At 72.1% G+C, this 44,548-nt stretch carries 43 protein-coding genes and 1 tRNA gene; 27 read left to right on the forward strand and 17 right to left on the reverse strand.

The features are described from left to right. Positions 1–1,070 (forward strand): RNA polymerase sigma factor (locus tag AC3A3H_RS03100; protein WP_487613081.1); only part of this gene is annotated, 1,070 nt, incomplete at its 5' end. A gap of 22 nt (positions 1,071–1,092) precedes the next feature. On the opposite strand, the gene AC3A3H_RS03105 is transcribed toward AC3A3H_RS03100, so the two are convergent. Then, on the reverse strand, positions 1,093–2,016 hold the full coding sequence (locus AC3A3H_RS03105) for a Ppx/GppA family phosphatase (RefSeq protein ID WP_487613082.1): 924 nt from the start codon (positions 2,014–2,016) through the stop codon (positions 1,093–1,095). Between the two features lie 69 nt (positions 2,017–2,085). Beyond that, the gene (locus AC3A3H_RS03110; RefSeq protein ID WP_487613083.1) at positions 2,086–2,766 is read right to left on the reverse strand and encodes a TetR/AcrR family transcriptional regulator; all 681 of its coding nucleotides are present in this window, start codon (positions 2,764–2,766) and stop codon (positions 2,086–2,088) included. 59 nt (positions 2,767–2,825) lie between these two features. Here AC3A3H_RS03110 and AC3A3H_RS03115 point away from each other — a divergent pair, with 59 nt between their 5' ends. The 4 genes from AC3A3H_RS03115 to AC3A3H_RS03130 all read left to right on the forward strand — a co-directional run bounded on the left by AC3A3H_RS03115 (position 2,826) and on the right by AC3A3H_RS03130 (position 6,200). Further along, positions 2,826–3,683 carry an SDR family NAD(P)-dependent oxidoreductase gene (locus AC3A3H_RS03115; RefSeq protein WP_487613084.1) on the forward strand — a complete coding sequence of 286 codons (858 nt, stop codon included), beginning with the start codon at positions 2,826–2,828 and terminating at the stop codon, positions 3,681–3,683. Between the two features lie 482 nt (positions 3,684–4,165). Beyond that, a complete protein-coding gene (locus AC3A3H_RS03120) occupies positions 4,166–4,612 on the forward strand; it encodes an FAS1-like dehydratase domain-containing protein (RefSeq protein WP_487613085.1) in 447 nt (148 codons plus the stop codon). Next, complete coding sequence (locus AC3A3H_RS03125) at positions 4,612–5,037, forward strand: MaoC family dehydratase (protein WP_487613086.1); 426 nt, start codon at positions 4,612–4,614, stop codon at positions 5,035–5,037. Before AC3A3H_RS03120 ends, AC3A3H_RS03125 begins: the two co-directional genes overlap by 1 nt. A gap of 14 nt (positions 5,038–5,051) precedes the next feature. Next, complete coding sequence (locus tag AC3A3H_RS03130; protein ID WP_487613087.1) at positions 5,052–6,200, forward strand: UDP-N-acetylmuramate dehydrogenase; 1,149 nt, start codon at positions 5,052–5,054, stop codon at positions 6,198–6,200. 20 nt (positions 6,201–6,220) lie between these two features. Here AC3A3H_RS03130 and AC3A3H_RS03135 read toward each other — a convergent pair whose 3' ends face one another. Beyond that, positions 6,221–8,338: a RecQ family ATP-dependent DNA helicase gene (locus AC3A3H_RS03135; RefSeq protein ID WP_487613088.1), complete on the reverse strand. Its 2,118-nt coding sequence runs from the start codon at positions 8,336–8,338 to the stop codon at positions 6,221–6,223. A 211-nt stretch (positions 8,339–8,549) separates the two neighbouring features. On the opposite strand from AC3A3H_RS03135, the gene AC3A3H_RS03140 reads away from it, so the two are divergent. From AC3A3H_RS03140 to AC3A3H_RS03150, 3 genes are read left to right on the forward strand one after another with little or no spacing between them, the layout of a single operon-like run. Continuing rightward, positions 8,550–8,723, forward strand: a complete 174-nt coding sequence (locus tag AC3A3H_RS03140) for a hypothetical protein (RefSeq protein ID WP_487613089.1) — start codon at positions 8,550–8,552, stop codon at positions 8,721–8,723. A 10-nt stretch (positions 8,724–8,733) separates the two neighbouring features. Beyond that, the gene (locus AC3A3H_RS03145) at positions 8,734–9,813 is read left to right on the forward strand and encodes a glycosyltransferase (RefSeq protein ID WP_487613090.1); all 1,080 of its coding nucleotides are present in this window, start codon (positions 8,734–8,736) and stop codon (positions 9,811–9,813) included. Then, positions 9,810–11,072 carry an O-antigen ligase family protein gene (locus AC3A3H_RS03150; RefSeq protein ID WP_487613091.1) on the forward strand — a complete coding sequence of 421 codons (1,263 nt, stop codon included), beginning with the start codon at positions 9,810–9,812 and terminating at the stop codon, positions 11,070–11,072. The genes AC3A3H_RS03145 and AC3A3H_RS03150 overlap by 4 nt, the downstream gene beginning before the upstream one ends. Positions 11,073–11,108: 36 nt before the next feature. Here AC3A3H_RS03150 and AC3A3H_RS03155 read toward each other — a convergent pair whose 3' ends face one another. From AC3A3H_RS03155 to AC3A3H_RS03165, 3 genes are read right to left on the reverse strand one after another with little or no spacing between them, the layout of a single operon-like run. After that, entirely contained in the window at positions 11,109–12,668 is a 1,560-nt protein-coding gene (locus AC3A3H_RS03155; protein ID WP_487613092.1) for a tyrosine-protein kinase domain-containing protein, read from the reverse strand. A 1-nt stretch (position 12,669) separates the two neighbouring features. Continuing rightward, positions 12,670–13,044, reverse strand: a complete 375-nt coding sequence (locus AC3A3H_RS03160) for a PqqD family protein (RefSeq protein ID WP_487613093.1) — start codon at positions 13,042–13,044, stop codon at positions 12,670–12,672. Beyond that, the gene (locus tag AC3A3H_RS03165; protein WP_487613094.1) at positions 13,044–14,147 is read right to left on the reverse strand and encodes a hypothetical protein; all 1,104 of its coding nucleotides are present in this window, start codon (positions 14,145–14,147) and stop codon (positions 13,044–13,046) included. Before AC3A3H_RS03165 ends, AC3A3H_RS03160 begins: the two co-directional genes overlap by 1 nt. Before the next feature lie 187 nt (positions 14,148–14,334). Between AC3A3H_RS03165 and AC3A3H_RS03170 the strand changes: the two genes are divergently transcribed. Genes AC3A3H_RS03170 through AC3A3H_RS03180 form a run of 3 tightly spaced genes read left to right on the forward strand, consistent with a single transcriptional unit; the run spans position 14,335 to position 17,545 of the window. Then, positions 14,335–15,042, forward strand: coding sequence for an arsenate reductase/protein-tyrosine-phosphatase family protein (locus tag AC3A3H_RS03170; protein ID WP_487613095.1), 708 nt, complete (start codon positions 14,335–14,337; stop codon positions 15,040–15,042). Next, positions 15,039–16,142 (forward strand): LCP family protein, encoded by a 1,104-nt coding sequence (locus AC3A3H_RS03175; RefSeq protein ID WP_487613096.1) that lies wholly within the window; start codon positions 15,039–15,041, stop codon positions 16,140–16,142. The genes AC3A3H_RS03170 and AC3A3H_RS03175 overlap by 4 nt, the downstream gene beginning before the upstream one ends. Beyond that, a complete protein-coding gene (locus AC3A3H_RS03180; protein WP_487613097.1) occupies positions 16,142–17,545 on the forward strand; it encodes a sugar transferase in 1,404 nt (467 codons plus the stop codon). The genes AC3A3H_RS03175 and AC3A3H_RS03180 overlap by 1 nt, the downstream gene beginning before the upstream one ends. A 22-nt stretch (positions 17,546–17,567) precedes the next feature. Here the strand turns inward: AC3A3H_RS03180 and AC3A3H_RS03185 are convergent, their stop codons facing one another. The 3 genes from AC3A3H_RS03185 to AC3A3H_RS03195 form a co-directional block, all read right to left on the reverse strand. Continuing rightward, a complete protein-coding gene (locus tag AC3A3H_RS03185) occupies positions 17,568–18,479 on the reverse strand; it encodes a nucleotidyltransferase family protein (RefSeq protein ID WP_487613098.1) in 912 nt (303 codons plus the stop codon). Between the two features lie 460 nt (positions 18,480–18,939). Then, positions 18,940–19,590 (reverse strand): hypothetical protein, encoded by a 651-nt coding sequence (locus AC3A3H_RS03190; RefSeq protein ID WP_487613099.1) that lies wholly within the window; start codon positions 19,588–19,590, stop codon positions 18,940–18,942. Further along, the gene (locus tag AC3A3H_RS03195; protein ID WP_487613100.1) at positions 19,587–21,152 is read right to left on the reverse strand and encodes a PspC domain-containing protein; all 1,566 of its coding nucleotides are present in this window, start codon (positions 21,150–21,152) and stop codon (positions 19,587–19,589) included. The genes AC3A3H_RS03190 and AC3A3H_RS03195 overlap by 4 nt, the downstream gene beginning before the upstream one ends. A 115-nt stretch (positions 21,153–21,267) precedes the next feature. On the opposite strand from AC3A3H_RS03195, the gene AC3A3H_RS03200 reads away from it, so the two are divergent. The 9 genes from AC3A3H_RS03200 (at position 21,268) to AC3A3H_RS03240 (ending at position 28,798) form a co-directional block, all read left to right on the forward strand. After that, positions 21,268–22,470 (forward strand): ATP-binding protein, encoded by a 1,203-nt coding sequence (locus tag AC3A3H_RS03200; protein WP_487613101.1) that lies wholly within the window; start codon positions 21,268–21,270, stop codon positions 22,468–22,470. 4 nt (positions 22,471–22,474) lie between these two features. Further along, a complete protein-coding gene (locus tag AC3A3H_RS03205; protein WP_487613102.1) occupies positions 22,475–23,146 on the forward strand; it encodes a response regulator in 672 nt (223 codons plus the stop codon). 143 nt (positions 23,147–23,289) lie between these two features. Beyond that, a tRNA-Trp gene (locus tag AC3A3H_RS03210) sits at positions 23,290–23,362 on the forward strand. A gap of 42 nt (positions 23,363–23,404) precedes the next feature. Then, the gene (gene secE, locus AC3A3H_RS03215) at positions 23,405–23,677 is read left to right on the forward strand and encodes a preprotein translocase subunit SecE (protein WP_185278484.1); all 273 of its coding nucleotides are present in this window, start codon (positions 23,405–23,407) and stop codon (positions 23,675–23,677) included. Between the two features lie 54 nt (positions 23,678–23,731). Then, positions 23,732–24,652, forward strand: coding sequence for a transcription termination/antitermination protein NusG (gene nusG / locus AC3A3H_RS03220; protein ID WP_487613103.1), 921 nt, complete (start codon positions 23,732–23,734; stop codon positions 24,650–24,652). 133 nt (positions 24,653–24,785) lie between these two features. Beyond that, the gene (gene rplK / locus AC3A3H_RS03225) at positions 24,786–25,217 is read left to right on the forward strand and encodes a 50S ribosomal protein L11 (RefSeq protein WP_314149171.1); all 432 of its coding nucleotides are present in this window, start codon (positions 24,786–24,788) and stop codon (positions 25,215–25,217) included. Between the two features lie 79 nt (positions 25,218–25,296). Then, the gene (rplA, locus tag AC3A3H_RS03230; protein WP_487613104.1) at positions 25,297–25,986 is read left to right on the forward strand and encodes a 50S ribosomal protein L1; all 690 of its coding nucleotides are present in this window, start codon (positions 25,297–25,299) and stop codon (positions 25,984–25,986) included. A gap of 188 nt (positions 25,987–26,174) precedes the next feature. Continuing rightward, positions 26,175–28,178 carry a S53 family peptidase gene (locus AC3A3H_RS03235; protein ID WP_487613105.1) on the forward strand — a complete coding sequence of 668 codons (2,004 nt, stop codon included), beginning with the start codon at positions 26,175–26,177 and terminating at the stop codon, positions 28,176–28,178. A 68-nt stretch (positions 28,179–28,246) separates the two neighbouring features. Further along, entirely contained in the window at positions 28,247–28,798 is a 552-nt protein-coding gene (locus AC3A3H_RS03240) for a GNAT family N-acetyltransferase (protein ID WP_487613106.1), read from the forward strand. Here the strand turns inward: AC3A3H_RS03240 and AC3A3H_RS03245 are convergent. Then, complete coding sequence (locus AC3A3H_RS03245) at positions 28,779–29,750, reverse strand: NADP-dependent oxidoreductase (RefSeq protein WP_487613107.1); 972 nt, start codon at positions 29,748–29,750, stop codon at positions 28,779–28,781. The two genes, AC3A3H_RS03240 and AC3A3H_RS03245, sit on opposite strands and share 20 nt — an antisense overlap. Positions 29,751–29,970: 220 nt before the next feature. Here AC3A3H_RS03245 and AC3A3H_RS03250 point away from each other — a divergent pair, with 220 nt between their 5' ends. Beyond that, positions 29,971–30,717 carry a DUF998 domain-containing protein gene (locus tag AC3A3H_RS03250; protein ID WP_487613108.1) on the forward strand — a complete coding sequence of 249 codons (747 nt, stop codon included), beginning with the start codon at positions 29,971–29,973 and terminating at the stop codon, positions 30,715–30,717. On the opposite strand, the gene AC3A3H_RS03255 is transcribed toward AC3A3H_RS03250, so the two are convergent. From AC3A3H_RS03255 to AC3A3H_RS03275, 5 genes are all read right to left on the reverse strand, one after another. Continuing rightward, positions 30,696–31,472, reverse strand: a complete 777-nt coding sequence (locus tag AC3A3H_RS03255) for a YqaJ viral recombinase family protein (RefSeq protein ID WP_487613109.1) — start codon at positions 31,470–31,472, stop codon at positions 30,696–30,698. The genes AC3A3H_RS03250 and AC3A3H_RS03255 overlap by 22 nt on opposite strands. 35 nt (positions 31,473–31,507) lie before the next feature. Then, complete coding sequence (locus AC3A3H_RS03260; protein WP_487613110.1) at positions 31,508–32,542, reverse strand: Gfo/Idh/MocA family protein; 1,035 nt, start codon at positions 32,540–32,542, stop codon at positions 31,508–31,510. 89 nt (positions 32,543–32,631) lie between these two features. Next, positions 32,632–33,366: a ThuA domain-containing protein gene (locus tag AC3A3H_RS03265; RefSeq protein ID WP_487613111.1), complete on the reverse strand. Its 735-nt coding sequence runs from the start codon at positions 33,364–33,366 to the stop codon at positions 32,632–32,634. A gap of 2 nt (positions 33,367–33,368) precedes the next feature. Then, a complete protein-coding gene (locus tag AC3A3H_RS03270; RefSeq protein ID WP_487613112.1) occupies positions 33,369–34,523 on the reverse strand; it encodes a Gfo/Idh/MocA family protein in 1,155 nt (384 codons plus the stop codon). A 108-nt stretch (positions 34,524–34,631) separates the two neighbouring features. Continuing rightward, entirely contained in the window at positions 34,632–35,813 is a 1,182-nt protein-coding gene (locus AC3A3H_RS03275) for an ROK family transcriptional regulator (RefSeq protein WP_487613113.1), read from the reverse strand. 175 nt (positions 35,814–35,988) lie between these two features. Here AC3A3H_RS03275 and AC3A3H_RS03280 point away from each other — a divergent pair, with 175 nt between their 5' ends. Genes AC3A3H_RS03280 through AC3A3H_RS03295 form a run of 4 tightly spaced genes read left to right on the forward strand, consistent with a single transcriptional unit; the run spans position 35,989 to position 39,616 of the window. Beyond that, a complete protein-coding gene (locus tag AC3A3H_RS03280; protein ID WP_487613121.1) occupies positions 35,989–36,714 on the forward strand; it encodes a sugar phosphate isomerase/epimerase family protein in 726 nt (241 codons plus the stop codon). Continuing rightward, a complete protein-coding gene (locus AC3A3H_RS03285; protein ID WP_487613114.1) occupies positions 36,711–37,811 on the forward strand; it encodes a Gfo/Idh/MocA family protein in 1,101 nt (366 codons plus the stop codon). The genes AC3A3H_RS03280 and AC3A3H_RS03285 overlap by 4 nt, the downstream gene beginning before the upstream one ends. A 41-nt stretch (positions 37,812–37,852) precedes the next feature. Then, positions 37,853–38,986: a Gfo/Idh/MocA family protein gene (locus AC3A3H_RS03290; RefSeq protein ID WP_487613115.1), complete on the forward strand. Its 1,134-nt coding sequence runs from the start codon at positions 37,853–37,855 to the stop codon at positions 38,984–38,986. A gap of 42 nt (positions 38,987–39,028) precedes the next feature. Further along, positions 39,029–39,616: a pentapeptide repeat-containing protein gene (locus tag AC3A3H_RS03295; RefSeq protein WP_487613116.1), complete on the forward strand. Its 588-nt coding sequence runs from the start codon at positions 39,029–39,031 to the stop codon at positions 39,614–39,616. A 67-nt stretch (positions 39,617–39,683) separates the two neighbouring features. Here AC3A3H_RS03295 and AC3A3H_RS03300 read toward each other — a convergent pair whose 3' ends face one another. After that, positions 39,684–40,355 (reverse strand): ABC transporter ATP-binding protein, encoded by a 672-nt coding sequence (locus AC3A3H_RS03300; protein WP_487613117.1) that lies wholly within the window; start codon positions 40,353–40,355, stop codon positions 39,684–39,686. Between the two features lie 26 nt (positions 40,356–40,381). Then, entirely contained in the window at positions 40,382–41,959 is a 1,578-nt protein-coding gene (locus tag AC3A3H_RS03305) for an ABC transporter permease (protein WP_487613118.1), read from the reverse strand. A 195-nt stretch (positions 41,960–42,154) separates the two neighbouring features. Here AC3A3H_RS03305 and AC3A3H_RS03310 point away from each other — a divergent pair, with 195 nt between their 5' ends. Beyond that, positions 42,155–42,925: a response regulator transcription factor gene (locus AC3A3H_RS03310; RefSeq protein ID WP_487613119.1), complete on the forward strand. Its 771-nt coding sequence runs from the start codon at positions 42,155–42,157 to the stop codon at positions 42,923–42,925. Beyond that, positions 42,922–44,548, forward strand: a 1,627-nt coding sequence (locus AC3A3H_RS03315; RefSeq protein ID WP_487613120.1) for a sensor histidine kinase, incomplete at its 3' end; no start/stop codon positions are given. The genes AC3A3H_RS03310 and AC3A3H_RS03315, both read left to right, overlap by 4 nt.

Raw genomic sequence — 44,548 nt, forward strand, 5'->3', positions numbered from 1 at the left:
GCTGGCTGCTCACGGTGGGGCGGCGGCGCGCGATCGACGCGTTCCGCCGCCGCGCCGGCCGCGACGAGCGGTACGCGCTGCTCGCGCGCGACCTGGACGAGGCAGCGCCAGGGGCCGACCTGCTCTTCGACCCGGACGTCATCGACGACGACGTGCTCGCCCTGATCTTCACCGCCTGCCACCCGGTGCTGTCGCGGGAGGCGCGCATCGCGCTCACCTTGAAGGTGGTCGGCGGCCTCACCACCGAGGAGATCGCTCGGGCGTTCCTCGTGCCGGTGCCGACCGTGCAGGCGCGGATCACGCGCGCGAAGAAGACGATCGCCGCGGCGCACGTGCCGTTCGAGGTCCCGGCCGGCCCCGATCGCCGCGAACGGCTCGGGTCGGTGCTGAGCGTGATCTACCTGATCTTCACGGAGGGCTCGTCCGCCACGGCGGGGGAGTCCTGGATGCGCACCGACCTGGCCTACGAGGCGGTGCGGCTGGCGCGCGTGCTCGCCCGCCTGGAGCGCGAGCCCGAGGTCCACAGCCTGCTCGCCCTCCTGGAGCTGACGGCGGCCCGATTCCCGGCCCGCACCGCCCCGGACGGCGGCCCGGTGCTGCTGGAGGACCAGGACCGCCGCCGCTGGGACCGCTCGGCGATCCGCCGCGGCCGCGCGGCGCTCGCGACCGCGGTCGCCGCCGGCCGGGGCCTCGGCCCGTACGGCCTCCAGGCGTCGATCGCGGAATGCCACGCGGTCGCCCCGTCGGTCGCCGAGACGGACTGGCCGCGGATCGTCCTCCTCTACGAGGCGCTCGCGCAGGTCGCCCCGTCGCCGATCGTCGACCTGAACCGCGCCGTCGCCGTGGCGATGGCCGACGGCCCGGCTGCGGGGCTGGCGGAGGTGGAGGCCGTGGAGCGCAGCGGAGCCCTGGCCGGTTCCCACCTGCTGCCGGGTGTGCGCGCCGAGCTCCTGGCGCGCCTCGGCCGCACCGCAGCGGCGGCGGACGAGTACCGCCGCGCCGCCGAACTGTGTGCCAACGTGGCCGAGCGCTCCGTGCTCCTGGCGAAGGCCGCGGCGCTGACGGAGTAGCCCGCAGCGCGCGCGATGCCCCTCAGTCCAAGTGGTCCAGATACCGCAGGATGATGCCCTCCCGCAGCGCCCACGGGCACACTTCGAGCACCGGCACGTCGAACGCGCGCATCGCCTCCCGCAGCACGACGCCGCCCGCGACGATCTGGAACGTGCGGTCGGCCGTGATCCCCGGCAGCGCCGTGCGCGCGTCGGCCGTCAGTTGCGCGAGTCGCGGCACCCAGTCGGCCAGTTCCGAGCGGCGGAGGAGACTGCGGTCGGTCCCGCCGGGGCCGCTCGCGGTCGAGCCGGCCAGGCGGGCGAGCGAGCGGATCGTCTTGGAGGTGCCGATCACGTGCGCGGGGCCCCGGTCGGTGAACTGTCCGACCGCGTCTTCCAGCGTCGTCCTCGCGTGGTCGCGCAGCGCGGTGAGCTGGTCGGCGGTCGGCGGATCCTGGTGCAGGAAGCCGATCGTGCTGCGGCCGGCGCCGAGCGGCAGCGACACCGCGGTGTCCGGGTACTCGTCCACGCCGGCGGCGATCTCCAGCGAGCCGCCGCCGATGTCCATCAGCAGGATGGAGCCGGACGACCAGCCCGACCACCGGCGCACGGCGAGGAACGTCAGCCGCGCCTCGTCCTCGCCCGAGAGCACCTGGAGGTCGACGCCCGTCTCCTCGAGGATGCGGGCGAGGATGCGGGGTCCATTCGTGGCCTCCCGGATCGCCGAGGTCGCGAACGGCAGCAGCTCCTCGATGCCCTCGGCGCGGCCCACCTCCACCGCGGACCGGATGGCCTCCAGGATCGCGCTCTCGCCCTCGGCGCTGATCGAGCCGTCCTCGGTGATGTAGCGCATCAGCCGCAGCACGGACTTGTGCGTGGCCGCGGGCAGCGGACGTGCGCCGGGGTGCGCGTCGACGACGAGAAGGTGGACGGTGTTCGATCCCACGTCGAGGACTCCGAGGCGCATAGTCAGACAGTAGTGGTCACTCGGCGGCCCGCAGTAATGAGTCGATGCGGGAACCTTCTTGCGTCACGCCTAGGAGAGTCCGCGACCGAGATAACCGGCCACGAGCGCGCTGAGGATGCGTTGCAGCCGTGGCTCCACGTCGATCAGCGCGTGCGACATGCGCGGGTCCGACCGGTACAGCGCCGCGACCTCAGCCGACGGAGTCGCGATCTGCCAGAAGGTCCCGGCGACGGAGGTCGCCGTGGCGACCACGTCGACGCCGTCTTGGTCGCTCAGCCCCGGCAGGGCGGCGCGGATCGCGGCGACGATGCGGTCGAGGCACTCGCGAGTGGTGAGCTTGAACGCGCTCACGGCGTCGAGCGACACGTTGCGCTCGAGGTTGAGCGGCGCCTGCGCCAGAAGGTCGCAGAACGCTCCGCGCGCTGCGAGCGTGCTCGCGAACGCGGCGGCGACGGTGGAGGCCGTGGCCGGCCGATCCGCTGCGATCCGGCCGCAGAGCACCGGCGTCCATTCGCGCCAGCCGTCCGCGGTGAGCCGCAGGAAGATCTCCTCCCGGGTCTCGAAGTAGCGGAGCATCGCCGACTTGTGCATGCCCGTCTCGACCGCGATGTCGGTCAGCGTGACCTGCCGGATGCCGTCGCGCGCGCCGAGCGTGCGGGCGGCCTCCAGGATCGCGGTCTCGCGGGCGTGCTTGGCCTCGGGAGAGCGTGCGCGCTGGAAGCCGGCGGGCTGCGGGTCGGAGGCGGTCATGCTGAGAGTTTACCGCAACGCTGTTGCACAAATTAATGAAACGGTGTTTCATTAATGACATGCAGAAGACATGGTTCATCACCGGTTCCTCCCGCGGCTTCGGCCGCGAGCTCGTCGTCGCCGCGCTGGAGGCCGGCGACCGCGTCGCCGCCACCGCACGCCGCCCCGAGCAACTCGACGACCTCGCCGCGCAGTACGGCGCCCGCGTGCTCCCGCTCGCCCTCGACGTCACCGACCCCGAGCGGGTCCGCACCGCTCTCGACGAGGCGCACGCCGCCTTCGGCCGGCTCGACGTCATCGTGAACAACGCGGGTTACGCCAATGTCGCTCCCATCGAGACCGCCGACGACGCGGATGTCCGCGCCCAGTTCGAGACGAACTTCTGGGGCGTCTACACGGTGTCGAAGGCGGCCATCCCGCTGCTGCGCGAGCAGGGCGGCGGTCTCATCGTGCAGTTCTCGTCCGTCGGCGGCCGCGTCGGCGGCTCGCCCGGGATCGCGTCGTACCAGGCGGCGAAGTTCGCGATCGACGGGTTCAGCCGGGTGCTGCGCGCCGAGACGGCGCCGTTCGGCATCCGTGTCCTCGTGGTCGAGCCCAGCGGGTTCCGCACCGACTGGGCCGGCTCGTCGATGACCGTGCACGACGTCCCCGCCGGGTACGAGCAGACCGTCGGCGCCGTCAACGCGCGCTTGCGCCAGAACGCGGAGGGGCCGGCGGGAGACCCGCGCCGCGCCGCCGAGATCCTCGTCGCTCTGGCCGGCCGCGACGACCTCCCCGAGCATCTGCCGCTCGGCGTGAACGCCGTCGAGATGTCGCTCGCGCAGGACCGCGACCTGCTCTCGGACGACGAGCGCTGGGCGGCCGTCGGCCGGTCGGCCGACTTCGCCGAGCCCTATCCGGTGGCGTTCCCGGCCTGAACGCCCGGCGGATCCGCCCGGACGCCACCGCGTTCGTCCGCAGCGCGACACGCGGCCCCGGAGGCGCGACACGCCGGGTCGCTGTACCCAGTTCGGAGGTGGGAATGTCGGTGGTCCCGCGTAATCTCAGGGGTGTGGGACGAGGGCCCGAAAAAAACCCGGAAACACTACATGTAGTGGAATGACAATCGTGTCATTCGGGTTATATAGTGGGTAAACACCGCGAGGCGCGCGGATGAAAAGACTTCAGGGGAGGCCATCATGGACTACGAAAACGACAGTGTCGGCGGCTATGCGGTTCCGGTCGACCCGATGGACCTGCTGCAGTGCGACAGCTGCCAGTAGTCCGCTGACGACAGCTTCGAGAACCCCGGCGCCGAGTGCGCCGGGGTTCTCCTTTTGTGTGGGGATGACGTTCGGCTCGGGGGATGACCGCTGCGCGACTCCGCGGGGCCCCACCCCCGCTTGCGTAGAATCGACGGGTGCCAGTGAATCCAGAGCTCGTGGGGCGCAGCTTCCCGCCCACCCCTCCCTACCTCGTCGGCCGGGAGAAGGTGCGCGAGTTCGCCGCCGCCGTGCTCGCGACGGATCCGGCCAGCTTCGACGTGGCGGCCGCGCAGGCGGCGGGTCACGCCGACCTCGTCGCGCCGCCGACTTTCCCGGTGGTGGTGCAGCAGCTCACGCTCGACCAGCTGCTCGCCGACCCGGAGGCGGGCATCGACTTCAGCCGCGTCGTCCACGGGGACCAGCGGTTCACCTTCACGCGTCCCGTGATCGCGGGCGACGAGTTGACGGCGACGCTGACCGTCACGTCGGTCAAGTCGCTCGGCGCGCACTCCATGGTCACCGCGGAGACGGTGATCGTGGATGACTCCGGCGAGCACGTCGTCACCACTGTTTCCACCCTGGTCGTTCGAGGAGACGAGTGATGGCCACCCCCGATTTCGACACCCTGACCGTCGGCGACGTCGTCGCCGAGCGCTCGTTCGACCTCAGCCGCGACTCGCTCGTCCGCTATGCCGGCGCCTCGGGCGACTTCAACCCGATCCACTACCGTGACGACGTCGCGACGTCGGTCGGCCTGCCCGGCGTGATCGCGCACGGGATGCTCACCATGGGGCTCGCCGTGCAGCCGGTGGTCGACTGGGCGGGCGACCCGGCACGGGTGGTCGACTATCAGGTGCGGTTCACCCGCCCGGTGATCGTGGACCCGGCCGAGGGCGCGCGCGTCGAAGTGACGGCCAAGGTCGGGCAGCTCGACGCGGAGGCGCGGGTGGCGCGCATCGACCTCACGACGACGTTCGACGCCGGGACCGTCCTCGGCAAGGCGCAGGTGCGCGTCTCGCTCGCGTGAACGACGGGCGGACCGTGGACGACAAGCTGACCGAGACCCCCTCCCTCGCCGAACTGACGACCATGCGGGTCGGCGGCGTGCCGGAGGCCCTGATCGCACCGGCCGACCGCGACGCGCTCGTGGCGGCCACCCGCGAGGTGTGGGCGTCGGGCGAGGACTGGCTGCTCCTCGGTGGCGGCTCCAACACCGTGGCGAGCGACGACGGCTTCCCCGGCACGGTCATCCGTGTGGCGACCCGCGGGGTCGAGCGGCTCGACGCGCCGGAGGGCCGCGTGCGCCTGCGGGTGCAGGCGGGCGAGCCGTGGGACGACGTCGTCGCCCTGACCGTGCGGAACGGCTGGTCGGGGGTCGAGGCGCTGTCCGGCATCCCCGGTTCGACCGGCGCTGCACCGGTGCAGAACATCGGTGCGTACGGCCAGGAGCTCGAGTCCGCCCTGCTGGGCGTCGAGTTCCTCGACGCGGACACCGGCGAGGTCCGCCGGCTGACGCGCGCGGACCTCGGCCTCGGCTACCGGACCTCCATCCTGAAGCGCGGCCTGCTCGGCGTCGTGCTCACCGTCGACCTCGAGCTGGCGGACAACTCGGTGCCGGGCGGCATCGGCGCGCCGCTCAGCGCCCCCGTCGCGTACGCACAGCTCGCCGACTCGCTCGGTGTGCCGCTGGGATCGCGCGTGCCGGTGGCAGAGCTGCGCCGCGCCGTGCTCGCGCTGCGCGCCTCGAAAGGGATGGTGCTCGACCCGGCCGACCCGGATTCGGTCAGCGCGGGAAGCTTCTTCACCAACCCGATCGTCTCGGAGTCGTTCGCCCGCAGCCTCCCGGCGAACGCGCCGCGCTGGCCCGTGACGCCTCCGGAACCGGACATCGTCATCGGCCTCCCGGCCGGCGGCGTGCACCCCCTCGACATCCCGCCGCTGGCGGGCGGCCCGTACGACGTGAAGCTCTCGGCGGCCTGGCTGATCGAGAACGCCGGGATCCGCCGAGGATTCTCCCTCCCCGGCTCGGGCGCCGCGATCTCGTCGAAGCACACCCTGGCGATCGTCAACCGCGGCCATGCAGGCGCAGCAGACATCGCCCAGCTCGCCTCGTTCATCCAGGCCCGCGTGCAGGCGGAATTCGGGGTTCTGCTGCGGCCGGAGCCGGTGCTGGTGGGGTTGGACCTGTAGCGGCACACCGCCGCCACGACTCACGCCCGCAGCGCAGCCGCGAACGGCAGCACCGCGCCGGCGCCCGCCCGGCGCAGTTCGCGGCCGGCCACGGTGACCGTCCAGCGGCTGTCGATGAGGTCGTCGACGAGCAGCATCGGCGCGCCCGCCGGGATCGCGAGCGGGGAGGCGTCGAAGCGGTCCCAGACGCCCGCAAGGCGGTAGGTGCTGTTGCCGCCGGGGCCGCCGGACGGGCCGCCGCCGCGGAGGCCGAGGGCGCCGAGGTAGGGCAGCCGTCCGATGTCGGCGAGCCCGCGGGCCAGGCTCTCGGTGAAGCGCGGGCGGCCACGGGACGGCACGGCCACCACGGCCGCCGGGCGCGCCGCCCAGTCCCAGTCGGCGAGAACCTGCACGCACGCCTTCAGGATCTCCGGCGGACACTCGACGTCGGCCGCGCCGACGTCGAGGAGCTCCCGGAGGCGTCCGCCCCAGCCGAGGTCGGTCAGCCGGGCCAGCACACGGCCGGTCTCGAGCTGCTCGCCCGGTGCGATCTTGCCCCGCACCGGAACGCCGAGGCTGTCGGCGCCGGTCGGCCAGAGCTTGCGAGGTTCCACCGGGACGCCGACCCGATCGAGCTCCGCCGCAATCGACTGCCGGGCGTCCGCCGCCACTCCCGCCGGATACCATTCGCCTGCGCAGCGGTCGCAGCGTCCGCACGGGCCGGCGTCCGGATCGTCGAGCTGCCGCTGCAGGAACTCCATGCGGCAGCCGGGCGTGCGCTCGTACTCGAGCATCGCCTGCTGCTCGGCCTCCCGTGCCGCCGCGATGCGCTCGTAGCGGTCGCGGTCGTACGCCCACGGCTGTCCCGTCGACACCCAGCCGCCCGGCACGCGTCGCACGGCGCCGTCGACGTCCAGCACCTTGAGCAGCAGCTCGAGCGTGGACGCGCGCAGGTCGACGCGGCTCTCGAGCACCCGCGTGGACTGCACCTGCCCGCTCAGCGCTCCGAGCAGCGCTGTCGCCTTCTCCTCCGTGGGCATGGCCGCCGTGGCGAAGTACCGCCAGATCGCCCGGTCCTCCGGGCCCGGGAGCAGCAGCACGTCGGCCGACTCCGTCGCGCGTCCCGCCCGCCCCACCTGCTGGTAGTACGCGACGGGGGAGGACGGCGCCCCGAGGTGCACCACGAAGCCCAGGTCGGGCTTGTCGAAGCCCATGCCGAGGGCGCTGGTCGCGATGAGCGCTTTGACGTCGTTGCGCTTCAGCCGGCCTTCGAGCTCCTCGCGTTCGGCCGGATCGGTCTGCCCGGTGTACGCGGCGACGTCGTGGCCCGCCCGCCGCAGCACTCGGGCGGTGTCCTCCGCCGCCGACACGGTCAGCGCGTAGACGATGCCGCTGCCCGGCAGGTCCGCGAGGTGGCCGGCGAGCCAGGCCAGCCGCGCGGTGGCGTCCTCGAGGGCGAGGACTCCCAGCCGGAGCGACCTCCGCGCCAGCGGCCCGCGGATGGTGCGCACGGGAGAGGACAGCCCGTGACCGCCGAGCTGTTCCTCGACGTCCGCGACCACCCGCTGATTCGCGGTGGCCGTCGTCGCTAGGACGGGGATGCCCTCCGGCAGCGTGGCGACGAGGTCGCGCAGCCGCCGGTAGTCCGGTCGGAAATCGTGCCCCCAGTCCGAGATGCAGTGCGCCTCGTCGATGACCAGCAGGCCGCACCGGTCGACCAGGGCCGGGAGCTGCTGGTCCCGGAAGTCCGGATTGTTGAGGCGCTCCGGCGACACCAGGAGCACATCCACGCTGTCGTCGCGCAGCCGCGCCGCCACGTCGTCCCACTCGTGCCGGTTGGCCGAGTTGATGGACAGCGCTCGCACGCCGGCCCGCGCCGCCGCCTCGACCTGGTCGCGCATGAGGGCGAGGAGGGGCGAGACCAGGATGGTCGGCCCGGCGCCCCGCTCGCGCAGCAGCATGGTCGCGACGAAGTACACCGCCGATTTGCCCCAGCCGGTGCGCTGGACGACGAGCGCCCTGCTCCGGTCGTCGACCAGGGCCGAGATCGCTTCGAACTGGCCGTCGTGGAACTCCGCGTCCGGTCTGCCGACGAGCGCGCGGAGGCGGCCCAGGGCCCGTTCGCGCGTGGTCTCTTCGGTGGTGTCTGTGGTGCTCATGCAGCCATCGTTCCAGACGGCGCCGACGTCGGAACCCGAACGGGCGAATCTGTGGAACGTCCGCCTGATCCGCAGCCTGTGGAGGAGTCCCGCGTGTCCGGGTCGACGGTCGGCGAGTCGGGTGATCGAAGGGATGAAGTTGTCCGCTCGGTCCGCCAGGCTGACGCGGATCGGCCCGGGGCGAGGGGAGGAGCGGCCGTACAGTCGCCGGGTGTCCACTCTCACCCGCACCCGCGCACAGGCTCCGATCCGCCCGTTCGAGCTGCGGCTCCGCCTGCCCAACGGCACCTCCGCCGTCGTCGTCATGGACGCCCGCAACGTGGGAGAGGCGCTCGACATGGCCCGCAACGCGCTCGGCGACGTCCAGGTCATCGAGTCCCGTTGAGCCGTCGTCCGTGACAGCCGACGCGACGGGCCGCACCCCGCTCCGGGTGATGCACGTGGTCGACAGCATGGGCCACGGCGGGGCGCAGCAGGTCGTCGTCGATCTCGCCACCTGGCTGGCCCTCGACCGCGGTGTCGAGGTCTCGGTGTTCGGGGCGGGAGGCGCATCCGCTGCCCGGTTGGCGCCGGCCGTCCGCTTCCTGCCGCACGAGGACGGCGGCTTCCTCGGCCAGACCCGGCGGCTGCTGCGCGCCGCCCGCGAGACCCGGCCGGACGTGCTCCACGCGCACCAGCGACGCGAGGCCCTGCAGGCGCTGATCGTGGGCCGGAGGCTCGGCATCCCCGTGGTCGAGCACGCGCACACGCGGCTGCCGAGCGTGCGGCCGCGCTGCCTGTCGTTCCGCAGCCGTGTGATCTTCGCCGTCGGGCCCGCCGTCGCAGAGATGGTCGTGCTCGATGCGGGCCGGCCGGCCGAGCGCGTCATCATCGTCGGGAACGCCCCGGCTCAGCGCGCCGACGCTCCCGAGCCGGTCCCGAACGACGTCACCGACCCGCTTCGCCTCCTCGCCGTCGGCCGGATGGTCGAACAGAAGGATCCGCTCCGGTTCGTGCGGGTGGTCGCCGAGCTCTCCGCGCAGCGACCGGTCGAGGCGACCTGGGCCGGTGACGGCGAGTTGCGGGACGCGGCGCGCGCGCTGGCGAACGAGCTGAACGCGCCGATCGACTTCGCCGGCCAGGTCGCCGATGTCCCCGCGCGGCTCGACGCAGCGCACTTCCTGGTGATGACCTCCCGCTGGGAGGGCACCCCGCTGGCGGTCCTGGAGGCGTTCGACCGCCGCCGGCCGGTCGTGGCCACGGCGTCGGCCGCCAACGGGTTGCTCGCCGCCGGCAAGGGCTTCGAGGTCGCCGACGACGCCGGCGACGCGGAATTCGCGGCCGTCATCGCGAGCGCGGCCGCCGAGCCCGCCACTCGGGCCGCCGTGGTCGACACGGCCAAGCGCTGGGCCGACTCCGAGGCGTCGCCCGAGCGCGTCTTCGGGCCCGTGCTCGACGCGTACCGGCGGCTCGCCCGTCCCGCCGTCCGCTCGTGAGCCCGCTGCTGCTCTTCGGCGCGGCGATCGCGATCCTCGCGGTCGTGCTCCTGATGGTCGTGGTGCCCCCACGGATGATCCGCGGTCTCGCCGTGTCCTTCGCCCTGGTGGCGGTGTCGTTCGGGATGGCGAACTTCGCGCCGAGCGGAGTCCGCTCCGGCGCCTCGATGGCCGCCATCGGCGTGCTCGTGCTCGCGTTGGTGCGCTCGCGGGCCAGCACGTCCGGGGGCGTCCGGTTCTGGACGGTGGCGGCCTGGTGGGGATTCATCTCGCTGAGCGTGCTGCTCACCGGCAGCTACGGCACCAATCGCATCGTGCTGTACTTCGGGCTCGGGACGCTCGTGGCCTACGTGGCCTCCTCGCTCACGCGGCCGGAACTCCGGATGGTGTACGGCACCATCGCCGGTCTGGCGGCGGCGCAGGTCGGGCTGGCGGTCGTGGAGATCCTCGTCCTCCCGGAGCCGGTCTGGGGCTATACGGGCATGGTCCGCCACAACCCGTTCGTCAACGACCTCTATGCGCGCGGCCAGGGCACCTTCGGTCACCCGATCGTGTTCGCCGTGTACTTCGGGGTCGCGGTGATCGTCGCCTGGTCGAATCCGGCGCGCTGGTCTCCGCGCTGGAGGCTGGTCAACCTGACCATCGCGACGTTCGGGCTGGCCCTCTCGGGGACGCGCAGCGCGGTCGCCTCGGTGGCCGTCGGCCTGCTCGTGCACGTCGCGCTCAACCGGTCCTTGACCTCCTGGCTCCGCTCGCTGCTCGGTGTCGGCGCGGTCGTCGTCGTTCTGCTGAACATCGACATCGGAATCGGGACCATCGTCGCCAACCTGCTCGACTCGGGCTCCTGGACGCACCGTCTCGGGGCACTCGAGTCCGTCCCCGCCCTCCTGGGGCGGCCCCCGCTGGAGGCGTGGTTCGGTCACGGGTTCGGCAACGAGAACATCCTCTACGACCGCGGCCTCATGCAGCAGATCTACCTCCGGGCCGTCGACAACATGCTCGTCTACGCGCTCGGCACACTGGGCATCGTGGGCCTGGCGGTGCTGCTCGTGTTCTGGGCAGTCGCCTTCTGGTTCGCCGATCGCACCGTCAAGGCCGTCCTCGCGATGCTGTTCGCGATGTTCTTCTCGTTCGACCTCTTCACCTGGATGAACGCGGGCGTCCTCGCCAGCCTGATGATCGCCCTCCCGCGCTCGGACGAGCGGAACCAGGGGCTCGCCCGGCCGGCGGAGACGGCGGTCGCGCTCCGGGCGACCTAGTTCACGTGCCGAGGCGCTGCAGTGGCACGGGCGCCGTCACCGTGCCGCGCGGATCGACTTCCGCGTGCGCTGGACATCGCGGCGGGACGACGTGGCGTCCTCGTCGTGCGACGCGCCTGCCTGCGGCTCCGCGCCCGCCGGGGACTCGGACTCCGCCTGCGACTCCGCCTCGTGCGTCGTGTAGTAGTCGTTGCGGTAGTACCCGTAGTCGTGCGAGTCGATCCCGTTCGGCGGGATCTTGTTGAGCACGGCGCCCAGCACCTTGCCGTTCACGCGGGTGACCGAGCGATAGGCCTTCTGGAGCTGTTCCGCGGTGACCTGCTTGGCCCCGACCGTGATCACGACGCCGTCCGCGATCGTCCCGAGGATGGCCGCGTCCGTCACCGACAGCAACGGCGGAGCGTCCAGGATCACGGTCGCGACGCCCGAGAGCGCGTCCACCAGCTCGCGCATCGTCCGCGAGCCGAGGAGCTCGCTCGGGTTCGGTGGGACCCGGCCGGCGCCGAGCACCCGGAGGTGGGTGCTGGCGGTCGGGGCCTGGAGGGCGTCGCTCAGGGCGACCCGGCCGCTCAGCACGTCGGTGAGCCCGACGCCGCCGCGCAGGTCGTAGAGGGTCGACTGCATCGGGCGGCGCAGGTCGCAGTCGATGATGACGACGTTCGTGTTGCCCGAGACGATGGCGTCGGCGAGGTTCGCCGTCAGGGTCGACTTGCCCTCACCGGGGATCGAGCTGGTCACCACGATGACCTTGGGCGGGTTGTCGACGTCGATGTAGCTCAGGTTCGTGCGCAGCTCGCGCAGCGACTCGGAGATCGCGAAGATCTGCACGGAGTCCGCCCCCGAGGTGTGCTCGATGACCCGCCGACGATCGGACAGGGCGGGGCTGGCCGGCACGGTCCCGATCACCGGGGCGTCGAGAAGACGCTCGATCTGCTCCACCGAGCGGATCCGGCGGTCGAAGTGCTGGCGGAGCAGCGCGTAGACCAGGGCGAGCGCGCAGCCCGCGAGCACCGCGAGCACGAGGGCCGTCTGGATGTTGGGCGACGACGGGAAGTAGGGTGCGCGAGCATTGGCCAGCGGGACGAACGCGAGCGCCGGGTCGCCGACCGATCCCTCCGGGGACTCGAGCGCCCGCACCTGGTCGGAGAGGGCGGTGATCCAGGCGTTGGCGAGCTTCGCGGCGCCGTCCGGGGTGTTCGCGCTCGCCGTGATCTCGATGATGGCGGTGTCGGCGGGGAGGCTGGCGCTGATGTGCCCGAGCAGATCGGAGACGGAGCGGTCGGTGCCGAGGATCTCCTGTGCGCGCTTGGCCACCGCGTCCGAGGCGGCGACGCGCACGTACGACTCCGCACGCGACTTGGCCAGGCTCTCGCCGGCGAATGCCATCGAGAGGCTCTCACCGGTCGCCGCCTGGGTCAGGCCGGTCGCGGTGGACTGGTACACGCGGGGCTGCAGCGCCGTGAACCCGGCCACGAGGCCGATCGTCGCCAGCACGATGATCGCCTCGCCGAGCCAATAGCGCCTGATCATCCGCACGAAGTCGCGGAGGTCCCTGCCCTTCGACTGGTTCTCCGTGGCGTCCGTCGACGAGGTCATCTCACAGCTCCATTCCGGCGTCGTCGGCCTTTTCGAGGTCGTCGGCCTGTTCGAGTACGGGGTCGGGGTCGGCCTGCTCCAGCAGTCGGAGCCGCACCAGCTCGTCGATGAGCGACCGGCAGTCGGCGCCGGCCGTCTCCGGGTGGCCGGGGAACGAACGGAGCAGCTGCGTCACGATGTCGTCGTCCGCGGTGTGGCCGTCGAACGACCTCCAGAGCATCCCGGACGTGCCGTTGAGGACGAACTGCCGGAAGTCGCGGATGTCCGTCACGGCCCAGCGTCCCGCCGAGGTCTCGACCCACACGATCGACCGGTCGTGACGGTGGACGCGGGCGGAAGATTCATCCTCGATGTCACCTCTGGCGGCGGGAGCCATCAGCTCCGCCACTCGAGCACCCCCGCGCGGACGAGGTCGTCGATCGCGCCGCGCAGGGCCCGCTCGTCGCCCGGCGCGGCGCCGTGGACCGTGCGCAACCGGTCGAGGAGGGCGTCCTTCGGGCGAGCCTCGTCGGTCTCCAGCCAGAGCGTCTTCGCGATGCCGGCGAGCGCCCTGACGGCGGCGCCGTGGGCCAGGACGAGCACGTCCGCCGTCTCGACGGCGTCGCTCGCCCGCGTGCGGACGAGTCCGGACCCCGCGGCCGCGTGGTCGTCCGTACCGCCGATGACGGTCGAGAAGGCGACCTCCTCTGCCGAGAGCGGCGGCGAGAGCGGGAGACCGGCGGGATCGAGCTCGCCGACGTCCGTGTAGCTGAGCAGCTCGATCCCGCCCAGGCGTCGGATGAGCTCCGCGATGGCGCCGAGCGGCGCCGGGTGGTGCTCCAGCCCCGAGAGCTGCGGCACGAGCGCCTGGATGCTCTCGATGAGGTCGAGCCGGCGGGAGCGCGGCGCGCCCGGAGCGGCCGATCCGCGGTTCAGGACGACCACGCGTCCCACCTCGTACGAGGCGCCCTCGGCCACGCGGAGACCGAGCTCGCCGGGTGCGAGCTGCAGCTTCGCCGGGCCTCCCCGGTCGACGGAGAGCGGTTTCGGGTACGGGATGACGCGGCCGTCGTGGCCGACCAGCACCGTCTCGTCCGTCAGGTAGCCGTTGGCGCCGGCGAGCCGGGTGACCGCGGTCGTCTTCCCGGCGCCGGACGGCCCGACGAGCAGGATCGCGCGGCCGTCGTGGCCGACGACCGCCGCGGCGTGGAACAGCAGTCCGCGTCCGGCGTTCAGGTCGATGAGCGTCCGGGTGATCCGGGCGCTGGCGTCGGCCAGCGCGGCTGTGATCGAGTCAGGGGAGTCCGCCCACGTGCTGAGGGTGAGCTCGTGGTCGGTCTCGGAACGCGGGTCAAGGAGGAGCGCGGCCCATGCGCGGGCGAAGGCCGTGGCGAGTGCGTCCGATCCCGGACCGGTCACCCGGATCCGGAGGCGCCTGCCGAGTGCGCCGACGACGAACCCGCGTTCTGCGTCGTCCGGGTGGTTCGTGAGGGCGGGCACGGGGTCTCCTCAGTGGGGTCGGGTCGGGTCAGGCCTGGTCAGGTCAGGGCAGAGAACCAGTCTCGACGGGTGCCGGGCCGGTGCGGCGCTCGGGGCCTCCCTCGCCGTCGCGTCGCCGGTCGGGTGACGCGGCCCCGTCACTCGACCGATGCTGAGCCGAATTCCCGGGTGAAGAACGGCAGCGGTCGTGCCGCTCCCGCTGTGCGATGCCCGGGAGCGGCTGCGCGCCGGGGCCATCCTGTCCGTCTGCAACTGCGACGGCGGCGCCTCCCGCCGCGACATCGACACGAGGGGAGTCCTGATGTCCGGGAACGGGTTCTGCGTCCTCTTCGTGTGCACCGGCAACATCTGCCGGTCGGCGATGGCCGAACGGGTCCTGACGGCGCGACTGGGATCCCCGGCGCGCTCCGGCGGCGCAGATCGCGGCGCGGTCGTCGTCCGGAGTGCGGGCACGCGGGCCGTCGTCGGCCGGCCGATCTCGTCGCAGACGGGTCCCCGGGTCCGCGCCGCCGGCGGCGACCCGCGCGGGTTCGCCGCCACGCAGCTCACCGAGTCCGTCATCGCCGGCGCCGACCTCCTCCTCGGGTTGACGCGCGAGCACGCCACGCGGGTCACCGAACTCGACCCCGGCGCCTTTTCGCGGACGTTCACACTGTTGGAGTTCGCGCGCGCGATCGAGGGCTTCGGGGCCGATCCCGAGGATCCCGCCGATCCCCGGCGGTGGCGCGCGCTCACCGAACGGGTCGTGGACGACCGCCGCCGCGGCCTGCTCCCGCCACGCGGCGACGACGACATCGCCGACCCGTACGGCCGCGCCGACGACGCATTCGACGAAATGGCACGCCGGCTGGTCCCGGCGATCGACATCCTGGCCGGCCGGAGGTCGCCGGCATGACGGCGACCTCGGGCGTCGAGTCCGAGCCGGGAGCAGCAGCGCTCGACGGGCCGCCGCCGGCCGACGGGACGCGGAGGAGGCAGGGCCGGCGCCGCGAACAGCGCAGGCGGCGGCGCCGGATCTGGATCTGGCTCACCGCCGCCGCCCTGGTGATCCTGCTGCCGGTGGCGCTCGTCGGCGGTTACCTGGTCTGGCTGGGGTCGTCGTTCGACGGCGCCGTGGGGCGAATCCAGCACGCGTTCCCCGACGAGGCCGGGCGCCCGGCCGCCGTCGAGGGCGCGATCAACCTCCTCCTGATCGGGTCGGACTCCCGGACCGGACTGCGCGATTCGATGTCGGGCGCCGCGACGGGGGAGCGCTCCGACACGCTGATGCTCGTCCACCTCCCCGCCGACCGGTCGGGGATCGTGGTCGTCTCGCTGATGCGCGACCTGTGGGTGCCTGTCCCCGGCCACGGCGAGGCGAAGCTGAACGCCGCGTTCAGCTGGGGCGGCGTGCCGCTCGCGGTCCAGACGGTGGAGGGCCTGCTCGGGGCGCGCATCGACCACGTGATGGTCGTCGACTTCGGCGGGTTCGGTGCGCTGGCCACGGCGCTCGGCGGCGTGACGGTCTGGTCCGAGCACGCCTTCGCCTCGAAGAACATGCCGGGCTACCGCTTCGAGAAGGGCGAGAACCGGCTCGAGGGATCCGCGGCGCTCGCGTTCGTCCGCGAGCGGTACTCGTTCCCGGACAGCGACTACCAGCGCGTCCGCAACCAGCAGGCGTTCATCCGCGGCCTGCTGCAGGGGTTCGTCGGCGCGCAGGTCCTGACGGATCCGGGCAGGACGCAGAACGCCATCGGGACGCTCGCCCGCTACATCGCCGTCGACGAGGGGCTGACCGCGCCGGTCGCCGCGTCGCTCGCGTTCGACTACCGCGGCCTGAAGCCGGACGCGATCCACACCCTCACGCTGCCCACCGCCGGGACCGGAAGGTCGCCGGACGGGCAGTCGATCGTGCGCGTCGACGAGGCGCGCACCGGGGTCCTCAGCAAAGCGCTCGCGGCCGACGACGTCATACCGACGCTCGAGAGCGGCGCGCTGGGCAACGGAAGGAACTGATGGTCCGCACCGATTCACAACACGCGCAGACTCTGACCGGCCGACTGCGCGCCGCGCGCCCGCTCCTCCTGGCGGATGCCCTGGTCGTCGGCGTCGCTCTCGCCGCCGCGCACGTCGTCCGGTTCGGCACCCGGGACGATCCGGCCAGGATCGGACCGCTCGACACGTCGTATGCGACGGTCTCCGTGGTGCTCGGGCTGCTCTGGATCGGGATCCTCGCGGCACTCAACGGGTACGTGTCGTGGCCGCGGCGGCGCAACGGCCCGTCGTACTGGCCGCCGGTGCGCGCGACCGCATGGCTGGTCGCGATCCTGGCCGTAGCCTCCCTGGTCCTCCAGCTCGACCTCTCGCGCGCGTATCTGGCCTTCGCCATCCCGATCGGCTTCTTCGGACTGCTCGCCGTCCGCTTCGTCTGCCGCACCTGGATCTACGCCCACCGTGCGCGCGGCCGGTACATCCGTCGCGCACTGGTGGTGGGGACCCCGGAACGGGTCGCCGAGCTCGCGGCGGTCTTCGCGGAGCGTGCGGCGCCGATCGCCGTCGACGTCGTCGCCACGACCGGCGTCGAGAACGCGCGCGGGCCGCAGCTGCGGCAGCTCGTGGAGCAGCACCGGGTCGACATCATCGTGCTGACCGAGGAGCGCGGCGGCGCGAACGTCCGCCAGCTGCTCTGGGATGTGGAGGGCGCCGGCGCCGTGGTGTGGCTCTCGATCGACGTGCCGGAGCTCGCCGCGCCGCGCGCCGAGTACTTCCCGATCGACCGGCTCCCCATCATCGAGGTCGCACCGGCCGACCGCTCGATCACGCGGCGACGGGCGAAGCGCGTCTTCGACGTGGTGCTCAGCTCCGTCGCGCTGGCGTTCCTGCTGCCGGTCATCGCCGCCTGCGCTGTGCTGATCCGGCTCGACAGCCCCGGTCCCGCGTTCTTCGTCCAGTCGCGGGTGGGACGCGACGGCAAGCTGTTCGGCATCCTCAAGCTGCGCACCATGCGGGTGAACGCGGAGGAGGAGGTCGCGGACCTGCTGCACCGGAATGAAGGCGCCGGTCCGCTGTTCAAGATCAAGGACGATCCGCGGGTCACCCGGGTCGGCGGGTTCCTGCGGCGCACGTCGATCGACGAGCTGCCGCAGCTGTGGAACGTGCTGAAAGGCGAGATGAGTCTCGTGGGCCCGCGCCCGCCGCTCCCCTCCGAAGTCGCCGAATACGACAGGGACAGCCACCGCCGGCTCATCGTCAAGCCGGGGATGACCGGGCTGTGGCAGGTCAACGGGCGTTCCGATCTGACCTGGGAGCAGGGGGTGCGGCTCGACCTCTTCTACGTCGAGAACTGGTCGGTGGGCGGGGACCTCCGGATCCTCTTCCAGACCGTCGGAGTGGTCCTGCGCCCGAACGGGGCGTACTGAGGGCCGTCGGCTGCCGCCGGCATCAGCGTTCGCGCCGGTCGTCCGCCAGCACGGCCAGCGCCTTCGGGAGGGCCTTCACGCCGCGGACCCATCGGCGCAGATAGCCTCCGGCGAGCTGGACCGCCCCGAGCCGGGTCCGCGTGGTCTCCTTCACCAGCGCTGCGGGCGGCGGGAAGAGCGCGAGACGCAGTTTGGTCAGGCGCTGCCGCGGCGTGGCCCGCCTCCACAGCAGAGCCCGACGTTCGGCGGCCTCGGGGAACTCGGTGCGCAGCCGCCACTCGGCGGAGGCCTCGCCCCAGGCGAAGTCCACGTCGAACGGCTTCAGGCGTTCCAGGAAGGGTCGCGCGGTGGCGAGCGCGCCGAGCTCCCGGGCGCGGCGGAGCAGGAGCGCGACATCCATGTCTGCGCAGCGCACGACGAGGTAGTCGAGCTCGTCGCGATGCCGTCGGGAGAACCGGGAACGGATCGCGTGGACGGCGCCGATCATGATCGCGTCCGCGAGGCCGGGGATGCAGACCCGCTGGTTGCCGCACCACATGACCGTGCGCTGCGCCCAGATCGACTCGAAGAGGTCGCCGTCCGCTTCGAGGCCCGGATAGCGGAAATGGACATCGACGTCGACCGACCATTCGGGGTGGTACAGGCTCGCGCTGTGCAGGGGGAAGGTGTCCGTGTCCGGGTCGTGGGCCCGCCGGCGCCAGCCGCGCTCCTCCAGAGCGGCGATCAGCGAACCGTAGTCGTCGTGGCTGACGAGCACGTCGACATCGCTGCTGGTGTGGGCAGGACGGAGTCCGTATACGGCGGCGGTGATCCCCTTGATGACGAGCAGGCGGACGCCGAGGGTCGTCGCCAGGCGCGCGACGGCCGCGGTGAGCAGCAGCGCCGGGTCGGCGACCACGGGAGGGTCGGAGGCGAGTCCGGGCTGATTCACCATGCTTTTCACTCCAGGGATTTGATCGGGCGTGATCGACGGGGCCCCGCGCAGTGTGGGCCCGGGCCGTCTCGCGCGGGACTCCGCCGTGATCGGCTGGATCGCGCCGGCCGCCCGCGGCTGTTCACACCCATAGTCACAGGGCTTCGCGGGCTCGCTCCCGGTTCCGTGCCCGAGACGGCTGGTGCGGTGAGCCCCGTGGGATCGGCGCCGCAAGGTGACCACGCAGGTGATCCTCGCTCACCGCCGGCGCGGGATTCCGCAGGCCGCCGGGATTGGGGCCCGCTCGGTCCGCCTTACTGGAGTCTGCGGACGGCGCATCCGGTACGGGTACCCGGAGCCGTTCCGCCAGCGGGTGGTCGAGTGTCGCTGCATCCCATGCAGCCGGAGCCCACCCCGGGTGCCGGCCGGCTTATTCGGGTTGAGCGGCCGGCACCTCCTCGTTCGAGGGCGGGACCGCCGGTCAGACCCGGCGGCGCCGGCGGCTGCGCTGAGTGGCGCTGATCGCGCTGAGCAGCGCCGAGATGACGATGACGATCCCGATGACGGCGATCCACACGGCGATAGCAGCACCCGGAGTGAGGGTGGCGAGCCAGACGGTGACGCCGGCGAGACGCACGGGCGACGAGACGGTCACGAGGGTGGCGACGGCGAGCAGGATCAGCAGGGCGCCCCAGACGATCCCGCCCCAGCGGACGGGCGGCGGCCCCGAGGGCACCGGCCGGGGCACGTAGGAGTAGGCGGCGTCGGAGAGCCAGGGTTCGGCCGGGGCGGCGGGCGGCGCGGCGGGGGTGGTCGCCGTGGCCGATGCTGCGGGCGTGGCGGGCGCCGGGATCATGAGCGTCTCGGCTGTCGCCGACGTGTCCGCGGTGGCCGGGATCACGAGCGTGTCGGCGTCGTCGGACTCGGCCGTGGTCGGCAGCGGGATGGTGAGGTTCGTGTCGTCGGACTCGGCTGTGGTCGGCACCGGGGTCGTGGCGTTCGCGTCGTCGGTGTTCGCGTCGTCGGTGTTCGCGTCGTCGGTGTTCGCGTTGTCGGTGTTCGCGTCGTCCGCGTTCGTGTCGTCGGTCGGCTGGGCAGGTGTGGTCGTCATCTCGCTCTCGCTCTCTGTCACTTCTCGACTCGTTCGACGTGGACCGCGTCGAGCTGGGCGACGCGGACGACGGCGTCCGGGGAGCCGGCCGGGCCGACCACGATGTCCGTGGAGCAGCCGCCGAAGAAGCCCGGGTCGCAGCGGTGCACCTGCTCGCCGCCCGACGGGTCCGTCACGGTCACCGACGCCACGGTGGCGGCCTCCACGCGCACGGTGGCGTCCGCCGGGACGATCACCGTCGTCGGTCCGGGGCCTTTGGCCAAGTTGACCACCGGCGTGCCGGAGGCCGTCACGGCCTTGCTGAGGTCGATGGTGCTGTCTCCGACCGCCTGGAGGTAGTTCGCGCTCCCCGCGGGCGTCGCCGACAGCGTGTTGCCGGCGGTGACGCTCGCGTCCAGCCGGACCGCGGGGGAGGTCGGCAGCAGCGCGGCCAGCGCGGTGAGTCCGGCGAGCAGGATGCCCAGGAAGATGAGGAAGCCGCTGCGGCGGCGGGCGATCCCCGCGATGAGGACGGTCACGCCGAACACGAGCGTCGCCGCGGCGAGCGAGGCGGTCAGGGCGTAACCGGGCAGGCCGGTGAGCGGGCCCCAGAGCGCGCCGGTGAGGGAGCCCGCGACCAGGGCCAGGCCGACGGACAGCCAGCCGATCGCAGCGCCGACCCGGGGGTTGGCGGCGCGGTAGGCCACCCGCCTGGCCTCGGCGTCCGCGTTGGCAGCGGAGGCCTGCGCCCGCAGCTGCGCCGAGCGCTGCGCCTTCACCGCGCGCATGTCCTCGGCGAGCCGCTGCTTCCACTGATCGTGCTCGGCCTTCCACTGCGCCTGGCGGGTGCGCCAGTCGGTCACCTCCTCCGCGGTCGCGCCCGCACCCGGCGCGGGAGGAGCCGTGGGCTCGGCGACGGTGGCGACCGTCGGCGAGGCGGGGACGGCGGGCGCGGCGGCGGGATCCGGGACGGTCGTCGCGGCTGCGGAAGCGGTGGCGGCGGCGGCAGGCGCCGCCGGACCCGACGACCCCGCACCGGACGCCGACCGGCTGTCGGCCCGGCGCCCGGCGTAGACGATCAGCGCGACGGCCGCGGCCAGCACGATCACGGTCCAGATGATCCGTCCGACCGAGTCGCCCCAGCCGGGACCATGGCCGAACGGCGCCCCGAACCACCAGAGCCCGTCGGACCACGGCAGCAGCGACAGCACGACGAGCACCCCGATCGCGACCATCGGCGGCTCGAACTCGCCCTCGAAGAGGCGCTGGAGGTGGATGCGGCCGTCGCGGTCCGGCAGCAGCGCCCAGGCCAGCGCATAGAACAGGAGGGCGGGAGCGCCGAGCAGTGCGACGACGACCACGATGCCGCGGACGATCAGGGGGTCGATGCCGATGCGGTAGGCGATGCCCGCGCAGACCCCGCCGATCCAGCCGTCCGTGCGCTGGACGCCGAGCCCGCGCATCCAGTCGAAGAAGCGGGTGCCCCGGCCGGAGAGGCCGGTCTGCGGGCCGCCGTAGGGCGTCTGCGCGCCGCCGGAGGGGGGCTGGGCTCCACCGGAGGCGGGGACGTCCGAAGGGGGAGGGGTCGTGCCGTCGTTCACCATGACTCGATCGTGGCGCGCGGCGGCGCGCTGCCGCTATGGGGGGACACCCTGAGCGCACCCTGATTCCCGTCGCCCGCGCTGTGCGGGAGGGACCGGGTCTGCTTGGATTCCAGGTATGGCCTCCACCCCCGCGACCCGAGGGCGCACCCCGCGCCCTCCCCTCGCGCGCCCGCGGGACTGCCTGGTCGGCGGCGTGAGCGTGGCGCTGGCCGACCACCTCGGCTGGCCGGTGGTCGCCGTGCGCTGGATCTTCGTCGGCACCAGCCTGATCGGCGGCGCCGGTGTCCTGTTCTACCTCTGGCTCTGGGCGCTGACCCCACTGCGCGCCGCGGCCCCGGAGGACCCGGACGAGCGCGTCACCCGGCGCGTGAACGTCCCGTGGGTGCTCGCCGCGCTCGGCGCCGCCGCCGGGGTGGCCGCGATCGTCGCGGTCGCCGCCGACGCGCCGGGCTCCGCGTTCGGGGCCGTCCTGGCGGCGGTCCTGCTGCTGGTGGCCGCGGTGATCTGGGACCAGCTCGTCGACGACCAGAGCCTCGCGCCGTCGCCGCTCGCGCCCGCGACGTTCCGCCTCGCCGCCGGCGGGTTCCTCGTCGCGCTCGCCCTTGCCCTCAGCGGCATGCAGGCCGGGAGCTCGTCCGGGTATCTGTGGCTCGCCATCATCGGCGCCACGTTCGCGGGCGCGGCGGTCCTGGTGGCGCCGTGGGCGCTGCGGCTCTGGCGCGAGCTGATCGCCGAGCGGACGGCGCGCGTCCGCGAGGAGCAGCGCGCGGAGATGGCGGCCCACCTCCACGACTCGGTGCTGCAGACCCTCGCGCTCATCCAGAACCGGGCGGGCGCGTCCAGCGAGGTCGGCCGGATCGCCCGCGCCCAGGAGCGCGAGCTGCGCGACTGGCTCTACGCCGAGGGCGCCGACGGCGCGCGGCCGGAGGCGGGCGATCTGGCGACCGAGCTCCGTGAGGTGGCGGCGGCGCTGGAGGTCGACCACGCCGTCCACTTCGACGTCGTGAGCGTGGGAGAGCCGGTGCGGGGCGCGCCCGCCGAGCTGGCCGCCGCCGCGCGCGAGGCGATGCTCAACGCGGCCAGGCACGCCGGCGGCGACGTCTCCGTGTACGTCGAGTCCGGTGCGGGCAGCGCCGACGTGTTCGTCCGCGACCGCGGCCCCGGCTTCGACATCGCCGCGCTGCCGGAGGGGCGGCTGGGGGTGCGCGAGTCGATCGTCGGCCGGATGCGCCGGGCGGGAGGACAGGCGACGGTGACGTCGAGGGAGTCCGGAACCGAGATCCACCTGAGCGCCGAAGTGCCCGCCGAGCGAGAATGAGACCATGACGGACGACACAGCCGCTGGAGCGATCACCGTCGTGATCGTCGACGACCACTCGATCTTCCGCTCGGGCCTGCGGTCCGACCTGGACGATCGCCTCCGGGTGGTGGCGGAGGCGCAGGACGTGGACGGGGCGGTGGCGGCGATCCAGCGCACGCGCCCGGACGTCGTGCTGCTCGACGTGCACCTGCCGGGCGGCGCGGGCGGGGGCGGCGCGGAGGTGCTCCGCCGAACCGCCGCCGAGCACCAGCGCACGCGCTTCCTCGCGCTGAGCGTCTCGGACGCGGCAGAGGACGTCGTCGGCGTGATCCGGGCCGGCGCGCGCGGCTACCTGACCAAGGGCAGCTCCGGCCGGCAGGTCAGCGACGCGGTCGTGGCGGTGGCCGGCGGCGACGCCGTGTTCTCGCCCAAGCTGGCCGGGTTCGTGCTGGACGCCTTCGGCGCGGCGGCGGGCGAGCAGGCCGAGAGCACGGACGAGCTCGACCGGCTCTCCGCCCGGGAGCGGGAGGTCATGCGGCTGATCGCGCGCGGCTACGCCTACAAGGAGGTGGCGGCCGAGCTCTTCATCTCGGTCAAGACCGTCGAGACCCACGTCTCCGCGGTGCTCCGCAAACTCCAGCTGTCCTCGCGGCACGAGCTCACGGCGTGGGCGCTGGAGCGCAAGCTGCTCTGACGACGGCCCGCGTTGTCAAGCCCTGCGGCGTTTTTGCGAGGGGGTGCGGCGTCCCGTACACTTGGGTGCGGTGGTTGAATCCGCCAAGCTTTTCTGCGCCTATTTTTCGTGAATGCCAGGAGGGTTCTGGGTTCACGATCCCTAGGGCGGTAGCTCAATTGGCAGAGCAGCGGTCTCCAAAACCGCAGGTTGCAGGTTCGATTCCTGTCCGCCCTGCAAACCGGCATCCCGATGCCGGTCCACGAAAGGTGTAACGAGGTGGCCCGAAAGGTAATCGACGAACCGAGCGAGGAAGTCGTCGCCAACGCCAAGAAGGAGCGCGCCGCGAGGCGCAACCCCTTCGCGCGGATCGCCCTGTTCATCCGGCAGGTCATCGGCGAGCTCAAGAAGGTCGTCACGCCGACGCGCAAGGAGCTCCTGAGCTACACGGGCGTCGTGCTCGTCTTCGTGGTGATCATGATGGCGATCGTGTCCCTGCTCGACTGGGTGTTCGGTCTCGGCGTGGTGTGGGTCTTCGGGAATCCGAAGTAATCCGCGCATCCCGACCGGCCGCACGGCCATACCGACAGAAATGGAATGAATTCAGTGTCTGAGACGAATCGCGACGACGTCGACTGGGCGACCGCTGCAGAGCAGTCCTCCGAAGACGACGAGGCGCAGACGGGCAATGTCCTGGAGCGCGACGAGGAGTCGTCCGACCCTGCCGAGCACGAGGCGCTGCACATCGTGGCCGACGACGGCACCGAGATCGATCTGGACGCCGTCCTCGACGCGATGGCCGAGGCCGTCGACCCCGAGGCCGACCGCGCCGTCGACGAGGCGCTCGAGGTCGACTCCGCCGAGGAGGCCGAGGCCGCCCAGGAGGCCGTCGAGGACGAGGACGACACGGCAGCCGACCCGTACGAGGCGTTCCGTGCAGAGCTGCGCTCCAAGTTCGGCAAGTGGTACGTCATCCACTCCTACGCCGGTTTCGAGCGCCGCGTGAAGTCCAACATCGAGAACCGCATGGTCTCGATGAACATGGAGGACTTCATCTTCGAGGTCCAGGTCCCCATGGAGGACGTGGTCGAGATCAAGAACGGCCAGCGCAAGATGGTCAACCGCGTGCGCATCCCCGGCTACGTGCTGGTGCGCATGGACCTCAACGAGGACAGCTGGTCGGTCGTCCGCCACACCCCGGGCGTCACCGGGTTCGTGGGCAACGCCCACAACCCCACGCCGCTGCGGTTCGAAGAGGCCTTCTCGATGCTGAAGAGCCTCGTGCAGATCGACCAGGCTCCGGCCAAGGGCGGCGCGAAGGGCCAGAAGGCCACCGCGCGGGTCATCCCGGCCGAGGTCGACTTCGAGATCGGCGAGACCATCACCATCAAGGAGGGCTCGTTCGCGGGCCTGCCTGGCTCGATCAGCGAGATCAAGCCGGAGAGCGGCAAGCTCACCGTGCTCGTGTCGCTCTTCGAGCGCGAGACCCCGGTCGAGCTCAGCTTCGACCAGGTCACGAAGCTCTGACGGGAATCATCCAGAGCCTCCCACTGTTCCCACCCAAGGATTTACAGCCACCGGGTCTCGGAAGGGCCGAGAAACCGGGAGAGCGACGCGGGCCTGACGCCCACGTGCTCGAACACACAAAGAAGGAAGAGACATGGCACCGAAGAAGAAGGTCACCGGTCTGATCAAGCTTCAGATCAACGCCGGCGCTGCCAACCCGGCCCCGCCGATCGGCCCGGCCCTGGGTCAGCACGGCGTGAACATCATGGAGTTCTGCAAGGCGTACAACGCGGCGACCGAGTCGCAGCGCGGCAACGTCATCCCGGTCGAGATCACCGTCTACGAGGACCGTTCGTTCACGTTCGTCCTGAAGACCCCGCCGGCCGCCGAGCTGATCAAGAAGGCCGCGGGCGTTCCCAAGGGCTCCGGCGTCCCGCACACCACCAAGGTCGGCAAGCTGACCCAGGACCAGGTGCGCGCCATCGCCGAGCAGAAGATGGTCGACCTCAACGCCAACGACATCGACGCGGCGTCGAAGATCATCGCAGGCACCGCCCGTTCGATGGGCATCACGGTCGAGGCGTAAGCCCGACCTCCCCGTCACCCAGACATCACCGTGGCAGAGCCGGCCAGGCTCGCACCACATTCTCGTTAGGAGAAATCTCATGGCACAGAAGTCCAAGGCCTACCGGGCCGCGGCCGACAAGATCGAGGCCGGCAAGTTCTACACCCCCACCGAGGCCGTCACCCTCGCGAAGGAGACCGGTTCCGCCAAGTTCAACTCGACCGTCGAGGTCGCGCTGAAGCTCGGCGTGGACCCGCGCAAGGCGGACCAGATGGTCCGCGGTACCGTCATCCTTCCTCACGGTACCGGCAAGACCGCGCGCGTCATCGTGTTCGCGACCGGCCCGGCCGCTGAGGCCGCGATCGCCGCGGGCGCCGACGAGGTCGGCGGCAGCGACCTGATCGAGAAGGTCGCCGGCGGTTACACCGACTTCGACTCGGCCGTCTCCACCCCGGAGCTCATGGGCCAGGTCGGCCGTCTCGGCAAGGTGCTCGGCCCGCGTGGCCTGATGCCGAACCCGAAGACCGGCACGGTCACCCCGGATGTCGCGAAGGCCGTCTCCGACATCAAGGGCGGAAAGATCGAGTTCCGCGTCGACAAGCACGCCAACGTCCACTTCGTGGTCGGCAAGGCGGGCTTCACCGCCGAGCAGCTCGACGAGAACATCACGGCCGCCCTCGACGAGATCGTCCGTCTCAAGCCGTCCGCTGCGAAGGGCCGCTACATCCAGAAGGGCGCCGTGTCGACCACGTTCGGCCCGGGCATCCCGCTGGACGTCAACGCGATCTGATCGCTTCCGCGTCCGAACGGGCCGGTCACCTCAGGGTGGCCGGCCCGTTCTGCGCTTCCCGCGAGGGAGGTGTTGTGCGACGGACTTGTCTACCCCATCTTGCGGAGGTAGACAGGCTGGGCTACGTTCGCTCTGTCGCGCGTCGCGCGTCGGCTCGATGTCGAGCCAGTTCAGCGAAGGGGAACGTAGTGAAGCAACCTCGCACCGTCCGAGTCCTCCACAAGAGGACCATCGGCATCATCGCCACCACGTCCGCCGTGGTGGCGTTGTCATTGGCAGGGGCATCCGGGGCGAACGCCGCCGACCGGGTCTCCTACGCCGGTTCCGTCCCATCGTGGGCCACCGCCCAGAACGACGCAGGGGCGGCGGCGACCGACGAGACCGTACAGGGTGAGATCTATCTGCCGCTGCGTGACCTGAAGGGCGCGGAGAACCTCGCGAAGCAGGTCTCGAATCCGTCACAGTCGGGGTACCGCAAGGCGTTGAGCCCGGCACAGTGGATCGCCCGGTTCTCGCCCTCGAAGGCCGATTACGCCTCGGTCGTGTCTTTCCTCACCACGGCGGGCCTCACCATCCAGGGAACCCCGGAAAGCAGGCAGTACGTGGTGTTCCGTGGCACCCCGCAGCAGCTCGGCTCGGTGTTCGGGACGTCACTGCACGCCTACGACTACGCGGGTCACCGGCTCGTGGCGCCGTCGTCGGCGCCCTCGCTGCCCGCGGCGATCGGAGCGAAGGTCTCCGCGGTCAGCATCGAGCAGTCCCGCACCCTGACGCGGCCCGACTCGATCAAGCAGGGTGACCTCGGCGCCTCGGGTGCGCCTCAGATCTCGCGCAAGGCCGCGACCGCTCCTGTGATCCAGACCCCGTGCTCGCACTACGTCGGCGAGAACACCGTCACGGTGCCGGCCGCGTACAACGGGCAGACGACGTACGGAACCTACAACTGCGGGTACACTCCGCAGCAGCTCCGGAGCGCCTACGGGCTGACCGACTTGAACCGGAAGGGCGTCAACGGGAGCGGGCAGACGGTCGCGATCATCGACGCGTACGCCAGCCCGAGCATCCTCCAGGACGCGAACGGTCTCGCCCAGCAGAACGGCGAGCCTCTGCTGACGGCGTCGAACTACCAGCAGCTCGTCCCGCCGTCGGCGCAGTTCACCGATGAGGCGTTGTGCCAGTACCCGAGCGGATGGCAGGGCGAGCAGACCCTCGACGTGGAGTCCGTCCACTCCGTCGCCCCCGGCGCCCGCATCCTCTATGTGGGCGGCACCGACTGCGGCGGCGGCCTGGACATCGCGATGTCGAAGGTCCTCGACAACAAGCTGGCGAACATCGTGAGCAACAGCTACGGGAACGTCGGCGAGGCCGTGCCCGCCGACGTCATCCAGGGCGAGGTCGACCTTCAGCTCCAGGCGGCAGGCGAGGGGATCGGGCTCTACTTCTCGAGCGGAGACAACGGCGACGAGTCGGCGCCCGACGAGGTCGGATACCCGTCGCCGGACTTCCCGGCGTCCTCCCCGTGGGTGACCTCGGTCGGGGGCACCAGCCTGGGCATCGCCAAGAACGGCTCGATCGCGTGGGAGACCGGCTGGGGCGACCAGCTCGACAAGATCGTGAAGAATGCCGATGGGACGCTGTCGTACGACTCCGCGCTGCCCGGTGGGCTCTTCGCGGGCGGCGCAGGCGGTGGCGTCAGCGCCGTCTTCAAAGCGCCCGACTATCAGCGTGGGATCGTGCCGCAGGCGCTGAGCAACGGCTTCCGGGTCTCGCCGGACGTCTCGGCACTCGCCGACCCGTACACCGGCTTCCAGATCGGGATCCGGCCCATCGTCGACGACACGACGCTCGCGACCGGTGACTACATCAACGAGACCTACGGCGGCACGTCGCTGGCCTCGCCGATCGTCGCTGCCCAGATCGCGATCGTGCAGCAGGCGACGGGGAAGACGATCGGGTTCGCCAACCCGACCCTCTACGCCGTGGATCGGGTGCTGCCGAACGCATTCCGGGACGTGGTGCCGCAGAATCCGCCGCAGGCGCTGGTCTACACCAGCCGCAACAGCGGGAACACCTATTTCATCACCCTCGACAACGACACCTCGCTGAAGTCGGCGAAGGGCTACGACGACGTGACCGGGCTCGGTGGCGTCTCCTTCACCCTCCTCAAGCTGGTGGCCCAGGGACGGCACTGAGCGACGGGACGCCCTCATGCCCGGCATGAGGGCGTCCCTGCGCCCGCCGCCCCGGCTACGCTGGCGGGATGACCGTCGTCATCCGTCCCGCGACCGCCGCCGACGCGGAGGCCCTCGCGGGCGTCGCCGCCGTGACCTTCCCGCTCGCCTGCCCGCCGCACACGACGGCGGAGGCCAAAGCGGCCTTCATCGCGTCCGTTCTGTCCACGGAGCGGTTCGCGGAGTACACGGCCGACCCGGCGCGGCGCGTGCTCGTGGCCGAGCACGCGACCGGCGCCGTCATCGGGTACACGATGGTGAACCTGGGCGAGCCGTCCGACGCCGACGTGCGCGCCGCCGTCCGGGTGCGCCCGACCGCCGAGCTCAGCAAGTGCTACGTCCTCCCCGGCCACCATGGCGAGGGCGTCGCCGGGCGCCTGATGGAGGCCAGCCTGGCCGCGGCGGCGGACGCCGGCGCCGAGGGGATCTGGCTGGGCGTGAACGAGGAGAACGCGCGGGCTCAGCGGTTCTACGGCAAGCACGGGTTCGAGCGGGTCGGCTCCAAGCGCTTCCTCGTCGGCGACCGGCTGGAGGACGACTGGGTGATGGAGCGGGAGCTGGTCAGCCTTCCGCGACCTTGAGCACGATCGCGCCCTTGGTGGTCTCGTGCTCGATCGCCCTGTGCGCGTCCGCGATCTCGTCGAGCGGGAAGATGCGGTCCACGTGGACGCGCACGCTGCCCGTCTCCAGGAGGCGGGCGATGACGGCGAGCGTGCCGCCGTCCGGCGCGACCGTGTAGCCCGTCGTCCGGACGCCCGCGGCCTCTGCGGCCTCGGCGAGCCCCGGGTCGAGGCCGGTCGGGGCGTGCAGGACGAGCAGGCCGCCCGGCCGGATCAGCGCGAGCGAACGGGTGGCGCGTTCGAGGTCGGAGGCCGGGTCGACGACGACGTCGACGGTGTCCCCGAGCCCGGTGGGGTCGTCACCGGTGGCGGCCTCGTCCACCACCTCGGCCGCGCCCAGCGAACGCAGCCAGGAGTGGTTCGCGCTCGAGGTGGTGGCGATCACGTGGGCGCCGAAGTAGGCGGCGAACTGGATGGCGAAGTGGCCGACCGTGCCCGTGCCCGCGTGCACGAGCACGCGCTGGCCTTCGTGAGCCTTGGCCAGCTCCACCACCATGCCCCAGGCCGTCAGCGCGGCGAGCGGCGCCGCGGCCGCCTCGATGTGGGAGAGCGTCGCCGGCTTGCGCACCAGGCTGACGCTCGGGACGGAGACGTACTCGGCGTAGCTGCCGCCGAAGCGGGGCACCATCACCATCCCGAACACCTCGTCGCCGGGGCGCAGCGGGTGCGCGGCGAACGGCGACTCCACGACGACGCCGCTGAAGTCGTGGCCGAGCACGGCGGGGAAGGTGTGGATGGCGCCGAACACGCCGTTGCCGGAGCGGGTGCTGGCGTCGAGCGGGTTCACGCCGGCGGCCACGACCTTCACCAGGAACTCCGCGTTCACCCGGTCGGGTGTCGAGGTCTCGCCGATCCGGAGGGCCGCCGGGTCGCCTGCCGCGTCGAGAAGAGCGGCGCGCATCGTCTTCGGCATTCGTGTTCCCCTCGTCGCCGCCGCGAGCGGCGCGGCTGGCTTCCAGTCAAACGCGCGAATGGGTCCGTGGTGTTACGGGCGGGTCACCGCGTGTGAACAGTCTGTTTCCCGGGCCGCTCAGGCTTTTCGCGGCCCGGTTGGGGACGTTCACAGGGATGGTCCGGTTAGAATCCCTCGACCCGAGCCATCCGACCCGAGCCATCCGACTTGAGGAGCCGTTGTGCGACGACTGCTGCGTATCGTGCGCCAGCCGTTCGCCCTGCCCGTGCTCGCTGGCGGATGGCAGCGCGCGGTTCCTGTGCTGCTGGCGATCGGCACCGTGAGCGTGCTGAGCGGGCTGACGATCATCTGGGCCGCGCGGCTTACCGTTCCTTACCCGGTCTACGTGAGCGAGCTCGGCGCCGTCGGCGCGCCCACGGCGTTCCCGTTCAAGGTGGCACTGCTGCTCATCGCGGCGGGCGGCTGCTCCGTGGCGCTGGCCAGCGGTCACGTTCGCTCGTCGGTCCGCGGTCTCGACCGGTGGGCTCCCGCCGTGAGCCTCGGCTTCGCCGCGCTGTGCTTCGTGCTGGCCTCCCAGGTCACCTGCACGGCGTACTGCCCGGTGCCGCTGATCGACCCGGCGTCGACGGTGCAGGATCTGGTGCACACCGTCTCCGCGGTGCTCGGCTTCGCGGCGGCGTGCTTCGCGATGCTGCAGGTGTCGTTCGCGACCCGGCTGCCTCGGGTGGCGCGCTTCTCGCTCGCGAGCTGCGTCGCCGTCGCTCTGATCACGATCGCCGGCGGGCTGATGGCGATCGTGCGCGTCGCGACGGATGTCGGCGCGTGGCTTGAGCTCGTCGGCACCACCGTGGCGATCGCATGGATCGCGGTCTACGCGCTGGCGCTGGTCACGGTGCCGGTGGCCGTGGGAATCCGGCAGGAGCGGCAGGAGCAGGAGACGGCGGACTACGAAGCGACGGTGCGCTGAACCTCGGTGCGCTGAACCTCGGTGCGCTGAGCCTCGGTGCGCTGAGCCTCCGTCGCCGACCGCGTCGTCGCCTCCCGCAGCAGGTCGATCAGGTCGCCCGCCAGCGCCACGAGCCGGGCGATCTCCCGGTCGTCGCGGTCGACCCACTGGCACTGCGGCTCGTCGTGGATCGGCACGAAGCGGTCGTGCTGCTCCCACACGAACAGCGTCCGGTCGGCGCCGAGCACGTACTGCTGCCACCAGATCTGCCGGAGGTAGTGGCGCGGGATGCTGTTGAACGGCTTGTTCGTGGTCTTGATCTCGGCGAGCTCGATCCGGCCCCCGCTGCGGAGGACGAGGCCGTCCGGGGTCGCCAGGTGGCGCCGGTCGCGCTCGGCGTGGAAGAGCAGGTCGGACGGCTGGATGCCGTGCGTCGCGGCAACCCACGCCGCGATCTCCGGCTCCCTGCTGCGGCCGTGCTGCGTGAAGATGTTGCCGGAGAACCCCGAGCCGTTCAGCTTGTCGGAGACGGCCGCGTGCAGGGACTGCGGCGTGGACAGCTTGGCGACATCGGTCGCGGTGATGCCGCGGCTGCGGGCGCGGAGCCAGCCGATCCGGTCGCTCGACGACGCGACGACCCTGGCCAGATGCCCGGTCGCTCCGGGCACGGCCGGCACCACCGGGCGCGGGGCCGGAGCCGACGAGCGCGGGCCGAGATCCGCCAGCACGCCCGGCCGGTAGAGGTCGGGGCTGCGGGTGGCGGAGCGGTCGAGCACTCGTCCATTCTGCCCCGGCCCACGGACTCCCGTCGTCAGCCCACGCCCGCCGCGCCGAGTTGGCGGCGTGCCTCGTCGATGGTGACGAGCGTCGACACGGCCTCGTCGAGCGAATGCAGCGGCGACTCGGTGCGGCCCTCGGCGACATAGCGGGCGAGCGCGGCCGCCTCGTACGACATCCCCTGCCGGTAGGGACGCTCGTACGGGTCGCGCCATTCGCTCGACGAACGGCCGTCGGCGCCGACGAGCCGGAGGCCGCTCGGGCCCCAGAACGGGCTGTGCATCTCGATCCTGCCGTCGCGGCCGCTGATGGACGCGAGCGAGGGCGTGCCGGCGCGGAGGCCGGTGCTCAGCAGCGCCTGACCGCCGCGGGCCGAGGTGAGGATCAGCGCCGCCTGCTCGTCCACTCCGGTCGGCGCAAGGGTGCCGGTCGCGAGGATCCCGGCCGGCGCGCCGAGCACGAACGACGCCCACGACACCACGTAGACCCCGATGTCGAGGAGGGCGCCGCCGGCCAGCGCCGGATCCCAGAGCCGCCCGGCCGGGTCGAACGTGGCGCGGCCGCCGAAGTCGGCGGTGACGACGCGCACCTCGCCGAGCGCGCCGGCGTCGAGGAGCTGCCGCACGATGTCGGTCTGCGGGAGGTAGCGGGTCCACATCGCCTCCATCGCGAAGACGCCGGCCTCCCGCGCCGCCGCCGCGATCTGCCTGGCCTGGTCGGCGGTCGCGGCGAGCGGCTTCTCGACCAGCACGTGCTTGCCGGCGGCGATGGCGAGGAGGGCGTGCTCCAGGTGCTCGCTGTGCGGCGTCGCCACGTAGACGACGTCCACGTCCGGGTCGGCGACCAGCGCCTCGTACGAGTCGTACGCGCGCTCGACGCCGTGCTCGGCGGCGAAGCGCGCCGCCCGCTCGGCCGAGCGGGACCCGCACGCGACCATCCGCTGCGTGGTGTGCGCGTGCAGGGCGTCGGTGAAGTCGGCGGCGATCACGCCGGGGCCGATGACCCCCCAGCGCAGTGCGGGCGCGTCGGCGGGGTCGGGGAAACGGGGCACGGGGAGTTCGTTCGCCATGCCCCTAGTCTGCCGGGCGAAACGAACGGACAGGACACGCCGCCTCGCGAAGCGCGGACGCGGCGTGTCCTGTCAGTTGCGTGCGCGGGTCAGACGGGCTGTGGGTTGGAGACCTCGGGGGACTGGCGCGCGCCGGCGACGGGCGCCGCCCAGCGCACGCCGTTCGCGAGGACGCGGCGCACCTGCGGGTGGAAGTACACCGGGTACTCCTGGTCGCCGGGCGAGAAGTAGAAGATCTTGCCCCGTCCGCGGGTGAACGTCACGCCGGAGCGGAACACCTCCCCGCCGGTGAACGAGCTGATGAACACGAGGTCGTCGGGCGTCGGGATGTCGAAGAACTCCCCGTACATCTCCTGCGCCTCGATCACGATGGGCTGGTCCACGCCCGCCGCGATGGGGTGCGTCGGGTTCACGTTCCAGACCAGCTCGCGCTCGCCGCCCTCCGGGTTGCGCCAGCGCAGCGAGCAGGTGGTGCCGAGCATGCGGATGAAGATCTTCGAGAAGTGCCCGGAGTGCAGCACGATGAGGCCCATGCCGCCGAGGACGTGCTGCCGCACCCGCTCCACGACCTCGTCGGAGACCTGCTCGTGGGCGATGTGGCCCCACCACAGCAGCACATCGGTCTCGGCGAGCTGCTGCTCGCTCAGGCCGTGCTCGGGGTCGGCGAGGGTGGCGGTGCGCACCGCCACCTCCTGGCCGAGCAACTCGGTGAGGCCGGCGGCGATGGCACCGTGGATGCCGTCGGGGTAGATCGCGGCGATCTCGGGCTGGGTGGTCTCGTGGACGCCTTCGTTCCAGACGGTCACGCGCAGTGGGGTGGTCATGGTCATGCCTCCTGGGTCGTGGCGGGGATGGCGGTAGCGTTCGTGTCGTCGAGGCCGGCCGTCGCAGGGCTCAGGCGCACCTCGGCGCCGACCCGGGCCGACTCGTAGGCGGCGTCGATGACGCGCGCGCGGTCGAGCGCGAGCGAGCCGTCCCAGTGCGACCAGTTCGCCTGGTCGGCGACGTGCTCGAGGAAGGTCTCGACCACCGCGAGGTGGCCGCGGCCGGCGTCGGCGGTCACCGCGATGTCCTCGACCTCCTCGCCCTCGCCGGTGAAGATGGTCAGCTCGCCGGCGGGCGCGTAGTCGACCACGCGGAGGTCCGCGCCGCCCTCGGTGCCGTACAGCGTGATGCCGAACTCGTCGCCGGCCGGACGATAGGCGGCCCAGCTGGTCTCGAGCACGATGGAGCCGCCGCCCTCCAGGCGCAGCAGCAGGCTGGCCAGGTCCTCCACCTCGTACGCGGAGCCGACGTGCTGCTTGTCGCTCTTCGCCCCGCCGCGGCCGCGGGAGCCGAGCTCGGAGTGGGTGACCGCCGAGACCGCGGTGACCTGAGGCTCGCCGAACAGGTGCAGGGCGTAGTCGAGCACGTGCACGCCGATGTCGATCAGCGGCCCGCCGCCGGCCATCTCGCGGTTGGTGAACCAGCTTCCCAGGGCCGGGATGCCGGCGCGGCGCAGCCAGATCGCCCTGGCGTGGTACGGCCGCCCGATCTGGCCGGCGTCGATCGCCGCCTTGAGCGCCTCGATGTCGCCGCGGCGGCGGTGGTTGAAGGCGACCTCCAGCACCCGGCCGGACCGGTGCGCGGCGTCGACCATCGTCTGCGCCTCGGCGGCGGTGCGGGCGATCGGCTTCTCGCTCAGCACGTGGATGCCGGCCTCGAGCGCTCCGACGGCGATCGGGGCGTGCAGGAAGGTGGGGACGGCGACGCTCACGACGTCGAGGTCGCCGTCGGCGACCAGGTCGCGCCAGTCGCTGTAGCGGCGGGTGACGCCGTACTTCTCGCCGAGCTCGGCGCGCGGGCCGTCCTCCATGCCGGCGATGGCGACCAGCTCGACGCCGGGGAGCGCCGCGTAGGCGTCCATGTGCTGCTGGCCTGCCCAGCCGAGGCCGACGACGCCGGCGCGGAGCGGGCTGGACGGGGTGGATGCGGTGGTCACTGCGGTCCTTTCACGGGGGTTGATGGTGGTGGGGCTTGTCGAGGCGGCCGGTGGATCGAATCGATTCGACCCTCGCGGGGCGCACAGGTGGATGGGGGCGGTGGCGGCTCAGCGGGGGAGGGGACGGGAGGCGGCGCCGAGGGTGTCCTGGATGACCATGATGGCCGCCCCGATGACGCCGCCTGTCTCGCCGGAGCGGGACTCGGTGATGGTGAGATGCTGAGTCGCGAGCGGGGTCGAGCGCTGGTAGACGACCTCCCGCACGCCGGCGAGGAGCTGCTCGCCGACCCGGGAGAGGCTGCCGCCGACGACGACGAGCGACGGGTTGAGCAGGTTGACGCAGGTCGCGAGCACTTCGCCGAGGTCGCGGCCGGCCTGGCGGATCGCCTGCAACACCTCCGCGTTGCCGGTGCGGGCCAGCGCCACGACGTCGTCGCTCGTCTCGGCGGGGATGCCTGCCGCCGTCAGTGCGCGCGCGATCGCCGGTCCGCTCGCGAGGGCCTCCAGGTCCGCGTCGCTCGCGCCGTGGCTGGGGGTCTCGCTGGTGAACGGCACGCGCACGTGGCCGAGGTCGCCCGCCGAGCCCTGCGCGCCGCGCTGGAGCCGGCCGCCGCTGATGATGCCGGCGCCGATGCCCGTCGCGACCTTGACGAAGAGCAGCTCCGACTGGTCGGGCCAGGCGAGGGCGTGCTCGCCCAGCGCCAGGAGGTTCACGTCGTTGTCCACGAGGACCGGCACGTCGAACACCCGCCGCACGTAGGCCGGGATGTCGAAGCGGTCCCAGCCGGGCATGATCGGCGGGTTGACGGGAAGGCCGGTCGAGTGCTCCACCGGGCCCGGCACGCCGATGCCCACCCCGACGAGGTCGCCGAGCGGGCGGCCGGTCGCCGTGTACAGGCGGCCCGCGGTCTCCAGCGCCCAGTCGAGCACGGCCTCCGGCCCGTCGGCGATGCGGAGGCGGCGGGACTCGCTGCTCGTGATCGTCCCGGCGAGGTCGGCCAGCGCGACGACGCCGTGGGTGGCGCCGAGGTCGACCGCCAGGACGACACGCGAGTCGGGGTTGAACCGCACGCGCGCGGGCGGGCGGCCTCCCGTCGAGACGTCGTCGCCGGCGGGCGCGACCAGCCCCGAATCGGTGAGCGTGTCGATGCGGACCGCGATCGTCGAGCGCGCGAGGCCGGTGAGCTCGGCCAGCTGCGCGCGGGTACGCGGAACGCCGTCGCGCAGGATCGCCAGGAGGTCCGAGGCGTCAGCGGCGACGATGCCGGACGCCCGGGCACTGTCGGTCATGCAGGTATTGAACCACAGGGCTGGCCGGCGGTCCAAAGCCGGACGACAATACGGCGACTTTTGATTGACAACCGGCAGAAGTCTCGCTTGAATGGATGTCGGCGCCGGATCGTGCGCCGACAACCCCCCCAGCAGAAACTCGACGAGGAGAACAGTGTCGACCTCAAACCTCTCCGTGCAGCTCTACACCGTCCGTGAGCTCTTGACCGAGGACACGGTCGGTACCCTCCGCCGGATCGCCGCCATCGGCTTCACCCAGGTCGAGCCGTTCGGCTTCCTCGACTTCGCCGACGGCCTGCGCGCGGGCTTCGCCGAGACCGGCCTCACCGCCCCCACCACCCACCAGGGCTTCATCGGCCGCGACGACCTCGACACCGTGTTCGCCGCCGCAGCCGACCTCGGCATCCAGACCGTCATCGACCCGCATGTGCCCGCCGAGCGCTGGCAGACCGCGGAGGACGTGGAGGCCACGGCCGCCGCGCTCAACGCCGCCGCCCAGGTCGCCGCCAAGCACGGCGTCCGCGTCGGCTACCACAACCACGCGCACGAGGTCGAGAGCACCATCGACGGCGTCACCGCGCTGGAGTACTTCGCCGGCAAGCTCGCCCCGGAGGTCGTGCTGGAGGTCGACACCTACTGGGTGGCCGTCGGCGGCAAGGACCCGGTCGAACTGCTCGGGAAGCTCGGCGACCGCGTCGTCGCCCTGCACGTCAAGGACGGCTCCGGCAGCACGGACACCAAGGACCAGGTCGCCGTCGGCCAGGGCTCGCTGCCCATCGCCGACATCATCGCAGCCGCACCGAACGCCCTCCGCGTCATCGAGCTCGACGACTCGCGCGGCGACCGGTTCCAGGCCGTCGCCGACAGCTTCGCGTTCCTCACCTCGGAGGCCTTCGCGTGACCGGCAGCGGAAAGGTCGGCGTCGGCCTCATCGGCGCGGGCGTCATCAGCAACCAGTATCTGGAGAACCTCACGGCGTTCCCCGACCTCGACGTGCGCTTCGTCGCCGACATCGACCTCGACCGGGCCAAGGCCCAGGCCGACAAGTACGGCGTCCCGGGCTCCGGCACGGTCGAGGAGCTGCTCGCGGACGACGCGATCGAGATCGTCGTCAACCTCACCATCCCCAAGGTGCACGTCGAGGTGGCGCTGCAGGCGCTCGCCGCGGGCAAGCACGTGTGGAGCGAGAAGCCGTTCGCGCTCGACCGGGCCAGCGGCGTGCAGCTGCTGGAGGCCGCCCACGCGCAGGGACTGCGCGTCGCGACGGCACCGGACACCTTCCTCGGCGCCGGAATCCAGTCGTCGCGACGGCTGATCGAGAGCGGCGCCATCGGTGCGCCCCTGACCGCGCTCACGCTCATGCAGAGCGCCGGCCCCGAGTCGTGGCACCCGAACCCGGACTTCCTGTTCCAGGAGGGCGCCGGCCCGCTGTTCGACATCGGCCCGTACTACCTCACCGCCCTGGTGCAGCTGTTCGGCCCGGTCAAGCGCGTGAGCGCCGTCGCCTCCCGGGCGAAGGAGTCGCGGGTGATCGGCTCCGGCCCACGCGCCGGCGAGTCGTTCGAGGTCACCGTCCCGACGCACGTCAGCGCGCTCTACGAGTTCGAGAGCGGCCAGACCGCGCAGTCGATCTTCAGCTTCGACTCCAAGCTCGGCCGCACCCAGTTCGAGGTCGCCGGTCTCGAGGCGACGCTCGTGGTCCCCGACCCGAACACCTTCGAGGGCGACCTCCTGGTGCACGGAGCCGACGGCGTCGAGACGCTGCCGTCGACCGGCACCACCAGCAGTCGCGGCATCGGCGTCGTCGAGCTGGCGCGGGCGATCCGCGCGGGCGTGCCCGAGCGCGCCTCCGGTGAGCAGGCCTTCCACGTCCTCGACGTGATGGTGGCGACCATCGAGGCCGGCGAGTCCGGAGTCCCGGTGGACGTGGAGAGCACCGTCACGGTCGCCCCGGCCCTGCCGGAGGACTGGGACCCGCGCGCGGCGACCCTGGCGTAAGCCGGGCGCGCAGGACATCGACGGACGACGAACGGAGAAGTGTGAGCGGGAGCGAGTCGGGCGGCCTGAGCCGGCGGGACGAGAGCACGGCCGGGTCGCGGCTGCGGGTGGCGATCGTCGGCGGCGGCTTCATGGCGGAGGTGCACTCGCGGGCCACCCGGGCCGCGCGCGCCGAGTTGGCGGGCATCGTCTCGTCCTCCCCTGAGCGCTCTGCCGCCGCAGCCGAACGACTCGGGATCGGCCGCGCGTACGGCTCGCTGGACGAGGTGCTCGCCGACGACACGATCGACGTGGTCCACGTGACGACGCCGAACGCGCTGCACGCGTCCCAGGCCGCCGCTGTGCTGGCCTCCGGCAAGGATGTCGTCTGCGAGAAGCCGCTGGCCACGACGGTCGCCGACGCGGAGGCGCTGGTCGCCGCCGCGGCCGGGCGCACCGCGACCGTACCGTTCGTCTACCGCTTCCATCCGCTCGTGCGGGAGGCCAGGGCGCGGTTCGCGTCCGGCGCCGCGGGGCAGGTGCTCACCGTCAACGCCTCCTACCTCCAGGACTGGCTGCTGGCCTCCGGCGACGACAACTGGCGGGTGGACTCCGAGCAGGGCGGCCGCTCCCGCGCGTTCGCCGACATCGGCTCGCACCTGGTCGACCTGGTGGAGTTCGTCAGCGGCGACCGGGTCGCCCGCGTCTCCGCGAAGAAGCGCACGGTGTTCGCCGCGCGGGCCTCCCACTCCGGGATCACGACGGAGGACGCCGCGGCGGTGGTCATCGAGACCGCGTCGGGGGCCATCGGCACCCTGCTGGTCTCGCAGGTCGCGCCCGGTCGCAAGAACCGGCTGTGGCTGGAGATCGCCGGAAGTGCCGAGAGTGTCGCGTTCGACCAGGAGCAGCCGGAGACCCTCTGGGTGGGCCGCCGCTCCGGCAGCCTCCTGGTGCCGCGCGACGCCGACCAGCTGAGCGACGACGCCGCGCGCCTCTGCGTCGTGCCGTCCGGGCATCCGCAGGGCTACCAGGACGCGTTCAACGCCTTCGTCGCCGACAGCTACGCCGCGGTCGCGGGGGAGACCCCCGAGGGCCTGCCGCGCTTCGAGGACGGGCTGCGCGCCGTCCGGATCACCGACGCCGTGATCGACGCCGCCGAGTCGGGCGCCTGGATCGAGCTGGGCGCCGCCCGCTGACCGCGGTCGGATGCGTCCGCTCGGCCGGGTAGGCTCACGCTCGTGGACATCATCCGTGGCGAGGACTGGTACGGCCGCGACCTCGACGGGCTGGAGTTCGACGGGGTCGAGTTCATCGACGTCGACCTGACCGAGGTGCGGTCGACGGGGGCGACGTTCACCGGGTGCACGTTCCGGAAGGTGCGGTTCAACGTCAGCGAGCACACCGACAGCGCGTTCGTGAACTGCACGTTCGTCGGCTGCAACTTCTTCGATGCGACGTTCCGGCGGTGCAAGGTCACCGGCAGCAGTTTCAGCGAGAGCGAGTTCGCCCTGCTGAAGGTGGAGGGCGGCAACTGGTCGTTCGTCGACCTCGGCCGCGCCGAGCTGCGCGGGGTGGAGTTCACCGGCGTGCGGCTCCGGGAGGCCGACCTCAGCCGCGCCCGCTGCGTCGAGGCGGTGTTCTCCGGCTGCGACCTGTCGGCCGCCGTGCTCACCGGGGCCGACTTCTCCGCGGCGAGCCTGGTCGGCAGCGACCTGACCGGCGTCGATCCGGCCGACGTGCGCCTCCGCGGCGCGACCATCGACGAGCGCCAGGCCGTCCTCCTGGCGGAGGCCGCCGGCATGACCGTCGTCGCCACGCCCTCGTGAGCGGACGCCGGCGACGACGGAGACCCCGGCGCCGAGGCGGCCGGGGTCTCCGTCAGAGGGTGACGCGCTAGGCGACCTCTTTCACCTGGCCGCGCTTGATGTGGAGCCGGCGCTGGGCGCGCTTGGCCACCGCGGTGTCGTGCGTGACGACGATGACGGTGAGGCCGCGGTCGCGCCACAGCCCCTCGAGGAGGTCCATGATCTCGTCGCGGGTCTCCTCGTCCAGGTTGCCGGTCGGCTCGTCGGCCAGCAGCACGTCGGGGTTCTTGACCAGGGCGCGGGCGATCGCGACGCGCTGCTGCTGGCCTCCGGAGAGTTCGGACGGCAGGTGGCTGCCGCGGTCCGCGAGGCCGACCGAGGCGAGCGCCTCGGCGGCGCGGCGCTTGCGCTCCTCCGCGCTCACCTTCAGCGGGGCGAGCGCGGTCTCCACGTTCTCCTGGGCCGTCAGCGTCGGGATCAGGTTGAAGCCCTGGAAGACGAAGCCGATCTCGTTGGCGCGGATGCCGGTGAGCTTGCCGTCGCCGAGCTTCGACAGGCTCGCCGTGCCGAGCTCCACCGATCCGGAGGTCGGGCGGTCGAGCGCGCCGAGCATCTGCAGCAGCGTCGACTTGCCGCCGCCGGTCGGGCCCTGGATGGCGACGAGCTGGCCGTCCGGGATCTCCAGGGTGACGTCGTCGAGCGCGATCACCTCGCGGCTGGACTGGCGGTACTTCTTGGTGACGTTCGTGAGGGTGTACACGAGGACTCCTTCTGGTCGGGCGGGGCTCAGGCGACCGAGCGCAGAGCTGCGGCGGGACGGAGACGGGAGGCGCGCCAGCCGCCGATCGCACCGGCGATGAGACCGCCGAGGATGGCGAGCGCGACCGCGCCGACGATGATCCACAGGGTGACCGGGGCGTGCAGGGCGATGTCGGCCGTGGTCGCGGACGCCCGGCGGACGCCGGCGAACGCGCCGCCTCCGCCGCCGAAGCCTCCGCCTCCACCGCCGAAGCCGCCGCCGCCGAAGCCGCCTGCGCGGGACCCGGTGCCCGCGGCCCCCGTACCCGCACCGGTGCCCTGACCGGCAGCAGTTGCCACGCCGGAGCCGATGCTGCCGGTCAGCGTCGGGGAGACGATGTTCACGACCCACACGCCGACGAGCCCGACGGCGACGCCGACGATGCCGCCGATGAGGCCCTGCACGACCGATTCGCCGGCGACCTGCCCGGTGATCCGGCGGTTGGACCAGCCGATCGCCTTCAGGGTGCCGAACTCCCGGGTCCGGCGGGTGACGCCGGAGATGGTGAACAGGATGGCGATCAGGAACGCCGCCGCGAGCACGATCACCGAGAGCCAGGTGCCGAGGTTGGCGATCAGCTCACCCGCGCTGCCGAGCGAGCCGGAGACGCTGGAGGCCAGGTCAGCCTGCGTGCTGACGGTCGCGGTGGGGAGGGCCTTGGTCAGGTCGGCCTTGATCTGGTCGATGTCGCTGGACGACGCCGCCGTGATGTAGACGGACGAGATCTTCGAGGCCTGCCCGGACAGCGTCTGGGCGACGCCGATCGGGATGTACGCGTTCGCCGCGGTGGTGGAGTCGGCTCCCGTCGCGGAGACGATCCCGATCACCTTGAAGTCCGTGCCGCCGATGGTGACGGTGTCGCCGACGGCCTTGGAGGCCGACTTGGCGTACGCGGCGTCGAGGACGACCACGTCGGCCGCCTTGTCGGTCGCGGTGAAGGTGCGGCCGCTGGACAGCGTCACGGAGGAGAGCGGTCCGACCGACTTGCCGGCCGGGTCGAGGCCCATCACCGAGAACGAGTCGACGGTGAACGAGCTGCCGCCCGCGCCGTCCGCGCCGCCGGTGGGCGGCGGGGTGGAGAAACCGGAGGACCCGCCGGCCTGGCGCTGCTCGCGCAGCTGCTGGAAGTTCGGGAGGGTGCCGCTGAAGCTGGTGTTGGTCAGCGACAGCACCGCGGCGGCGGACTGCACGTTCTGGACCTTCTTGGCGGTCGTCAGCGTGGAGGCGTCCATCACCGTCGCGCCGCGAGTGGGCTCCAGCCGCGAGGTGTTGATCTGCCGCCCCGATCCGGTGTCCGACCCGGCGCCGGCGCCGAAGTCGAAGCGCGGGCCGCCGCCGGCGCCCTGCTGGGCGGTCGCGCCCTGGGCCGTCGCGGGCTGGGTGATGGTGATGTCGGTGCCGACGCCGTAGACGGACTGCAGCACGCTCGCCTGCGCATCCTTGACACCGGCGGAGACCGCGTTGACGATGATGACGAGTGCGATCGCGAGGGCCATGCCGATCGCGATGATGACCGTCTGCTTGCGGCGATTGAGGAGCTCGCGCCGCAGATATGTCCCGAACATAGGCTTCCATATCTCTGGGTCGGAAAAAGGGGGGTTCGTCGGAAAGCTAGGTTCGGGGGTTTGCCGCTCACTGTGGCATTGCTATGGATCAGCCGTGTGCCGCTGAGGGACCTCGCAGCGACTGCCACGCGCGGGCCGATCGCTCACAGAATCTCCATAGGTTTCGCAAAGTCGCCCTCAAGTCCACTCCTCATAATGGGAAAGGTGACCATCAACGCCCGAGCCGCCTCCGGATCCTCCAGCCAGCCCCGCACCCTCCTGCGCCGAGCCGACGGCAGCGCGATCCGCGTGCTCGTCGTCGACGACGAGGCGACGCTGACCGACCTGCTCGCGATGGCGCTGCACTACGAGGACTGGGAGGTGAAGACCGCGTCCAACGGACAGCAGGCGCTGCAGCTCTCCCGCGAGTTCAAGCCGGACGTCGTCGTGCTGGACATCATGCTCCCGGACATCGACGGCCTCCAGGTGCTCTCCCGGATGCGCGCCGACGGCAACGAGGCGCCCGTGCTGTTCCTGACGGCCAAGGACTCCCTCGACGACCGCATCGCCGGGCTCACCGCGGGCGGCGACGACTACGTCACCAAGCCGTTCAGCCTGGAGGAGCTCGTCGCCCGGCTCCGCGGTCTGCTGCGCCGGTCACGCGCGGCGGTCGCCGACCAGGACGACCCGGTGCTGATCGTCGGCGACCTCGTGCTGGACGAGGACAGCTACGAGGTGCACCGCAACGGCGACGCCATCCAGCTCACCGCCACGGAGTTCGAGCTGCTCCGGTTCCTGATGCGCAACCCGCGCCGCGTGCTCAGCAAGGCCCAGATCCTGGACCGGGTGTGGTCGTACGACTTCGGCGGCTCCTCCAGCGTGGTCGAGCTCTACATCTCGTACCTGCGCAAGAAGATCGACGCGGGCCGCCCCGCGATGATCCACACCGTGCGCGGCGCCGGTTACATGGTGAAGGCCGCGCAATGACCGCTGCCCGCTCTGCGGGCGCCCCGACCCCCGGCCGTGAGCGCGCCCGGCGCTTCGGCCTCCGTCCGTTCCGCACCTGGACGCTGCGCAGCCGTGTGGTGCTGGTGGTCGTGTCGATGCTGGCCGTGCTCGGCGCGGTGATCGGCACGATCAGCGTGCTCGCGCTGCAGAACTACCTGGTGGAGCGGCTCGACCAGCAGCTCACCAGTGCGCTCGAGCGCGGCCAGCACACCGCCGACCGGATCAACGCGGGCGGCCCCACCATCCCGGAGGCGCAGGGCGTCGTGACGACGCCGGGGCAGCCGACCGGGACGCTCGGGGCGGTGCGCAGCTCGAACGGCGGACTGCTCTTCCCGCCGGTCATCCTCTCCGACCGGCCGTCGACGTCGACCGACCAGCCGCTCGGGCCCAAGCAGGTGACCATCAACGGCCTCGCGCTGCTCACGGTGCCCGCCGACGCCCAGCCGCGCACCGTGGACCTCGGCGACTCCCTGGGCTCCTACCGCATCGCCGCCGCACAGCTCGAGAACGGCGACAGCGTCATCATCGGCCTGCCGCTCAGCGAGGTGACGGCGACGACGCAGCAGCTCACGCTCGTCATCGTGCTGGTCACGCTCGCGGGCCTGGTCTTCGCGTTCCTGATCGCCAGCTTCGTCGTGCGCCTCGCCATGAAGCCGCTCGCGCGCGTCACCGAGACCGCAGAGCAGGTGGCGCACATGCCACTCGACCGGGGCGACGTCGCGCTGTCGGTGCGCGTGCCCGAGGAGGACACCGACCCGCACACCGAGGTGGGCACGGTCGGCGCGGCGCTCAACCGGATGCTCGGTCACGTCGCCTCCGCGCTGACCGCCCGGCAGGCGAGCGAGCAGAAGGTGCGGCGGTTCGTCGCCGACGCCAGCCACGAACTGCGGACGCCGCTCGCGTCCATCCGCGGCTACGCGGAGCTCACCCGGCGCTCGCCGCACGAGCTGCCGCAGGACGTCACGCGCTCGCTCGGCCGCATCGAGTCGGAGGCCACCCGGATGACCTCCCTGGTGGAGGACCTCCTGCTGCTCGCCCGGCTCGACGAGGGCAGGGAGCTCGACCGCGACCCGGTGGACCTGTCCCTGCTGCTGATCGACGCCGTCAGCGACGCGCACGCCGCCGGCCCCGACCACACCTGGCGGATCGACCTCCCCGAGGAGCCGGTGGAGGTGCTGGGCGACGCCCCGCGGCTGCACCAGGTGGTGATGAACCTGCTCGCCAACGCCCGGGTGCACACGCCCGAGGGGACGACGGTGGTGGCGGCGCTCGCCGTCGACGCGGCGGCGCGGGAGGCCGTGGTCACGGTGTCGGACGACGGCCCCGGCATCCCGGAGGAGCTTCAGTCGACGCTGTTCGAGCGCTTCGCGCGCGGCGACAGCAGCCGCAACCGGGCGACCGGATCGACCGGGCTCGGCCTCGCAATCGTGCACGCTGTCGTGGAGGCGCACGGCGGCGCGGTCACCGTGACCAGCGAGCCGGGCAGCACCGTGTTCAGCGTCCGCCTGCCGCTCGCGGGGGAGGGGCCGCAGAGTCCGCGCCCGGCGGCGCCGGCCGAGGCGTCGGCTCCGGACGCGCTCGACGCCGTGGCGGACAGCCGCG

Source organism: Leifsonia sp. Soil_N53, assembly GCF_057655165.1.

Excerpts from the sequence above, each read along its gene's own strand:
- AC3A3H_RS03105 (WP_487613082.1), bottom strand. The coding sequence starts at position 2,016 with ATGCGCCTCGGAGTCCTCGACGTGGGATCGAACACCGTCCACCTTCTC.
- AC3A3H_RS03110 (WP_487613083.1), bottom strand. The coding sequence starts at position 2,766 with ATGACCGCCTCCGACCCGCAGCCCGCCGGCTTCCAGCGCGCACGCTCT.
- AC3A3H_RS03115 (WP_487613084.1), top strand. The coding sequence starts at position 2,826 with ATGCAGAAGACATGGTTCATCACCGGTTCCTCCCGCGGCTTCGGCCGC.
- AC3A3H_RS03125 (WP_487613086.1), top strand. The coding sequence starts at position 4,612 with ATGGCCACCCCCGATTTCGACACCCTGACCGTCGGCGACGTCGTCGCC.
- AC3A3H_RS03135 (WP_487613088.1), bottom strand. The coding sequence starts at position 8,338 with ATGAGCACCACAGACACCACCGAAGAGACCACGCGCGAACGGGCCCTG.
- AC3A3H_RS03155 (WP_487613092.1), bottom strand. The coding sequence starts at position 12,668 with ATGACCTCGTCGACGGACGCCACGGAGAACCAGTCGAAGGGCAGGGAC.
- AC3A3H_RS03160 (WP_487613093.1), bottom strand. The coding sequence starts at position 13,044 with ATGGCTCCCGCCGCCAGAGGTGACATCGAGGATGAATCTTCCGCCCGC.
- AC3A3H_RS03175 (WP_487613096.1), top strand. The coding sequence starts at position 15,039 with ATGACGGCGACCTCGGGCGTCGAGTCCGAGCCGGGAGCAGCAGCGCTC.
- AC3A3H_RS03180 (WP_487613097.1), top strand. The coding sequence starts at position 16,142 with ATGGTCCGCACCGATTCACAACACGCGCAGACTCTGACCGGCCGACTG.
- AC3A3H_RS03185 (WP_487613098.1), bottom strand. The coding sequence starts at position 18,479 with ATGGTGAATCAGCCCGGACTCGCCTCCGACCCTCCCGTGGTCGCCGAC.
- AC3A3H_RS03195 (WP_487613100.1), bottom strand. The coding sequence starts at position 21,152 with ATGGTGAACGACGGCACGACCCCTCCCCCTTCGGACGTCCCCGCCTCC.
- AC3A3H_RS03200 (WP_487613101.1), top strand. The coding sequence starts at position 21,268 with ATGGCCTCCACCCCCGCGACCCGAGGGCGCACCCCGCGCCCTCCCCTC.
- AC3A3H_RS03205 (WP_487613102.1), top strand. The coding sequence starts at position 22,475 with ATGACGGACGACACAGCCGCTGGAGCGATCACCGTCGTGATCGTCGAC.
- rplK (WP_314149171.1), top strand. The coding sequence starts at position 24,786 with ATGGCACCGAAGAAGAAGGTCACCGGTCTGATCAAGCTTCAGATCAAC.
- rplA (WP_487613104.1), top strand. The coding sequence starts at position 25,297 with ATGGCACAGAAGTCCAAGGCCTACCGGGCCGCGGCCGACAAGATCGAG.
- AC3A3H_RS03240 (WP_487613106.1), top strand. The coding sequence starts at position 28,247 with ATGACCGTCGTCATCCGTCCCGCGACCGCCGCCGACGCGGAGGCCCTC.
- AC3A3H_RS03245 (WP_487613107.1), bottom strand. The coding sequence starts at position 29,750 with ATGCCGAAGACGATGCGCGCCGCTCTTCTCGACGCGGCAGGCGACCCG.
- AC3A3H_RS03260 (WP_487613110.1), bottom strand. The coding sequence starts at position 32,542 with ATGGCGAACGAACTCCCCGTGCCCCGTTTCCCCGACCCCGCCGACGCG.
- AC3A3H_RS03265 (WP_487613111.1), bottom strand. The coding sequence starts at position 33,366 with ATGACCACCCCACTGCGCGTGACCGTCTGGAACGAAGGCGTCCACGAG.
- AC3A3H_RS03275 (WP_487613113.1), bottom strand. The coding sequence starts at position 35,813 with ATGACCGACAGTGCCCGGGCGTCCGGCATCGTCGCCGCTGACGCCTCG.
- AC3A3H_RS03305 (WP_487613118.1), bottom strand. The coding sequence starts at position 41,959 with ATGTTCGGGACATATCTGCGGCGCGAGCTCCTCAATCGCCGCAAGCAG.
- AC3A3H_RS03310 (WP_487613119.1), top strand. The coding sequence starts at position 42,155 with ATGGGAAAGGTGACCATCAACGCCCGAGCCGCCTCCGGATCCTCCAGC.